Raw genomic sequence first — 55,294 nt, forward strand, 5'->3', positions numbered from 1 at the left:
AGCGACCCCGCCAGATTCTCGCGACCGAGGAGGGTCTCGCTGGTGAGCGCCGTGCGGATCTGGAGCGGGACGATCTGCGACCCCTGGCTGGCGAGAGCCGCAGCGGTCGCGTACGACGAGAAGGCGTTCGCGAAGAGCAGCAGGAGGCTCGCGAGGAACGATGGCGCCAGGACGGGGATGCCGACGTGACGCCAGAACCCTCCACGCGTGCCGCCGAGGGTGAGGTTCGCCTCCGCCCACTGGGGTTTGAGCGCGGACAGCGCCGGCATGAACGTGATCACCATGAGCGGCACCTGGAAGTAGATGTAGGGGAGGATCAGGCCGGGGAGCTCGTAGATCCACGGCCCGTCCGCGAAGATGTCGACGCCGAACACGTCCAGCAGCAGCCGGGTCACGAGGCCCTGGAGGCCGATCGTGGCGATGAAGGCGAACGCCAGCATGACGCCGCCGAACTGCGCGAGCACGCCGGCCGCGGCATCGACGAATGTGCGCACCGCGCCGGTCTCGGGCAGACCCAGCATCGCGTAGCAGACGAGCGCGCCCACGACGGCGCCGACGACGGCAGTCAGGAGCGAAAGCCAGGTCGAGTTCCAGAACGTGGAAAGCAGCACGGGGTCCGCCAGGGCGGCGATGTTGTCGAGGGTGAACGCCCCGTTCGCGTCGAAAAGCCCTGATCCGATGGCCAGCACCGTCGGCAGAGCGAGGAACAGCAGGATGTACGCGGTGAAGGGAGCGAGCCCCAGCCATGCCCAGCTGGCGCGGGGGCGGTGGCGCGGTCCCGCGGAGGACCGACGACCTGACCGAGGGTCGTCACTGGACCGCAGCGGCCCAGTTCTGGCCGAGCAGGGTGCCGGCGGCGGTGCTCTGGGCCTCAGTCGGGACGACCGTCTCGGTCGGTGCTTCGGGCAGAGCCGCAGCGGCCGTCGCGTCGATCGTGCCGGCGTCGGTCATCGCCTGCATGCGCGCCGGACGAGCGCCGCCCTTGAGCCACAGGTTCTGCACGTCGTCGCTGTAGAGGAACTCCTGCCAGAGACGTGCCGCGGCCGGGTGCGGCGCGTTCTTGTTGATGGCCTGGTTGTAGTAGCCGGCGTACCCGGTGCCCGGCAGGACCTCGACCTTCCAGGCCGGGTTGTCGGCCGCGTGAGTGGTGTTCAGGTAGTCCCAGTCGAACACGACCGGAGTCTCACCGCTGGCGATGGTCGCGGTCGTGACGTCGACCTTGAGCATGTTGCCCGCTTCGCTCAGCTTCGAGAAGAAGTCGATGCCGGGCTGGAAGTCATCCAGCGTGCCGTCGCTCTGCACGGTCGCCAAGCCGACGGCCGCGAAGGCGGCGCCGGCCTGCGTGGGGTCGCCGTTGATCGCCACGGCGGCCTTGTACTCCGGGTCGAGCAGGTCGTCGAGCGTCTTCGGCGCGGCGAACTTCGACGAGTCGTAGCCGATCGACATGTATCCGCCGTAATCGCCGACGAACAGTCCGGTCGACTCCTTGAGGGCGTCGGGGATCTCGTCCCAGGTCTCCACCTTGTAGGGCGCGAACTCCGCGGTGTTCTGGAGTGCGACGGCGAGGCCGAGGTCGAACACGTCGGGGGCGGTGTCGAGGCCCTCGTTCGTCTTCGCTGCCTGGATCTCTTCGGCGCTGGACACATCGGGCGACTGCTCGTCGATCGTGATCTCGGGATAACGGCTCGCGAAGAGATCGAGGATCTCGCCGTAGTTGGCCCAGTCGCGGGGGAGCGCGATGACGTTCAGCTTGCCCTCCGCTTTCGCGGCGGCCTCGAGGTCGGCGAGGGAGCCGAAGTCCGTCAGAGCGGTCGCGGTCGCGGCGTCGACGCCCGAGTCCGTGGTCGATCCTGCGGAAGACGATGAGCATCCTGCCAGGACGAGCGAGGCGCTGACGAGGAGGGCGGTGCTGATGCCGCCCAATCGGAGAAGGCGTGCGGTGGGGGACATGGCGATGGTGGATTCCTCTCGGGTGGGCACACCGATATCCGCGCGTGAGCGCGTCGATCGGGGGTACGAGGAACCTATGCAGGCCAGGTGACGGGTCGACCAGTTCTGGCTGAACAGCTGGTTGACGGCAGCTGATGGATCGGGATCGAGCTCAGGGCGCGAGCCGGGTGGGGCCCCGGAAGAGGAAGGTGACCTCGCGGATGGAGGACTCACCGAGCAGCAGCATCAGGACGCGCGCCAGACCCATGCCGAAGCCGCCGTGCGGGGGCGTGCCGTAGCGGAAGAAGTCGAGGTAGTGCTCGATGCCCTCCAGGGCGAGACCCTTCTCGAGCGCCTGCGCTTCGAGCACGTCGATGCGGTGCTCGCGCTGGGCTCCGGTCGTAATCTCCACACCCTTGTACAGCAGGTCGTAGCTCTTGGTCAGCCCGGTCTGCTCGTCCTTCATGTGGTAGAACGGCCGGATCTCGAACGGGTAGTCGGTCACGAACACGAAGTCGTGGCCGAACTGCTCCTTGACGTGCGCCGACACCTGGCGCTCACCCTCCGGCTCGAGGTCGCCATCGGTGCGCTGCGTCTCGTGGCCGCGCGCCGCCACGATGTCGCGGGCGTCGGCAAGAGGGATGCGCGGGAACGGCACGGTGGGCACCTCGACCGTGACGCCGAAGAGCTCCTCGATCTCCGCGCCGTGCTTCTCCTTGACGGCGGCGATCGCGAAGGCGAGTAGCTCCTCCTGCATGCGGGCGACGTCGTCGTGCGAATCGATCCAGCTGATCTCGGCGTCGACGGAGGTGAATTCGGTCGCGTGGCGGCTCGTGAACGACGGGTCGGCCCGATAGACGTCGCCGATCTCGAAGATCTTCCCGAACCCTGCTGACTGCGCCATCTGCTTGTAGTGCTGCGGGCTCTGCGCGAGGTAGGCGGTCTGGTCACCGAAATATTCCAGCGAGAACAGCTCGGCGTTCGACTCGGACGGGCTCGACATCAACTTCGGAGTGTGCAGCTCGATGTAGTCGCGCTCCACCCAGTAGGTGCGGAACGCGTGCTCGAGGGTGGTCGAGACGCGGAAGATCAGGTTGTTCCGTCGCTGACGCAGGTCGAGGAAACGCCAGTCCATGCGCTTGTCCAGGCCGGAGTCGGCGGCGATCGGCGTCTCGGGGAGCGCGGCGGACGACACTTCGAGCGCGCCGACCTTGATCTCGACTCCGCCGAGCTTGACGCGCTCGTCGTGCTTGAGCTCGCCGGTGACGGTGAGGAACGTCCCCGTCGACAACTCCGAGATGAGGGAGGTCAGCGCGAGCGCGTCCGCGTCCTGCGCGGGGGCGTCCTGGGTCGCGGCATCCTGCGCACCCTCAACGGGCGCGGCGGGACGCGTGGCGGGATTCACCAGCTGAACCGCACCGCTCTCGTCGCGCAGGACGACGAACTGCACCTTCTTCTGGTCGCGGACGGTCTCGACCCATCCCGAAACGGACACGGGACCAGCGGGGAGACCCTGAAGCTGCTTGACAAGAACGCGTTCACTCACGAGGGGACAGTCTACGCGGCGCCCCGTCGCGCCTGCGGCCCCGAACGGGGCGGTGCGGGCGCACACGTCCTTCACAGCCCCCGGTAACCCTGCCCCCGTAACGTCGACCCTGCACGAGTGCGACCCCATCCGCACGACCCCGACGATCACCGAGCGCGAGGCACCCGATGACCGCTACTGCGACCCTGACCGCCGCCGACGCAGGAACGTCCTGGCTGACGGCCCTCATCGATTGGGCGATCTCGCTCATGGAGGTCATCGGCCCCGCGGGCGCAGGACTGGCGATCGCCCTCGAGAACTTGTTCCCGCCGCTGCCGAGCGAGGTCATCCTGCCGATGGCGGGCCTGACGGCGAGCCGCGGCACGTTCACCGTCGCAGAAGCGCTCGTCTGGACCACGCTCGGATCCGTCGTGGGCGCGATGGTGCTCTACGGCATCGGCGCGTGGCTCGGCGTCGACCGCCTCCGCCGAGTGGCGGCGCGGGTCCCGCTGCTGCACCCCGAGGACATCGACCGCACCGTCGGCTGGTTCCAGCGCCACGGGGGCAAGGCCGTCTTCTTCGGCCGGATGATCCCCGTCTTCCGCAGCCTGATCTCGATCCCCGCGGGAGTCACGCGCATGCCGCTGTGGAAGTTCGGCCTGCTGACGACCGCCGGCAGCCTCATCTGGAACACGGTGTTCGTGATGGCCGGGTTCCTCCTCGGCGAGTCGTGGCACGTCGTCGAGCAGTACGCCGACATCCTGCAGTACATCGTGATCGCCGCGGTCGTCGTCGGTGTCGCATGGTTCCTGTACGTCCGCGTCCGATCCCTCGTGGGTTCGCGGCGAGCGGATGCCGCGGCATCCGGCGACTGACGCCCTGAGGAGCGCCGTGCATAGCTCCTCCCCAGCCCGCGCCCAGACCCGCCCCGCGTAGAATGGGAGGGTGCCTGCCGACCGCCTCCATCTCGTGCGTCACGGGGAGGTCCACAACCCCGACCACGTGCTCTACGGCCGACTCCCGAACTTCGGGCTGAGCGTCGAGGGCCGCGGAATGGCGCGCCAGGCGGCGGATCACGTCCACGCGTGGGAGCGTCCGATCTCGAGCCTCGTTTGCTCGCCGCTGCAGCGCGCTCAGGAGTCCGCCCGACCGTTCACCGATCTGTTCGGCATCGAGCCGCTGATCGATGAGCGCGTCATCGAGCCGACCAACGTCTTCGAGGGCAAGGTCATGAAATGGGCGGTCATGAACCCCCTCAACTGGCGGCACCTGCGAAAGCCCGCGGTGCCCAGCTGGGGCGAACCGTACGAGCAGATCATCGCCCGGATGGACGCGGCGATGACGGATGCCTGGACCCGCGTCGACGGCGGCGATGTCGTGATCGTGTCTCACCAGCTGCCGATCTGGGTCACCCACCTCTGGGTCGCCGGAGAGCCCGCCCGCCACGATCCCCGCAAGCGCCGCTGCGGCCTGTCGAGCGTGACGAGCTTCGAACAGCGCGACGGCCACTGGGTGGAGGTCGGTTATGCCGAGCCCGCCAGCACCGTGGGGTCGATCGACGTGGGGGCCGTGTGATGCGCGGGAGACGTGGCATCGCCGGGAAGGGCAGGCGCGCGGCATCCGTCGTCCTCGTCCTCGGTGTGATGCTGGGGATGACCGCGTGCGCGAACGACCCGCTGGCCGATCAGTACCGGAGCGGTGACAACAAGGGCTACATCGCGGGCGACTTCCGCGTCGTCGAGATCCCCGCCGATCAGCGCGGTCCGGCCGTCGAGTTCGCCGGAACGACCGAGAGCGGCGAGGCCGTGTCGAGCAGCGACTACGCGGACGAAGTGCTCGTCGTCAACTTCTGGTACGCCGCGTGCGGTCCGTGCCGGGCCGAGGCGCCGGTGCTCGAGAGCGTCTGGAAGCGGTTCGACGGACAGGGTGCGTCATTCCTCGGCGTGAACTCGTACGACCAGGCTGCGACCGCCGCGAGCTTCGCGCAGGACTACGGCGTGACGTATCCCAGCGTGATCGACATCAACGACAAAAAAGTGACCCTCGCGTTCGCGGCCGTCGCGCCGCTCAGCGCCACGCCCGTGACGCTGGTGCTCGACACCCAGGGACGCGTCGCCGCCCGCATCATCGGAGCCGTGTCGGAGGAGGACGAGTCCATCCTCAGTTCCCTCGTCTCCGACGCCATCGCGGAGACCTCGTGAACGAGATCGTCGCCGGCGGGGCGCTCTGGGTCGCGGTGCCGATCGCCGTCCTGGCGGGGCTCGTGTCATTCCTCTCGCCGTGCGTCCTGCCCCTCGTGCCGGGTTACCTCGGCTTCATCGGCGGAGCAGTCCAGCCGCGTCGTGCCCCGATCGCCGTCGCGGTCGGCCGGGGGACGACCGTCGACTCCGCGCCGGGTGCGGGTGCGGGTGAGGATACTCCAACGGGTGCGGATGCGCCGTCGCGCGGTCGGCTCCTCGGCGGAGTCCTGCTGTTCATCGCCGGTTTCACCGTGGTGTTCATGGCCATCAACATCTTCGGCGGCACGCTCGGTGTGGCTCTGATCCAGTACCGCGATCTGATCACCCGCATCATGGGCGTCGTCATCATCCTGCTCGGGCTGGTGTTCATCGGCGCCTTCGGAATGGCCCAGCGCACGTTCCGCCCGCAGGTGCGCGGCAACGTCGGACTCGTCGGCGCACCCCTGCTCGGCCTCGCGCTCGGCATCGGCTGGGCGCCCTGCATCGGCCCCACCCTCAGCGTCATCCTGGGGATGTCCCTGGACTCGGCCTCTGCCGGGCGCGGTGCCCTTCTCGGACTCGCGTACTCCCTGGGCCTCGGCATCCCGTTCATCCTGCTGACGCTCGGATTCGGGTGGGCGACCCGCTCGGTCTCATTCCTGCGACGGCATATCCGCACCGTGAACCTCATCGGCGGCGCTCTGCTCGTGCTGCTCGGCGTGCTGATGGTCTCCGGCGTGTGGACCGCTCTGATGTCGCAGCTGCAGGGGGTGCTGCTCGGTGTCCCGCTCCCCATCTGAGTCGCGTGGGGCCGGGCGGGGCTCCGGCTCGGGCGACCCGCTCCGCCCCTCCGACCACATCGACGGCGTCGCAGTCGACGACCGCACCCCGTCGGAGTCCGACGACGGGTCGATCACGCAGCCGGCGCTCGGCCCGCTCGGGTGGGCGCGCTGGGCGTGGCGCCAGCTCACGAGCATGCGCACCGCGCTCGTGCTGCTGCTGCTGCTCGCGATCGCCGCCGTCCCGGGCTCGATCGTGCCGCAGCGCAGTGCCGACCCCAACGGGGTCACGCAGTACTACACCGACAACCCCGACCTCGCGCCCGTACTCGACAGGCTGCAGCTGTTCGACGTGTACTCGTCCGCGTGGTTCTCGGCGATCTACATCCTGCTGTTCGTCTCGCTCATCGGGTGCGTCATCCCGCGCACGAAGCACCACTGGAAGGCACTGCGAGCCCGTCCGCCGCGCACCCCCGCGCGGCTGTCGCGCCTCGACGATCACACCGAGTCGTTCGTGGAGCTGGCGCCGGGGCAGGATGCCGCGGGCGTGGCGGGCTCGGCCATCGATCTGGCGGCGGCCCAGCTGAAACGCGCCGGTTACCGTGTCGAGCGCTACGACGCGCCCGGTGCCCTCTCGGTGTCGGCGGAGCGCGGGTACCTGCGCGAGACGGGGAACCTCGTCTTCCACATCGCTCTGATCGGCGTGCTCATCGCCGTCGGCCTCGGCGGAGGTTTCACCTACACCGGCCAGCGTGTCGTCGTCGAAGGGACGACGTTCGTCAACGCGCTCACCGACTACTCCTCGTTCAACCCCGGGAGGTTCGTGGATCCGGAGCGCTTGACGCCCTACTCGATGACGCTCGACAGCTTCGATGTCACCTACCAGGCGCCCGGCACCGCCGGAGGCGGCCAGGCCGGCGACTTCGCCGCACATGTGACGACCCAGCTGTCGGGGCAGGACCCGACCGACGGCGTCGTGCGGGTCAACCACCCGCTCACGATCGCCGGCGACCGCGTCTACCTGCTCGGTAACGGCTACGCCCCCACGCTGACCGTGCGCAACGCGGCCGGCGACGTCGTCTTCCACGATTCGGTGCCGTTCCTGCCGCAGGACGCGAACCTGACCTCGCTCGGCGTCATCAAGGTGCCGGACGGGCTTCCCGAGCAGCTCGGCCTCGTGGGCTTCTTCTACCCGACCGCGCAGAAGCTCGACAGCGGGGCGCTGACCTCGGTGTTCGGCGACCTGGTGTACCCAACACTGACGCTGAACGTGTACGCCGGCGACCTGGGTATCGACGACGGCACCCCGCGCTCGGTCTACACGCTCGACACGTCGAGCATGACGAAGCTGACCGGAATGGACACGGACGTGTCCTCGATCGAGCTCGTGCCCGGCCAGAGCGCCGAACTGCCCAATGGATGGGGCTCCGTCACGTTCGACGACGAGTCCCTCGACGGCGAGGGCGCATCGGTCAAGCGCTTCGCGTCGCTCTCCATCCACCGCGACGCCGCGGGGCCCTGGGTGCTCACGTTCGCGATCCTCTCGCTGGCGGGGCTGCTGGCCGCGCTCTTCGTGCCGCGTCGTCGCATGTGGGTCAAGGCGACCCCCGACGGAAACACCGTCCGCATCGAGTACGCGGGCCTCGCCCGCGGCGAGGATCCGGCGCTCCGGGCGGCGGTGGAACAGGTCTCGCAGAAGCACGGGGACGCGCTCGAAACAGTGCTGCGCGCAGACCGCGTACGGTCGCAGCCACCCGCCGGTGAGGCATCCGACCGCGCGTAGAATGGGGGCATGCCCGCAACCGACACGCTCACGCTAGATTCCGTCTCGGTCCTGCTGGTCTGGACCGCGATCGCGGTCTACGCCCTCGCGTTCATCGCGTACGCCATCGACCTCTCCCGCCGGTCGGCGCTCGCCGTCGACGCGCGGGGCGCCGCGGAGCGGGACGCCGTGACCGAGCGGGACGCCGCGACCGAGCGGTCCCGTCAGCTGGTCACCGCCGGCGGTGCGGGCACGACCGTCGGTGGGTCCGCCGCGGCTGATCGACTCCGTGCCGACGAGCGTGCGGCCGAGGAAGCCATGCAGGCGCGGCCCGGCAAGCGCGTCAAGCAGACGTGGGCGCGCATCGGCACGTCGCTGACTCTTCTGGGCTTCCTCTTCCACGTCGCCGCCGACGTGACGCGCGGCATCGCGGCCGGCCGCGTGCCGTGGTCGAACATGTACGAGTTCGCGCTGACGGGCACGATGCTGATCGTCGCCGTTTACCTGGTCGTGCTGTTCCGCTACGACCTGCGCTTCCTCGGCACGTTCATCACCGGGATGATCGTGCTGCTGCTCGGTGGCACCGCACTGCAGTTCTACGTCGAGATCACGCCCCTCGCCGACCCGCTCAAGTCGGTGTGGCTGGTCGTGCACGTGTTCGTCGCCTCGCTCGCCACCGCGCTGTTCGCCCTCGCCTTCGGGCTCTCGGTCGTGCAGCTCCTCCAGGCCCGACGCGAGCGCAAGGTCCTGGCTGCCGTCGCGGTCGAGGCCGGATCGCCCGCGGCGAAGACGGGACCCGCGTTCCTGCGGACCCTGCCCTCCGCCGACACCCTCGAATCGCTCGCGTACCGGTTCGCGATCCTCGGATTCATCTTCTGGACCTTCACGCTGATCGCGGGCTCCATCTGGGCCAATGACGCGTGGGGCCGCTACTGGGGTTTCGACACGAAGGAGGTCTGGACCTTCGTGATCTGGGTCCTCTACGCCGGCTACATCCACGCCCGCGCCACGCGCGGCTGGCGCGGCACCCGGTCGGCCTGGCTCTCGATCATCGGCTTCAGTGCGGTGATGTTCAATTTCACGATCGTCAACATGTTCTTCAAGGGACTGCACGTCTACTCGGGACTCACCTGATTCGATCCGCTGATCGGGCGGAACACGCCTCGATTTGGGTGGCCGGAGTCGGTCCGCCACTGCTGTCACGAGGCGCGCATTCATGGCTGCCACCCTCGAGCCAGGAGGGCGGCACGTGCGCGGTCCAGAATCAGTCGTCTTGGATCGTTGTAGTGGTGCGCGAGGACGCGCACGTTGACCCAACCGGCTGACAGCAGAGCGTCCCAGCGATCGGCGTCACGTGCGAACTGCCGGGGGTCTTCGGCGTGATGACGGCCGTCGTATTCGACGCACACGCGATAGTGGGGAAACGCCATGTCGAGGCGTGCGTTGAGGCTCCCGTCCGCGTCGCGAAGCTCCCAATTCAGCATCGGTTCGGGCAGGCCTCCTCGCACGAGGACGAGGCGGGTCTCGGTCTCTCGCGGCGACTCGCTCCCCGTCCGAACTTCCTTCATCGCGGCATCCAATCGTGACACCCCGACCCTCCGCAGGCGATGTGCGGCGCGATGCAGTTCTTCGACCGAGGCGAGGACGCGTCGCCCGACCAGCGCGTCGGCCACGATGATCAGCTCGTCGGTGGTGAGAGATGTGGCCAGCTGAGCCCACGTCTCCGCCGGACGGGTGACGGGGAGTCCTGCAAACCGCGTGAGGTCCCGGCGCGGATCGACCTGCATACGCGAGGCGTTCACACCGGGGGTGCGCGGCGCGCGGCGCGGCGCGACTCCGGATACCTCGAGGGGAAGCACGGGCACGGACGAGGGGAGCGGGAGCCGCCACAGGGCGGCGGCGGTCTTGCCGCTGAAGAAGTGCTCTGGTGACATGCGCGGCAGAAAGGCGCGACACGCTCGGTCGACAGCGGCGCATCGCTGGTCACTCGTGAGCAGACCCGACGGGGCGTCGATGTCCTGACGGTTGCGCATGCGCCGCACTCCGTAGAACGGCGCTTCCAGGTCGCGAGCACGGAGCCGTCGGGGTGTCACCCCCGCGTCGAGCGCCTCACCGACGCGGAAAGCGCGGTTTCTCAACTGCGGGGGGAGTGGGCTCGGGTGCACTCGTCGAGTAGACCGCGTCGGAAAGACCCTGCACATCGCCGGAATCAGACCAGTGGATGCTTCAACTAATGTTTCCCATGGGGAGGAACGAGCTCTGTGGCCAAAGATCGCCGGGTTCGTCGCCACTTCGCGCCGCACTCTGGCCTTCGAACGTGGATGGCCCCGGCGGCGACGGCCGGTGGCCGAACCCTGCCGGATGCGTCCGCGCGGAACGTCACACTCTGGCCTTCGGACGTGGATGGCCCCGGCGGCGACGGCCGGTGGCCGAACCCTGCCGGATGCGTCCACGCGGAACGTCACACTCCGGCCTCTGAAGGAGTGGGGCCATCGGCGTGCGCCAGGCCGGGCCATCGGCGTGCGCCGGGCCGGGGGGGGGGGGGGGGGGGGGGGGGGGGGGGGGGGGGGGGGGGGGGGGGGGGGGGGGGGGGGGGGGAGGCCCTTCCCCCCCCCCCACCCCCCCCCTCCCCCTCCCCCCCCCCCCCCCCCCCCGGGCCCGGTTCAGGCGGGCACAGCGGATGTCGCGACCAGATCGCGCACGGCGATCGAGCGCTTCCTCGTCACGACGATCATGGTCACGGCCAGCGACATGACGGTCCAGATGACGAGTCCGGCGATGCCGGCCCCGATCCCTCCGGCGCCGGCGAGGGCGCCGAGCATGGCGTCGTACGCCGGCGCGGTGGGCATGAACCCCGCGATGCCGGCGAGCCACCCGGGGATGGTGGAGACCACTCCGGTTGCAACCACGAGCACGGCGACCAGCGCGGCCACCCAGCGACCGAAGCCGCGCAGAAGCGCGACCAGCGCCTGGTTGACAGCGGCGAACGCCACCCCTGTCAGTGCGGCGATGCCGGCGAACGCCCACCAGTCAGCCCACGAGTAGGAGGCGGCCGACTGTACGACCGCCGCGACAGCGAGGCCCTGCAGCAGGCCGATCAGCGCGCCCGGGGCGAAGCTGCGCAGCGCCAGCAACGCCGACGGCCGCCGTGATGCGAGCGCGCGCCGGGTGACGGCCTGCAGGGCGATGAATGAGGCGAGCCCGCCGACCCAGAGGGCGAGGGTCGCGAGCAGCGGCACAGCGGATGCCCCGAACAAGGACGTGCCGGCGCCGTCGGCGGTCACCGGGTTGCTGACGACATCCGCGAGGTTCTGCGCCTCGGAGTCGGTGTAGGACGGCAGTGACGATGCCGCGGTCGTGAGGCCGTCCGCGAGCGACGACGTACCGTCGGCGAGAGTGCTCACCCCGGTGGCGAGTGTGCCGGCACCGGTCGACAGCTGCGTCGCGCCGTCTGCGAGCTGGCTTGCGCCGGACTCGAGCGCGCGGGCGCCGTCGGCGGACCGCGTCGTGCCGGAGGCGAGCTGTCCGAGACCGGATGCCAGGGCGTCGGTCTGGTTCGCGATCTCGGTGAGGCCGGCGCTCGTCTGGGTGGTGAGGGTCTGGATGCCGCTCGCCGTGGGGCCGGCGTACCCGCTGGCGGTGCCGGCACTGCGCGCGGCCGTGACGGCGTCGCCGGCAGCCGCACCCGCGGCACCCGCTGTGGACGCGGCGACACCGGCGGCGTCGGCGAGCTCGCTGCAGAACTGCGCCGACCCGCCGGACGCGGAGCACTGCGCACTGAGGTCGCCCAGCGTCGCCGACAGCCCGCCGCTCGTCTGCGCGACCCCGCCCACCGAGGCGGCCAGCGCGGCGGTCTGAGAGGCGGAGGTGCTCGCCTCGGCCGCCGCGGTGTTCGCGGCGTTCACCAGCTGCGGATCACCCACCCCCGCGACGACCTGACGCACGCCGCCGGCGAGCTGCGTAGCTCCGCTCGAGGACTGCGAGATGCCCGAGGCGATCGTATCGAGACCCGAGCCGAGCGAGCCGGCTCCGGTCGCGATGCCGGTCGCGCCGTCGGCGAGCTGCGCCGCGCCGCTCGGCAGCGCCGCAGCGCCGTCGGCCGCCTGACGTGCACCGTCGGCGAGCTGATGCGCGCCGTCTGCGGCGCTCCCCAGCTGGTCGCCGAGCGTCGTGAATCCGAGGAACACGTTGTCGAGGGTCGCCGAGGAGATCGTGGAACCCATGACGGATGCCGCAGCCTGCGTGACCTGAGCGCTGATGGCGTCGTCGACGATGCGCGCGTCCGGTGGCGTGCTGACCGAGATCGTCGCCTGTTCGGGGGTACCCGTGCCGCCGATGGCCTGTCCGCCGGAGGTCGCGGCGGCCGAGAAGTTCTCGGGAATCGTCACGACCGCCTGATAGGTGCCGTCCGCGAGGCCTTCCGCGGCATCCGATGTGTTCGAGACGACCCACGTGAGATTGCTCGCCAGGTCGTCCGACCCCTCGACGAGCCCCGCGGTGAGCTGCCGTCCGAGCGGCGTGACCTGATCGTTGATCGTGACGGGCTCATCGTTGTTGACGATCGCCGCGGTCATCTCGCTGAGACGCTCGGTGGGGTTGTAGAGGGCCGCCACCAGGATCCCCCCGATGACGACGGGCAGCAGGATCACGCCGATGACCGTGAGCCAGGTGATGGGCTTGCGCGTGCGGGCGCGCTCGATGGGGAGGGTCATGCGTTCACCTCGTGGGTGTCGGAAGTCGGAGTGGTCGGGGCGGGCGCGGACGGATGCTCGGCATCGTCCCGCTGCACGGCCGCCGGATCGTGCGGCGCGGGGATGTCGCGGCGGGGCGGCAATCGAAGATCGAGCGTGTCGACGATCGATCCGGTCGCGCCGAGCAGGAGGCGCACATCGGTGTCGTCGACGGCCCCGGCGATGATCGTCAGCCGCCGATCGGCGGAACGCGCACGCTCCGCGGCATCCCGGAGCGCAGCCATCACCTGATCGCGTTCGGCATCATCGGTGACCGTGTCGAGCCCGTCGATGACGACCAGGCGCGGGGTGCCGGCCAGCGCGCGCTGCAGCTCCTTCACGGGGGCGAATCCGTCGTCGCCGCCGATGAGGGCGACCCCGACGTGGCTGCGCACCCACGCGGCACGGGCGGGCAGCAGATGCCCCGCCACTTTGAGCGTGCCTTCCGACGGGGTCACGCGCCCGGCGAAGGTGAGGAGGAGTGCACGGATGCTGCGGCGATCGGCGCCCGTCACGACGAGCGTCTCGCCGCTGTCGACCCGTACCGCGACATCGTCGTAGAGGGCGAGGTCGCCCTGCCGCAGCGCGATACCGGTACCGACGACCACCGCGGTGGTGTCGGGCTCGGGCCAATCCGCCATGGCGAGCTCGCGTTCGACCGCTTCGCCCTCCACGTCGAAGTGGGGGAGGAGGCGATCCAGCCACCGTGGAATCCACCACGCCTTCGCGCCCAGGAGGGTCATGACCGCGGGGACCAGCGTCATGCGCACGACGAACGCGTCGACGAAGACGCCGACGGCCAGTCCGAGCGCGATCGGCTTCAGGCTGCTGTCTCCCTCGGGGACGAACGCGGCGAAGATCGAGAACATGATGATCGCGGCGGCGACCACGACGCGGGACGACCCGACGAACCCCGACTCGACCGCGCCGAGCGCTGCGGTGCGGTCGCTCTCGTGCGGGTGGCTGCGACGGCGATGCACGTAGTCCTCACGCATGCGGGAGACGAGGAAGACCTCGTAGTCCATCGCGAGTCCGAACAGCACCCCCATCACGACGATGGGCATGAAGCTGATGATCGGGCCGACCGATGAGACGTGCAGGATGTCTGCGAACCAGCCCCACGAGAAGACCGCGCTGACCACGCCGAACGCGGCGCCGATCGACAGCAGGTAGCCGAGGGTCGCCTTGATGGGCACCCAGATGGACCGGAAGACGATGGCCAGCAGGATGATCGAGAGTCCGACCACGAACAGGCCGAACGGGATCAGGGCGGCACCCAGCTGGTCGGAGATGTCGATCGCGACCGCGGTGAAACCGGTCACCTTCAGGTCGACGCCGTACTCGTCCAGAAGACGGTCGTGCTGATCGCGCAGCTCCCGCACGAGCGCGGCGGTGGCAGGATCGTCGGGCGCCGTCGTGGGGATGAGCTGGACGATGCCGGTGTCGGCGGTCTCGTTCGGGGTCGCCAGCGCCACCGTCTTCACGCCCGGGAGTGTCGCGATGTCGTCACCGAGGTCGGTCATCAGGCCGAGCGGGTCTGTACTCGTCACGATCGTGCCGGTCATGATGATCGGCCCGTTGAAGCCCGGACCGAACTTCTCGCTCACGAGGTCGTAGCTCTGGCGGGCCTCGGTGTCGGCGGGCAGCATGCCGGCGTTCGGCAGGGCGAGCGTCAGGCTCGCGAGGGGCACGGTGGCGATCCCCAGCCCGACGACGACGGCGACGGTGGTGAGCACGGGGTGCTTCATGACGCCGCGCACCCAGCGTCGCGAGAACGTCACCTTCTCCCTACGGCGAGTGGCGGGCCGCGGAGAGCCTTCGCCGACACTGTCCGGGTCGGCGTCGTCCGCGGGCGCGGGCGTGGCGGACGCGGCGGACGACGCGTGCCGCGGCATCCGTCCTCGCACGCGTTCCTTGAGCAGGCCCAGCAGCGCCGGGGTCAGCGTCGTGGCGACGAGCACCGCGAGGAAGACGGCGACCGAGGCGGCGATGCCCATCGTCGTCAGGAAGGGGATGCCCGCGAACGACAGTCCGATGAGGGCGATCAGCACGGTGATTCCGGCGAACACGACGGCCGAGCCGGCGGTGCCCGTCGCGCGCGCCGCGGACTCCTCGACCGGCATCCCCGCGCGCACTTGATCCTGATGTCGGGCGACGATGAACAGCGAATAGTCGATGCCGACAGCCAGCCCGAGCATGAGGGCCAGCAGAGGTGTCGTCGAGGACACCGTGGCGAAGGCTGTGGCGATGAAGATCAGCGTCATCGAGAGCCCGACGCCGAGGATGGCCGTCAAGAGGGGGAGTCCTGCCACGACGAAGGAACGGAAGGTCACGATCAGCACCAGCAGGGCGATGATCAGGCCGATCGCCTCGGTGATGGTCACGCCGGGGATGGACTGTGAGAACAGATCACCGCCGAGGAGCACCTGTGAGCCGTCCGGCAGTGCGTCCTGCAGCGTGGTGGTGACCTCGCGCAGATCGGTCTTCGTGTCGGCGGTGACATCGCTCGTCTGACCGTCGAACTGCAGGCGGACGATCGCGGCGGAGTCGTCGTCCGAGACGAGACCCGACACGTTCTCGTCGAAGGGGTCGGTGGCCGCGCTGACCTGGTCGAGGTCTCCGAACGAGCCCACGGCGTCCTCGATGGCGTCCTTGTAGGGCGCCTCGTCGATGGGTGCGCCGTCAGCGGTGACGACGATCAGCTGCGCGCTCGTGCCGCTCGCCTGCGGGAATGTGCGCGCGAGCTGCTCGATGCCCTCCTGCGATTCGGTGCCGGGGATGGAGAAGGTGTTGTCGGTTCCCGCGCTGAAGACGACGGCCCCGCCGCCGGCGAGGGCGAGCAGCAGCGCCCATGTCGCGATGACGCGCCACGGTCGCCGATACGACCACCGGCCGAGGGCGTAGAGAAGAGTGGACACGGTGCCTCCGGGATCAGACAGTGCTGCGGGTTTGGATACACCGATGTATCCGATACATATGTGTATCGTAGGTCGCGGAACGGTCTCGAGTCTGAGAGTCGGGTGTGAGGGAGCACCGGCCTCGGACCCGCCCCGCCGGCCCTTCCGAAGGAGAAGCAGTGAGCGACACCATGAGCACCCCCGCGGGCACCTCCACGGGCACCGCCGTAGACGAGGTCGCTGACACCGCGGCCCTGGCGGATATCCCGCCGACATCCGTGAACGAGGCCGTCCCGGCCAGCGCGCGCCGGGAGCGCACCCGCCAGAGACTGCTGGATGCCGCCGCCCAGGTGTTCGCCGAGGTCGGGCTGGACGCGGCATCCGTCGAGGCGATCTGCGAACGCGCCGGTTTCACCCGGGGGGCGTTCTACTCGAACTTCGTGTCGAAGGACGAGCTGTTCCTGGAGCTCGCCGGCCGGGTATCGGACGAGAAGCTGTCGGCCGTGACCGAGCGCGTGCGGGAGCTGGAGTCGGCGTCCGAGCTGTCGGGCAGCCCCGGGGAGCTCGTCGGCCGACTGCTCGACGTCGAGAACGACAGTCGATCCGGAGTCCTGCTGCTCAGCGAGATCCGCAACCGCGCGCTCCGCGACGCGACGTTGGCCGCCTCCTACACCCGGTGGGAGGACGCGATGACATCACGTGTCGCCGATCTCATCCGCGACATCGTGCGTGCCAGCGGCCTGCCTCTCAAACTGCCGCCGGAGGACCTCGCACAGATGTTCCTGACCACGTGGGAGACCGCCGCCCTGCGGGCCGCGATGGACGGTCTCGATGACGCGGAGCTGTGCCTCGCGATCAACGCGCGCATGCGGATCCTCGCCGAGGTCATCGCCGGCTGACCCGCGGGCGGTCTCCTCAGGCTCAGCCGCGGGCCAGCTCCGCGTGGCACCGACGGATCCGGTCGAGCCACCAGTCGCGCCGCTCAGCCGAGGCGCCGGCGGACTCCAGCAGAGCCGGGTCGGGGCGCACCCGACCGACGGTGATCACTCCCTGCCGCGGGATCAGCGGGGGCGACGCGACATCACTGGTGAACAGGGACGCGGTGGCCAGCCCGCAGTCGTAGTCGAGGGCAGGCAGTGCGGCCGCCAGGCTCGCCCCCATCGAGAGCCCGACCGAAGTGTCGAGCGCACTCGAGACCACGGCCGGCAGGCCGGCTTCGGCGATGATCGCCAGGGCGCGGCGCACGCCGCCGAGCGGCTGAGCCTTGATCACGAGGATGTCGGCCGCGCCGGCGCGGGCGACTTCGAGCGGGTCGGACGCCTTTCGGACGCTCTCGTCCGCCGCGATCGGGATGCCCATGTACTTCACCCGGCGTCGCAGCTCGGCGAGCTCGTCGACGGTGGCGCACGGCTGCTCGACGTACTCGAGGTCGAACCCGGCCAGCGCATGGATCGCATGTTCGGCCTCGTCGACGTTCCACGCTCCGTTGGCGTCGACGCGCACGCGCCCCTCGACGCCCATCACCTCGCGCACGGCGCGGACGCGGTCGACGTCGTCGCTGAGGCGCTGGCCGGGCTCCGCGACCTTGACCTTGGCGGTGCGGCATCCGTCGAAGCGCGCCAGGAGTGCGGGGACGGATGCCGCGGGCACGGCCGGCACCGTGGCGTTGACGGGGATCTCGGTCCGCAGCCCCGCGGGCTGCGCCCGCCATCCGAAGTCGACCGCCGCCGCGAGCCAGGCGGAGGCCTCGGCATCGGCGTACTCCACGAAGGGGGAGAACTCGGTCCAGCCCTCGGGCCCCTCGAAGAGCACCGCTTCGCGCACCTCCACCCCGCGGAATCGCGTGACCAGCGGAAGCGCCACCACCCGCGCGGACTCGAGGAGGTCGTTCAGGGCGGGAAGGGGTGCGGGAGCGTCATCGGTCACGAGCCCATCTTCCCTCGGACGCGCCCCGTTCGGGGGTGCGCTCGCCGCGGAGCCGACGTCGGGGCAGGGCGCTGCGGGGCTCGGCCGGTCCTAGGCTGGGACCCATGCTTCTCGACACCCCCGTGCGCCTCGGCGTGCAGATCCAGCCCCAGCACGTCAGCTACACGGCGATTCGCGATGCCGTGTCCCGCCTCGAGGAGATGGGGGTGGACATCCTCTTCAACTGGGATCACTTCTTCCCCCTGTACGGCGACCCGGACGGACTCCACTTCGAGTCGTGGACCATGCTCGCCGCGTGGGCCGAGCAGACCGAGCGCGTCGAGTTCGGCGCGCTCGTCAATTGCAACAGCTACCGCAACCCCGATCTGCAGGCCGACATGGCCCGCACGATCGACCACATCAGCGCCCGCGGCGGCGAGGGTCGCTTCATCTTCGGCACCGGATCGGGCTGGTTCGAGCGCGACTACGACGAGTACGGTTACGAGTTCGGCACCGCCGGTTCGCGGCTGAACGACCTTTCCGACGGGCTCGACCGCGTCACCGCACGGTGGGACGTCCTGAACCCGGCACCCACCCGCCACATCCCCGTCATGATCGGCGGTTCCGGCGAGCAGAAGACGCTGCGGATCGTCGCCCGTCACGCCGACATCTGGCACAGCTTCGTCGGTCCCGATCAGGTTCCGCACAAGCTCGAGGTGATCGAGCGCTGGGCGGAGAAGGACGGGCACGACGCGTCCGGACTCATCGTCTCGAACGAGCTGAAGGACCGAGACGAGCAGTTCGCCGACGCTCTCTACGACGCGGGGACGCGGCTGTACACGATGGGCTTCGGTGGGCCCGACTGGGACTACGACCTGGTCAGCCGCTGGCTCGCCTGGCGCGACGCGAAGAACGCCTGAGCGGTGTCCGTCTCCGATCTGTTCGATGAGGGCGAGTGGATGCCGGCGCCCGGCGCGTCGGAATACACCGACATCACCGCGCACGTCTCGAGAGACGGCCGGATCGCGCGCATCGCGTTCGATCGTCCCGAGGTCCGCAACGCCTTCCGCCCGCGCACGGTGGACGAGCTCTACCGGGCGCTGGAGGGTGCCCGCCAGAACCCGCGCATCGGCGTCGTGCTTCTCACCGGCAACGGTCCGAGCCCCAAGGACGGCGGGTGGGCCTTCTGCTCAGGCGGAGACCAGCGCATCCGCGGTCGTGACGGCTACAAGTACTCCGAGACCGACACGGTCACCGACCCGGCACGTGCCGGTCGGCTGCACATCCTGGAGGTGCAGCGACTGATCCGATTCATGCCGAAGGTGGTCATCGCGGTGGTGCCCGGGTGGGCGGCCGGAGGCGGGCACTCGCTGCACGTCGTCTGCGACCTAACCATCGCCTCCCGGGAGCACGGCCGCTTCAAGCAGACCGATGCCGACGTCGGCTCCTTCGACGCCGGATACGGCTCGGCCTACTTCGCCCGCCAGATCGGCCAGAAGAACGCCCGCGAGGTGTTCTTCCTCGCCGAGGAGTACTCGGCGCAGCGCGCCTTCGAGATGGGCGCGGTCAACCGGGTCGTGGCGCACGCCGACCTCGAGCGCGAAGCCATCGCGATGGCCCGCACCATCCTCACGAAGTCGCCCACCGCGATCCGCATGCTGAAGTTCGCGTTCAACGCGGTCGATGACGGACTCGTCGGTCAGCAGGTCTTCGCCGGCGAGGCGACGAGGCTGGCCTACGGCACGGACGAGGCGGTCGAGGGGCGCGACGCCTTCCTCGAGAAGCGCGAACCCGACTGGGCGCCCTATCCGTGGCAGTACTGACGGTGCGCACATCGGTCGGCTGATGAAGCTCGTCCCGGTCGCCGACGACGATCCGCGCACCGTGCTGCGCGCCGTGCGGCAGGCGCTGCACGGCGCGGGTCCCGCGCTCGGGCTGGGCATGCCGGGGTCGGCGCCCGTGGATGTGCCCGCCGGCACGGCGGTCGTGGTGACGACCTCCGGCTCGACGGGCGTGCCCAAGAGCGTCGTGCTGAGCCGTAACGCGCTCACCGCGAGCGTCTTGGCGACCGCCGACCGCATCGGGGACGGGGCGTGGCTGCTCGCGCTGCCCGCGGGCTACGTCGCCGGCTTGCAGGTGCTCGTCCGCGCGATCGTGGCAGGACGCGAGCCCGCGATCCTGAGCGGCGTCTTCAGTGCTCAGTCCTTCACGGCTGCTGCGCTGTCGATGGCCTCCAGCGACGGCGGCGCGCCGGTGCCCACGTACACCTCGCTGGTCCCGGCCCAGGTGACCAGATTGCTGGATGCCGCGGCCGAAGACACCACGGTGCTGCGGGCGCTTCGCTCCTTCGAGGCGATCCTGGTCGGCGGGCAGGCGCTGCCGGCGGCGGTGCGCGAGCGTGCGGTCGATGCGGGTGTGCGCATCGTCCGCACCTACGGCTCGAGTGAGACCAGCGGCGGATGCGTGTACGACGGCGTGCCGCTCAGGGGTGTGCGCCTCGCGGTCGTCGGTGGCGAGGTGCGGGTGGCCGGGCCGACGCTGGCGGACGGATATCTCGGTCGACCCGACCTGACCGAGAACGCCTTCGTCGTGGACGACGACGGAACGCGCTGGTACCGCACGGGGGACGACGGATTGCTCGAGGACGGTGTCCTGCGTATCCGTGGACGGCTCGACAACGTGATCGTCTCGGGCGGCATCAACATCTCCCTCGATCGCGTGGAGCAGATCGTCCGTACGGTGGCGGGGCTCGGGAACGCGGTCGTGGTCGGCGTCGCCGACGAGCGCTGGGGCGAGGCATCCGTCGTCGTCGTCTCCCGCGAGGAGTTCGGCGCCCGCGACGAGGACGCGGTGCTGAGCGCGGCTCGCACGGCCGTCGAGGCGACGGTCGGCGCGCACGCACGGCCGTCTCGCATCGTCCTCGTCGGCGCTCTGCCGACGCTCGCCTCCGGCAAACCCGATCGCGAAGCACTGCGCCTCGCCCTCCGCGCTCCGGGCGGCTGAGCGGACCGATGGTCCTGTCGCCGTAGGATGTCTCCTCGTGGCCGGATCCCCTCGCAAGAAGCGCACGCAGACCAAGCCGAAGAAGCAATCCAGTCGTGGCAATCCTCAGCGGGCTCACGTGTCGCGCGACCCACGGCAGGTTCCGAAGGCGACGGCGCGGGACTGGATCGGGGCCGCGCGGCTGCGAACCCTGCCGCTGGCGATCACTCCCATCCTGATCGGCACCGGCGCCGCCCGTCTCGTGGACGGCCTGTTCCACTGGGTGCTGGCGCTGCTGTGCCTGGCCGTCGCGCTCAGCCTGCAGATCGGCGTGAATTACGCCAACGACTACAGCGACGGCATCCGCGGCACCGACGACTTCCGCGTCGGGCCGGCGCGACTGACCGCGTCGCGCAAGGCGAAGCCGCGCACCGTCCTCGTGGTCGCGCTCGCCTTCTTCGCGATCGCAGCGGTCGCAGGGCTCGCAGTCACGATCCGCACGCAGCAGTGGTGGTTCATCCCGATCGGGGCGATCTGCATCGTCGCGGCGTACTTCTACACCGGCGGCAAGCGCCCGTACGGTTATGCGGGGCTGGGCGAGCTGTTCGTCTTCGTCTTCTTCGGGCTGGTGGCGACCCTCGGCACGACATGGGTTCAGGTGCAGTCACTCCCGCAGGAAGCGTGGTTCGGCGCCGTCGCTGCCGGCCTGCTGGCGTGTGCGGTGCTGCTCGTCAACAACCTCCGCGACATCGATCAGGACCGCGAGGCGGGCAAGCGCACCCTCACGGTGCGCATCGGCAAGCGCGCCACACAGGTCGTGTTCACGGCGTTCGTGCTGCTGCCGTTCGCGATCGCGATCTTCCTGGCGCTGTTCTATCCGATCGCGTGGCTGACCCTGCTGGTGCTGCTCGTGGCACTGCCCGCGATCCTCATCGTCTGGACGTACCGCGCGCCGCGCGAACTCGTCGTCGCCCTCGCACTCGCGTCGCTGACGTCCGTCGCCTACGGCTTCTTCGTCGCCTGGTCGTTCGTCGGCTGAGACACCGGGGATTCGGATGTCGCGACCCCGCGCGCGACGTCGTTCGCGGCATCCTCGACACTCTCGTCGTCGGCCACGGCACGCTCTGCGCGGCGACGGCGATCGATGGTCGCCGACACGTCGGCGAGCGGGCGCCGAAGGAACAGCAGCGAGATGCTCAGTCCGATGAGAGCGGCGAAGACGGCCGCCAGCCAATAGAGCTCCTGGAACACCGGGAACAGCATGAGGACGCCGAACGGCACCAGGAACGCGAGCAGGCGCAGCACCGTGTAGGTCAGCATCGGGGGCAGCTTCACCGGTTCATTCTACGTCCGCGCCCGTGCGCGTCCTGTGCGAGCGCCCACAGTTGCGCCTCCACCGGACCGGGTGGTCGCAGCGCGCTTAGGATGGGGATCGTGACCCGCGTGCTGCTGATTCTCGCGCTGGTGCTGACCGCCTTCTGGGTCTACACCATCGTCGATTGTGCTGTGCAGCCTCCGAACAGGCACCGCGGCGTCAGCAAGCCGGTGTGGCTTCTCATCGTGGTGCTGATCCCCGTGCTGGGCGGCCTGTTGTGGCTCGCGGTCGGTCGTGTACGCGCGTCGACCCTGACCGCCCGTCGTGCCCCCGACGACGATCCGGAGTTCCTCGGGCGCCTCGGAACGGTCAGCGATCAGGACGAACGCATTCGCCGTCTCGAGGAAGAGCTGGCCATGCTCGACGCCGAAGACGACGACCCGAAGTGGGACATGCCCCCCGCGGGTAACTCATCCGCCTCCGGGCCGGGGACGCCTGCCCCGCCCACGGCCGCTCCCGCCATCGAGCCTCCCGCTCGGGGTCCTGAGCTCCCCTCGGACGACGACGACGGCCGCGGCCAGCGCGGCGCCGTCGGCTGAGTCGTGTCGCTCGAGAAGGACCCGGCGCGCGGCGAGCCCGCCGTAGATGAACGGCGCCTGGTGTCGCCCGCCACGGACGCCGCCGCAGCCCTCCTGTGCGCACTCGTCGAGCTCGGGGTGCGGCACCTCGTCGTGAGTCCGGGTTCGCGCTCGCAGGCACTCGCCCTCGTCGCGGCCGAACTCGAGCGCCGTGGCGGCGTGCGCATGCACGTACGCATCGACGAACGCGTGGCCGGTTTCACCGGAGTGGGTCTGGGTCGCGAGTCCGGTATGCCGGCCGTGGTGATGTGCACCTCCGGTACCGCGGGGGCGAATCTTCTGCCGGCGGCACTCGAGGCGCATCATGCGGGGGTTCCGCTGATCATCCTCACTGCCGACCGCCCACCCGAGCTGCGCGGTGTCGGCGCGAATCAGACCACCCGCCAGCCGGGGATGTTCGCTCCGAACACCCGGTACGAGGCCGACCTCCCCGTGGCCGAAGAGACCGATCCGCTCGGCGACGGACCGCAGAGTGCCATGTTGCGCGTCGTGGCCCAGCAAGCGGTGGCCGCAGCGCTCGGCGAGGGCATGCGCTCGGCCGGCCCCGTCCACCTGAACGTCCCGTTCCGCGAGCCCCTCGCGGGGCAGTTCCCGGCCTGGATGGGTGTGCCCGAGACCGAGCTGGCCTCGACGTCCGAGCAGGACCCGGATGCCGCGCCTCTGCCCGACGCCGACACCGAGGCCGAGGCATCCGGCGCTCTGTATCAGGGCGGCGGCGGTATCGGCGAGGCCGATCTGCCCGGGGAAGCAGACGCGGCACCGCACATGCTGGCCCGCGGTGCGCGCACGGTCGTGATCGCAGGGTCGGACGCCGGCAGCGATGCGGAGGCGCTCGCGCACGCGGGCGGATGGCCGCTCATCGCCGAGGTCGTCAGCGGCGCGCGCTTCGGGCGCAACCTGGTGCACGGTTATCGGGCGTTGTTGCGCGACCCGCAGCTCGGCGGGCGGATCGAGCGGGCGGTCGTGCTCGGTCACCCGACGCTGAGCCGCGAGGTGACCGCCCTGCTGTCGGATGTCGAGGTGGAAGTCCTGGCGCTCCGTGGGCCCGGAGAACCCCTGAACCTCAACGGCGCGACGGTGCCGCTCGACACCGTCGCGGTGGAGCAGGGTGAAGCCGACCGCGAGTGGCTCGGCGCGTGGATGCGCGCTTCGCGCGACGCCGCGGTCGACGTCGCCCCGCCCGCGCCCGACGTCGAGGGTCTCGGCTCGGCCGACCCCCGCGCGCGGCTGGGAGCGATCGCCGGGGAGCTGGCGGCGATCCGGACGCCGCTCGATCGGGAGAACCTCGTCGACGCGGTGTGGCGCGCGACGTGGCCGCACGACCGACTCGTCTTCGGCTCGTCACGTCTCGTGCGCGTGGCCGATGCAGTCGTGGGGGGCAAGAAGGTGCCCGTGCACGCCAACCGGGGTCTTGCCGGCATTGACGGTACGGTCGCCACCGCGCTCGGCGTCGCGATCGCGAGCCAGAGCAGCGGCGCACCGGGAGTGACCAGGCTGCTCATGGGCGATCTCGCCCTGCTGCACGACGTCGGATCGCTGCTGCTGCCACCGGGTGAGCCCGAGCCGCGCATCCAGGTCATCATCGGCAACGACGGCGGCGGGACGATCTTCGACACGCTCGAGGTGGCGGGAGTCGCCGATCCCGCCGCGATGGACCGCGTGCTCTACACCCCCCACACGACCCGGCTCGAGCAACTGGCGCTGGCGTACGGCTGGGAGTATCTGCGCGTGACCACCCGCACCGCGCTCGACCAGGCGCTGGTCGCCGCCGTAGGCGGTCGTCAGCTGATCGAAGTGCCGCTTCCGCGCTGACGCCGATGAGGTCGCCCGGCGTCCTCGCGCGTGACGCCGCCGCGCGCCAGAATGGGCAGATGACCTCGAAGAGCCAGACCCACGGGGGCGCCGACAGCCTCGACCTCCTGCGCGCAGGCCCCGGATTCGTGCTGTCGGGTCTGGATCCCGAGTCCACCCCCGGGCACTCCGGGTCGAAGTCGACCGGTGCCGAAGATCTGAAGGCGGGACTCGCGCAGCTCGACGAGTATCAGGAGCGCCTGTTCGCGCAGAGCAGGACGGGCGCGTCGGATGCCTCGATCCTGCTCGTGCTGCAGGCGATGGACTCCGCCGGCAAGGGCGGCATCGTGCGGCACGTGATCGGCGCGGTCGACCCTCAGGGAGTCATGCTCACGGCGTTCAAGAAGCCCACCCCCGAAGAGCTCTCCCACGACTTCCTCTGGCGCGTGCGCTCCCGAGTTCCGACGCCCGGACTCATCGGCGTCTTCGACCGCTCGCACTACGAGGACGTGCTGGTCGGCAAGGTGCGCTCGCTCGCGTCCGACGAGGAGATCGAGCGTCGCTATGGCGCGATCAACGAGTTCGAAGCGGGACTCGTCGCCTCCGGGTCGCGTGTCGTCAAGGTGATGCTGCACATCTCCTACGACGAGCAGCGGGATCGACTCGCTGAACGGCTCGACCGCCCCGACAAGCACTGGAAGTACAACCCGGGCGACGTCGACGAACGCGCTCTGTGGCCGCACTACATGGATGCCTACCAGACGGTGTTCGAGCGCACCTCGACCGACGTCGCGCCCTGGTACGTCGTCCCCGCCAACCGCAAGTGGTACGCCCGGCTCGCGGTGCAGAACCTCCTGCTCGAGACTCTCCGGGACATCGACCCGCAGTGGCCGACCGCGACGTTCGACGTCGAGGTCGAGAAGAAGCGCCTGGCCGCCACCTGAACCGGCGGTATCAGGCCAACGCGTCCACGATGGGTCGGAACTTGACGCGCGTCTCCATCAGCTCGGACTCCGGGTCGCTGCCCGCCACGATGCCCGCGCCCGCGTGCGCCACGACGGGCAGAGTGGCGCGCAGAGAAAAGGGTGTCGGGGAGCCGACGTCGGGGGCGCCGTCCGGGGACGCGTCGGTCGCGGCATCCGGCGCTCCGATCTGAGCGCAGCGCAGGGCGATCGCCCATTCCCCGTCGCCCGTGCCGTCCACCCAGCCCACCGGACCCGCGTAACGTCCGCGGTCGAACGGCTCGAGGCGATCGATGACCGCCAGGGCAGCGGCGGTGGGGGTGCCCGCGACCGCGGCGGTGGGATGCAGTGCGCCGACGAGATCCAGAGCGGATGCCGCGCCCGAGAGCGTGCCCTCGACATCGGTCGCCAGGTGCCAGACGTTGGGAAGCTTCAGGGTGAACGGCTGCTCGCTCGCGGCGAGTGCGGACGTGTGCGACCTCAGCGAGCCGAGCACGCTACGCACGGCGTACAGGTGTTCGTCCTGGTCTTTCGCGCTGGTCGCCAGCGCCGCGGAAGCGAGCGTGTCGGCGTCCGCGTCGGCGCCGCGAGGAGTGGTTCCGGCCAGGACGCGGGCCGTGACGGTCCCGCGCGACACGGTCACCAGTGTCTCGGGACTCGCGCCGATGAGGCCGTCCACGGCGAATGCCCAGCAGTCGGGATACCCCGTCGACAGTGCGCGGGCGAGTCGACGCAGGTCGGCGCCGGCGGGGACCGTGCCCCGCAGATCCCGGGCGAGCACCACCTTGCTCACTTCGCCCGCGGCGATCGCGTCGAGGGCCGAATGGACGGCCGACTGATACGCCGCCGGGTCGAGGGAACCGGGACCGAGCGTCGCCGACCAGTACGCGCCCCACGGGGCCAGCCCGGTGGGCAGCTCGGGGTACGCGGCATCCGCTCGCCTGATGCGGGTGACCCACGAGCGTCCGGCCCGGCGTCCGACCAGCGCCGACGGCACGATGATCGTGGATGGCGCTGAGGAGCGGTCGTCGAACGCGATCGCACTGAAGCCGACCAGACCCGTACCGGGGACCCGCACGTCGTCATCCACCTCGGCGACGTCCGAGATCGCGCGCCAGCGGGCGGCGAGCCGAGGGATGCGGGCGAGGTCGGTGGCGCCGTCCTCCGAGAGGGTGAACACCGGCTCTCCGACACCGCTCAGCGCGACGATGCCGTCGCCACGGCGAAGCCAGGCGAGCGTTCCGGTCGGATCGGCGAAATCGAGGAGGTCGTCGACGTGGTCGATCTCGCGTGTCTCGGCACAGAGCCGCGGCACTTCTCGCCCTTCGGAATCCCGCACGTCTCCAGCCTAGACTTGCGCCGTGACACCCTCGCCGCCGCGTCCTGCATCCGGTACACCGTTGAACTTCCGGTGGCGGAAATGGAACGGGGGACCGCACTGGGAGCACGAGTGCATCTACCTCGGCAGCGACCGGTGGGGGGACTGGTTCGGCCAGCAGCCGGGGTGGCGCAGCGCTCGACCGGGGCGCGACGTCGCGGTGCAGCATCCGAACATCACGCTCCTTCCGCCGTCGGGGGAGTTCGTGTACACGCGCAACGCCGCGCCCAGCAGGACGGTCATCTACATCGACATCGCGTGGGACGCCCGCTGGCAGGACGGGGTGCCGACCGGCATCGACATGGACCTCGACGTCGTCGACCGCGTCGAACGCGGGATCTACATCGACGATCGCGACGAGTGGGAGGAGCATCGCGTCGCCTACGGGTACCCGCCGGAGATCGTGGCTCGACTCGAGCAGGTGGCCATCGATCTCGAGGAGCAGGTGACGCGTCGCGTGCCGCCGTTCGACGACGCGACCGCGGACTCGTGGTTCGTCAGGCTCGAGGCGCTCGCGCCGCAGTGAGGGCCGGGCGCACGCCGCCCCGGCCTACAATCGACGGATGCACTCCGACCGCCCGCACCGCGCCGATCTCGGCAAAGACCCCGCGCGCGTCAGCGGCATGTTCGACGAGGTCGCTGCGGGGTACGACCGTACGAATGCCGTGCTGAGCCTCGGCAACGACCGGCTGTGGCGCGTGGCCACGACGCGCGCCGTGGCTCCCCGCCCGGGTCAGCGCATCCTCGATCTCGCCGCCGGCACCGGTGCATCGAGCGTGGCGCTGGCGCGCAGCGGCGCAGACGTCGTCGCGGCGGACTTCTCGCCCGGAATGATCGCCGAGGGCCGCCGTCGTCACCACGACATCGCGAATCTCAGCTTCACCGAGGCGGACGCGACCGCGCTCCCCTTCGAGGACGGCGAGTTCGACACCGTGACGATGTCGTTCGGGCTGCGCAACGTGAATGACCCGAAGAAGGCCCTCCGTGAGCTGCGTCGCGTCACCCGGCCCGGCGGCCGCATCGTCGTCTGCGAGTTCTCGCACCCGCCGTCGCCCGTGTTCGAGGGGCTGTACCGCTTCTACAACGACCGGATCCTTCCCGTCGTGGCCAAGGCCGTCAGCTCGAACGCCGACGCGTACGACTACCTCAACGAGTCGATCCGGGACTGGCCCGACCAGCCCACCCTGTCGGCCTGGATGCGCGAGGCGGGGTGGACCGGGGTCGCCCATCGCGACCTCACGTTCGGGATCGTCGCGCTGCACCGCGGCACCAACCCCGGCACCGACCCCGCCGGGGAGTGACCCGACCGTGCGCGCGCATCGCCCGCCGCGGGTGCCCCTGCCCGCGCGGCCGGTGATCAGGTGCGGGACGGTAGGCTGACAGCGTGACTCCGCGTCCTTCCGCGCCCAGCTCTGCCGCGCGCATCGCCTTCGCGGGCAAGCTGAGCCTGTCGGACCGCATCTTCACAGGCGTACGCTCCCGCAGGCTACTCGCGACCGTGGACGCCGGACTCGAGAAGGTCGACGCTCAGCTCGCCCTGGAGCTCAAGGTCGCCGACACGTTGGCCGATGCAACCAGCCGTTACCTCTACGAGGCGGGCGGGAAGCGCATCCGCCCGATGCTCGCGCTGCTCACGGCCGAACTCGGCGACGGCGCCACGCAGGCGGTCATCGAGGGGGCCACCGCCCTCGAGATGACGCACCTCGGCTCGCTGTACCACGACGACGTGATGGATGCGGCGGACAAGCGTCGCGGCGTGCCCAGTGCCCACTCGGTCTGGGGTAACAACATCGCGATCCTCACCGGCGACCTGCTGTTCTCGCGCGCCAGTCAGCTGATGGCACGCAACGGCGAGCGCGCCATCCAGCTCCAGGCCGATACGTTCGAGCGCCTCGTCCTCGGACAGATGCACGAGACGGTCGGCGCCCAGGACGACGACGACCCCGTCGAGTTCTACCTCGACGTCCTTTCCGACAAGACCGGATCGCTGATCGCCGCCGCCGCGCAGACAGGCGTGCTCTTCTCGAACGCGCCGCTCGAGTACGAGGCGCCGGTCGTGGTGTTCGGCGAGAAGGTGGGCGTCGCCTTCCAATTGCTCGATGACGTCATCGATCTCTCGGCCGACCCGGCCGAAACCGGCAAGGTGCCCGGCACCGACCTGCGCGCGGGCGTGCCGACGATGCCGTACCTGCTTCTCGCGCAGCGCCAAGACCAGGCGTCCGTCGCCCTGCGCATGCGCGTCGACGACGGCGTCTCACGCATCGCCGACGGGGCCGACCCGGCCATCCTCGATGACGCGCTCGCCGAGCTCCGCACCCATGAGGCGACCGACGCCACGGTCGCCCTCGCGCACACGTGGTCGCGCGAGGCCGTGCAGGCGCTGGCGCCGCTTCCGGACGGGCCCGTGCGGGAGGCGCTCACGCGCTTCGCCGAGGCCGTTTCCGACCGATCCAGCTGACACACCCCCGCGCGCGCCCCGGTCGCCTCGCACTCTGCGATCGTCGCGCCACGAAAGGACATCACCCATGACCAAACTCAGGTTGGCCATCGTCGGCGCCGGGCCGGCGGGCATCTACGCCGCCGACATCCTGCTGAAGGCGGAGCGCAAGTTCGACGTGTCGATCGACCTCTTCGAGCAGCTCCCCGCACCATACGGACTGGTGCGGTACGGCGTCGCGCCCGACCACCCGCGCATCAAGGGCATCATCACGGCTCTGCGCGAGGTGCTCGACCGCGGCGACATCCGCATCTTCGGCAACGTGCACTTCGGTACGGACATCACCCTGGACGACCTGAAGCAGCACTATCACGCCGTGATCTTCTCGACCGGCGCGATCCGCGACACCGACCTCGATATCCCCGGCATCGATGCCGTGGGCTCCTACGGCGCCGCCGACTTCGTGAGCTGGTTCGACGGGCACCCCGACGTGCCGCGCACGTGGCCGCTCGAGGCCGAGTCGGTCGCCGTGATCGGCAACGGCAACGTGGCCCTGGATGTCACGCGCATGCTCATCAAGCATCCGGAAGACCTCCTCCCCACGGAGATCCCCGACAACGTCCACGCCGGGCTCGTCGCGAGTCCCATCACCGACATCCACGTCTTCGGCCGCCGCGGACCCGCCCAGGTGAAGTTCACTCCTCTCGAACTGCGCGAGCTCGGCGAGCTGCGCGATGTGGACATGGTCGTCTACGACGAGGATTTCGACTACGACGACGCCTCACGCGCCGCGATCGCGAGCAACAAGCAGGTCATGGTGATCGACCGCGTGCTGCAGTCCTGGCGCAAGCGCGACTCGGTCAACAACGCCGGCGGCACGGCGTCGCGCCGCCTCCACCTGCATTTCTGGGCCAAGCCCGTCGAGGTGAAGAAGGACGATGAAGGACGCGTGACCTCGTTCGTCTACGAGCGCACCCGGCCCGACGCCGAGGGCGGCGTGACCGGCACCGGTGAGCTGCGCGAGGTCGCGATCCAGGCGATCTACCGTGCGGTCGGCTACTTCGGTTCGCCCCTGCAGGGTGTTCCCTTCGACAAGCGGCACGGTGTGATCCCCAACCACGAGGGTCAGGTACTGCACAAGGATTCCAACGAGCGAGTCCCGGGGATGTACGCCACCGGGTGGATCAAGCGCGGGCCCGTCGGCCTCATCGGGCACACGAAATCCGATGCCATGGAGACGGTACGGCACGTGATCAACGATCAGGCATCGTGGTGGCAGCCCGCCGACCCGTCGGAGGGGGCCGTCCCCGCCCTCCTCACCGAACGCGGCGTCGCCTGGACCGACCTCGACGGCTGGCATCGCCTCGACGAACACGAGGTGGCACTGGGCGAGCCGCACGGACGGGCGCGCATCAAGGTGGTCCCGCGCGACGAGATGGTCCAGGTCTCGCGCGGCGAGTGACGAGCCGGAGGCGGGCGGGGAGCGGCCGGCGGCGTGACCCGGGCGCGACCCAATAAAGTGTCGCCATGGCTGGTGAGTGGGTTGCCGACATCCTCGGAGCGCCGTTCGAGCAGCAGACGCTGCCCCTCGGAGAAGACTTCGAGGGCGAGGTCGTCGCCACGATCGTACGATCGCAGGCGCACCGGCACGTGCTGCACCATCAGCCGCTCGCCGATGTCGACGTCCTCTACGTGCACGGCTGGTCGGACTATTTCTTCCAACGCGAGTTCGCGACGTTCTGGACCGACCGCGGCGCGGACTTCTACGCGCTCGACTTGCGCAAGTACGGTCGGAGCCTGCGCCCCGGGCAGACGCCCGGCTACATCGCCGATCTGACGACCTACGACGAGGACATCTCCGCCGCCCTGGAGGCGATGAATCGTCCGCTCGCCGGGGAGCCCGCGAAGCGCCGGCTCGTGCTCGTGGGCCATTCCACGGGCGGCCTGATCCTGTCGCTGTGGGCGGCGCGGCATCCCAGGCTCATCTCAGCGGTGGTGCTGAACAGCCCGTGGCTCGAGTTCCAGCTGAGCGGGACGACCCGGGCGGCCGTGTCACCGCTGCTCTCGCTCGAAACGCGCCTGCGACCGATGGAGACGATCCCACAGGTGGATCTCGGCTACTACGCACGGGCGCAGCGTGAAGTGCGCAATGCGGAGGACCCGCTGGATGTGAACCTGGAGTGGCGCCCTGAGCAGTCGATGGCCGTGCACGCGGGCTGGCTCCACGCGGTGCTGGTGGGGCACGCACGCGTCGCATCGGGGCTTGCGATCGACGCCCCCGTCTGCGTCCTGCTGTCGGCGAAGTCGGCGATTCCCCGGCGCTGGTCGGAGGACCTGACCCGGTCGGACTCCGTGCTCGTCGTCGACGACATCGCGCGGGCCTCGCTCAAGCTCGCCTCGTCGGTGACGGTCGACCGGATCGCGGGAGCGCTCCACGATGTCTTCCTGTCGCGCGCGGACGTGCGCGACGAGGCCTACTACCGGCTGGAGCGCTGGGTGATCGGATGCCTCGCCACGCGCGCACCGGTCGCGCCGAGGCCGCGCTTCCGTTGACGGGCGCATATGACCGGTGGTGCGGGCGTCGCGGTTAGGCTTCGGGCATGGAAGATCTCGACGAGGTGGCGCACCAGCTCGAGGTGATGACCGGCAGTCCGCTCGCTGACGCCGTCCGCGGGCGAGTGCGCGTCCTCGCGGTCTCGGAGCCCGCGAGGCGAGGTCGATTCCAGGAGTGCCGTCTCGAGCTCCTCGCCGAGGCGCCCGGGGTTGTGCCGACGACCGTGCAGACCACCGCGGTCATCCAGCGCCGGTACTGGCCGGAGACGGACATGATTCTCCCCGCGCGCATCTCCCGATCCCGCCCCCACGTGCTCGAGGTCGACTGGGAGTATCTGGCGCGTCCACGCAGCTCGTCGTAGCACTCCGTGCGACGACGGTCCTCACGCGCCGTCGAAGACGGCCGGGACGGATTCGTCGGCGGAAAGATCGGTTCCCTCACGCCACATTGCCGAGCGGGCCAGGCGTGAGGGAACCGGACATCTCAACCACTCAGACCTACTGGGGATAGATCAGTGAGCTCCGGCCACTGGGGAGGAACCGGGCCGACCGAGGTCGGGATCGTGTTGTCCTTGCTCACTCTATGGAACACCTGTTCCACACGTCCACTGCTGTGGCGGTACCCGCGGTGATATATCGACCACAGCCGGGTGAGCGCTTGCCGTCGGCAGCCGTCAGCGGAAGTTGATGAACTGGAGATCGACGTCGAGGTCGGCTCCTTTGAGCAGCGCGATCGTCGACTGGAGGTCGTCGCGACTCTTGGACTGCACCCGCAGTTCGTCGCCCTGGATCTGCGACTTGACCGTCTTCGGTGCTTCGTCGCGGATGATCTTGCCGATCTTCTTCGCGTTCTCCTGCGAGATCCCGTCCTTCAGCGACGAGGCGATGCGGTACTCCTTGCCGCTCGCAGCCGGCTCACCCGACTCGAGGCTCTTCAGCGAGATCCCGCGCTTGATGAGCTTGCTCTGGAAGACGTCGAGTACTGCCTTGGCCCGTTCCTCCGTGTTCGCCTTGATCAGGATGTCGTCGCCGCTCCAGTCGATCGACGCGCCCGTGCCCTTGAAGTCGTAGCGCTGCTCGACCTCCTTGCGGGCCTGCTGGAGGGCGTTGTCGGCCTCCTGATGATCGACCTTGCTCACGATGTCGAAGGATGAATCAGCCATGGTGAGAGTTTAGTCCGGTGGTCTCGCGCCGGAGGAAGCAGCATCCGTCTTCGTAGACTTGTCGATGTCGCCCGCCCGCATCCCACCATGAGGAGAACCCATGCGCCCGCTGACAGAAGCCGACGTGCGTGCGTCGTTCTCCAATGTGACGGTGGACGAGCGGCGACTCGTGACCCCGCCGGCGGACTTCGTGCTCACGGACTGGGACCACTGCGACTTCCTCGCATGGCGTGATCCCCGCACCCGCGGGCGCGGTTACGTCGTCCTCGAGCTCGACGGTCGGATCGCGGGCGTCGCCCTCCGGGTCGCGGACGGCACTTCGCGGGCGAGGTCGGCGATGTGCAACCTGTGCCACACGATGCAACCGGCCGATCAGGTGGCGTTGTTCACCGCGAAGAAGGCCGGCCTCGCGGGGGAGCACGGCGACAGCGTCGGCACCTACATCTGCGCAGATCTCTCCTGTCACGAGAACGTGCGGCTCGCCGCGCCGCTGGCGCCGAGCGAAGTGCGGGCGAGCGTGGACCGCCGCATCGACGGGACGCACCGCCGCGTGGAGTCGTTCGTCCGTCGCATCCTGGACGAGGTCACGGCCTGACGCCAGTAATGTGCAGGCAGACAGGAAGCAAGGGAGCCCACCATGTCAGAGAACACTCCGCCGGCGCGTGTCGTCGTCATCGGCGACGCCCTGATCGACGAACTGCGCGATGACCACGGCGTCCGCGAGTTCGTCGGAGGGGCCGCCCTCAACGTCGCGGTGGGGATCAGCCGTCTCGGTGTGCCTGCAACCCTGATCGCAATGGTGGGTGATGACGAAGCGGGCGGGCGCATCCGCTCGTTCCTGTCGGATTTCGGCGTGGAGCTCATCGCGAGTGCCGCGCCGCACGGCTCCTCGCGCGCGGTCAGTGTGCGCAGCGGAGCCGGCGAGCCGGAGTACGAGTTCAACCAGGCCGCGCAGGAGCGACGCATCCGGTTCGGAGCGCGTGAGCGGGAGGCGATCGCGGATGCTCCGACCGTTGTGGTCAGCTGCTTCCCGTTCGACGACATCGCCCAGACCCTCGAACTCGCCGACGCCGTCAGCGGAGCGCAGTCGCTCGCGATCGACCCGAACCCCCGCTCGGGCATGATGAGCGACCGCGCGGAGTTCGTGCGCGGTTTCGAGTCGCTCGCCGCGTCCGCCACCCTCGTGAAAGTGGGCGACGACGACGCCTCCCTCCTCTACGGCGAGCCTCTGCACGCGCTGCGAGCTCGGTTGATCGACCTGGGGGTGGACGTCGTCCTCGCCACCGAAGGCGCCGCCGGGGCGACTCTCGAAGCGGGCGAGATCGTTGTGACACGTCCTGTGTCGGACCTCCCGCGGCGCATCATCGACACCATGGGCGCGGGAGATGCCGTCCTCGCCGCCGCCGTGGTCTCCCTCGTGCAGGATGCGCCGGCGAACGATGACGGATGGGGTGCGCTTCTGGAGCGGGCGATGGATGTCGCCGCGGCGACGTGCCGGTTCGAAGGAGCGCTCTTGCGCCTGCCGCCCGCCTTGGCGGGGGACGACCTCGATCGCCTGGGCACGTGATTTCTCCTGCGGGCCCATCGTTGGGTAGCATTGTGGATCGCGCCTCCGGTCGTCTGCACAAGTCGGACGGAGCGCCCTGGCGAGTTACCCAAGCGGCCAAAGGGATCTGATTGTAACTCAGCTGTCATCGACTTCGGGGGTTCGAATCCCTCACTCGCCACCAGAAATTCGCCCGATCAGGAGCGATTATGACTACTCCCGAACCTCCGCGTGACGTACCGACTCGAGGCGCCGCCGGCCCGCAGCTGCAGCGGGCGGCCATCTGGGTGGCCATCGGTGCGCTGATCGCGGCGGCCCTCCTCTGCGTCGTGTGGGTTCTGGTGGGTTCGACGGGCGACATCATCGGTCGTGCGTTCTCGACGATCCTCCTGCTGGCGGCGTTCGCCGGTGCGGCGATCCTCGACGTCCACCTCGCCCCGAGGCGTCCCGGGTGGCTCGCGCTCGCCAGCATGGTCGGCTGGGTGGCGATCCTCGTCATCGGTGCCGTGATGATCTGGCTGCCGGACACCCGCTCCGGCGTCGGGTTCGTCCGTTTCGTCGAGTTCCTGCTCATCGTGCTCATCGTGCAGCTCGCACTGCTGCACGTCACGCTGTTCGCGAAGGCGGTCCGCCGCAACCCCACGACCTTCGTCCGCGTCATCGCCGGCATCACCGTGGCACTCGTCGGGCTGCTCGCGCTGATGCTGGTCCTGTCGCTCATGCTCAATGAGTTCATCGACTTCCGCGGGTGGTACTGGCGTCTCGTCGTGGCGATCACGATCCTCGCGGCGGTCGGGACCGCGCTCATCCCTCTCATGAACCTGCTGTTCGCCCCCCGCAAGGCCCGCCCGGCGGGCCCGGGCACGGTGGGTGGCCCGTACCCGTCGGCCGCGGCATCCGCTCGTCCTGCACCGTTCCCTCCGCAGGCGCCGCCCGTGTTCGCCGGATCGTCGTCATCGCTCGAGCCGCAGGCGCACGTGCAGCCGCTGCCCTGGCCGATGTTCGCCGACGGTCGGACGCCGCTGCCCGTGATGCCCGACGGCTCGCCTGATTGGGGTGCCTTCTACACCGGTCGCATGAGCCCCGGTGCCCGTCCGCCGGGTGCTCCCGCTGCTCCGCCCGCGCCGCCCACCCCGCACGGGCAGGGCTACCCGCCCGCACCGCCGCTGCCGCCGACCCGCTGATGACGGACGACAACCGACAGCTGGCCGAACTCGCCATCGACATCGCACGGGAGGCGGGTGAGCTCGCTCGCCGTCGGCGCGCGGAGGGCGTCTCGATCGCGGCGACCAAGTCAGCCATCGCCGACATCGTCACCGAGGCCGATCGCGAGGTCGAGGCGCTGATCCGTGCGCGTCTCGCTGCTGAACGGCCCGACGACGGCTTCGTGGGGGAGGAGTCGGAGGCGGAGGTCGGGCGAAGCGGCACGACCTGGATCGTCGATCCCATCGACGGCACCGTGAACTACGCCTACGGCATCCCCTCGTATGCCGTCAGCATCGCCGCAGTCGCGGGCGAGCCCGACCCGCAGAGCTGGGTCGCCCTCGCCGGAGTGGTCTTCAGTCCCGCGAACGGCGAGCTCTTCCATGCGGTGAAGGGTGTCGGGGCGTGGCTCGGCTCGGACCGTCTTGCCGTGAATGCCGAGCTCTCGCCCGCGGGCGCGCTGCTGGCCACGGGTTTCGGGTACGACCCGGCGACGCACGCGGGCGACCTCGCCCGCGTGGCCAGAGTGATGCCGCTCGCCCGAGATCTGCGACGCATCGGGTCGGCGGCGCTCGATCTCGCCTTCGTCGCATCGGGGCGTCTCGACGGATACTTCGAGCGCGGACTGAAACCCTGGGATCACGCCGCCGGTGCCCTGCTCGTCGAAGAAGCGGGCGGAGTCGTGGGCGGTCTCCCCGGGGCGAGAGCCGACAACGCGATGATCATCGCGAGCGGCCCTGCGCTCTTCGACCGGCTGCAGGCTGCCGCCGCGGGTCCGGAATGACGAGCGGCGGTGCTCTGAGGGATGTCGTCCGGGCCGATCGTGCAAAGGCCCGTGCACGTGACTCCCAGGATGTTACCGGTAGTGTTTATCTGATCGTTATCTTCGCCCGAACGGCAGAATGATCGACAGCTCCATGTTCCACCCCGTCGCACCCCCCGGGCGACTCGATCTGAAAGCCTTCCTGCGTCTTGACTTTCGACCCCTCATCGGCTGCTGATCCCGCGCCCACGCGACGCTCCAGCCGTGCACTTCCCACGGGTTCGCAGGCCACCTCCGACGTCCGTCGCGACGAGCCACTGCGCACCCCTCCATATGTCGACATCGATCCGTCGACCAGTCGCCGTGCGCGACGTGCCGCCCAGTCGACCGGGTCGACACCGGCAGCGGCGTCCGCTCCGTCAGTCGACGAGTTCGAGATCGCGGCGCGCCTGTTCTCCTTCACCGGTGAGAACCCCGTGATCGCGGGCCCCGCAGCCGACACGTCGCCCGTCCGGGTCGCCGCCGGCCAGAAGACGGCGGCCGCATCGCACAAGGCGTCACGCCGTCCGAAGGTCGCGGGGCATTCGTTCAAGCGCATGACCGCGGCATCCTTCTCCGTCGGTGTCATGGGCATCGTCGGTCTCCTCGCCGTCGGGATGACCACCCCCGCGCAGGCCGTCGCCTCGTCCTCGGGGTCGCTCGACACGACGTCCGCGATGCTCGCACAGCCCGCCGGTGACGTGCCGGCCACCTCCAACGAGATCCAGGCGTATGTCGCGCCCTCGCAGACGCAGAACGTCGGCGTCGATCGCTCCGAGAGTTATCAGACGGGGACGCTCGTTGAGATGGCGGGTGTCGCGGGCATCAGCCAGACCTCGAGCTCGGTCTTCACCGCCGACCCCAACTGCCCCATCCAGTGGCCGTTCGCCGTGGGCGTGCCGATGAGCTACGGCTTCGGCATGCGCTCGGGCACGCTGCACGAAGGCATCGACTTCACGCCGGGCGAGGGTGCGCACATCCAGGCCATCGCCGACGGGGTCGTGCGCATCTCGACCGATGACGGGGGAGCCTACGGCGTCACCATCGTGATCGACCACGTCGTCGACGGACAGCTGGTGTCGAGCCGCTACGCGCACATGATCTACGGGTCGCGCCAGGTTCAGGTCGGCGACAAGGTCTCGGTCGGCGAGTTCATCGGCCAGACCGGTGACACGGGTCGTTCCTTCGGGGCGCACACGCACTTCGAGATCGAGCCCGGTGGCGGCACCGCGATCGATCCGCTTCCGTGGCTGCAGGCGCACGCGACCTGCTGACCCGATTCAAGGGGACGCCGCCGCTCTGGTAGTCTCTTCTAGTTGCCTGGGCTCGCTCGGGTGCGCTCCGATAGCTCAGTGGTAGAGCACTTCCTTGGTAAGGAAGAGGTCGACAGTTCAATCCTGTCTCGGGGCTCGAAGCCTCCGGTCTTTCGGGAACGGATGCCTCGCGGCGGGGTAGCTCAGTTGGTGAGAGCGCACGACTCATAATCGTGAGGTCGCGGGTTCAAGCCCCGCTCCCGCTACGCAAACCCCCGGAATCCCGCCAGATTCTGGGGGTTTCTTCGTCTCGGGGAGTCTCGGCTGGTGCCACGGTCGAGAGCATCGGAGGCGTGCCCGGGCATCCGCTGCACCCTCCATGACCAGACGGGCGCCCTCCGTGCCGCGCGATCCTTCGAGCTCGGCGCGGCGACCGCGAGGTACGAGATCTACGCGGACGCGGGTGGCAGCTATCGGTGGCGGGCCTGGCGTGGCAGCGATAAAGTCGCGGCATCCGGAGAAGCGTTCGCGTCGAAAAGAAACGCCGAACGGTCGGCCGACAACGTCCGGCTCAACGCAGGAGACGCCACCGGCGTGTGAGCACAGTGAGGTGGGAGATGGCAGGTACCGGGGAGGACGGCGAGCGAACGCAGCTCCCGCAAGCGATGACGGGTCGAGCGAGTCCCGCAAAAGCAGCTGTCGGGGACAAGCCGGTCTTCGCCTACATCGCCAGTCTTCCCGAGCCTCAACGCAGCGTCGTCCAGGCCGTAGACGCTTTAGCCGCCGCGACCTTGCCCAACCTCTACAGAGCCGTGAAGTGGGGAATGGCGTACTACGGCGTCGGTGAGGGCTGGTGCTTCAGCTGCGGAGGTTTTGCGTCTGACGTAAAGCTCATGTTCGTCAATGGCGCGACCCTGCTCGAGCCCGTACCTCCCGTGACGCCCGTGGGAATGGGCAAAGCAACACGAGGCGTCGAACTGCAGACCCTGGACGATATCGACAGCGTCCAAATCGCCGGGTGGATGAGGCAGATCACCTCCGTGCCCGGCGTCGGCGGCAGCAGGCGCTGAACCCCACCGCCGATCCCGAGGATCTGCTCGTCTCGTTACAGCCCACCTTCGACAGGCGCCACTGCCACCCACGCGATTGACGGAGCCGCGCCGAGGCGGGGGATTGTAGGACACCTAGAAAGTTCAACGTGGCAGTGATGTTCGAACCTTCATATCAACCGAGGATTCGAACGCTCGCGGCGAACCCATCGATCCCTCCGCTTGACAGCAACGTATCCGTTCGACTCTTCAGCGCTTGTCGACTGATTGTTGCGGCGAATTGCACATGAACTCGAGGCGGATGCCGTTCTCGTCCTCCATGAAGGAGGCGTAATAGCGATCGTTGAACCGCGGATACAATTTCGGCTCGCGCACCGTCGTCCAGCCTGCTCCCACCGCAATCGCGTGCAGGCGATCGACCTCATCTCGGGAGTCGACGGCGAAGGCCAGATGTTGCCAACCGACCCGGCCGGTCCGGTGCGGCCCGGTGCCCACCTCCCGCGCGGGAAACAGGATCAGCTCCTCTTCACCCTTGTACCAGGACACCGACTGTTCTGCATCCTGCCGAGTGCATCCGAGCGCCCTCATGACGGGGTCAAATTGAGCGGATGATCGGGTCAGATCTTCGACGGTGATTCCGAGGTGATCGAAAAGAGGCACCCTGACATCCTGCGGGTTCGCATCGAGAGTGAGCAAGACGACCGCAGCCGAGGACGGTTAACCGGACGGCAAGACCTGTTCCCTAGCCACGGTCGCGGCGGTAACCTCAGCGATCGACCGAAGCCATTCCCAAGTCCACGAAACGGGCGTAGCGTCACTCGCCGTGGCGACACACACGAACACGAACACGGGCGCTGTGGTCCAGACGCGCAGCCTGAAAAAGCGCTACGGCCGCGGCCGGGCGCTCGACGGGCTCGATCTGTCCGTCGAAAAGGGACAGATCCACGGATTCCTCGGCCCGAACGGCGCCGGCAAATCCACAACCATCCGCATCTTGTTGGGGCTTGCGCGAGCGACGTCGGGCGAGGCATCCGTCTTCGGTCTTCATCCCTGGCGCGACGCGACGCAGATCCACCGCCGCATCGCCTCCATCCCCGGCGATGTGAGCGTCTGGCCGAACCTCTCCGGTGGTGAGGCGATCGACCTGCTCGCGCGGCTTCGGGGAGCGGGCCGGCACGACGCGGCCTATCGTGATGAGAAGGCGCGCCTGCTCGAGGCGTTCCAGTTCGACCCCCGCAAGAAGGGGCGCGCGTACTCGAAGGGCAACCGCCAGAAGGTCGCGCTGATCGCGGCATTCGCGGTGCCGGCCGACCTGTACATCCTCGACGAGCCGACGAGCGGGCTCGATCCGCTGATGGAGGTCATGTTCCGGCGCGAAATCGTGCGGGTTCGGGATGCCGGTGCGACGGTGCTCCTCTCCAGCCACATCCTCTCCGAGGTCGAGCAACTCTGCGACCGAGTCTCGATCATCCGCGCCGGCCGCGTCGTCGAGTCGGGCACGCTCGCCGACCTCCGGCACCTGACGCGCACCGAGATCTCGTTCGCGGGATCCGACGTGGCGGCGGCCGCCGGAATTCCCGGTGCACACGATGTGGCGCAGGAAGAGGGCCGCGTGCGCTTCACGGTCGACTCGTATGCGGTGAACGACGCCCTTCCCGAGCTCGCTGCACGCAACGTGCAGGCCCTGCACATCGCGCCACCGTCGCTCGAGGAACTGTTCCTGCGGCACTACGGAGACACGACGGGACCTGAAGCGGAACCGGTCGGGACGTGAACACGCTCGGCCCGCTGCTCGCCCAGCGTCTTCGACGCGACTGGGTGCAGGTGCTGCTGTGGTCGGTCGGGGCCGCCCTGCTGGCCTACGCGGCGTATGCCGGGGTGGCGCAGTCCTACGGCACCGAGCAGGACCGCACCTCACTGTTGGCGGCGGCGATCGCCAACCCGGTCATCCTGTTGTTCCGGGGGCTGCCGTCCGGGGCGGACGAAAGCGCCTTCATGCTCTTCCTCATCTTCCCGTGGCTGGCGATTCTCGCCGCCTTCATGAACACCTTCCTCGCCGTGCGCCACACGCGTATGGACGAAGAGCTCGGGCGCTCCGAACTGGTTTCGGCGACTCCGGCCGGACGCATGATTCCGCTCGCAGCCACGATCCTCCACGGCATCCTCGCCAATCTGGTGCTCGCGCTCCTGACAGCGCTCGCGCTGCTCGCGACCGGCGCGGACGCCACCGGTGCCCTGATTTCAGGCGCGGCCGTCGGTGCCGTCGGCATCTCGTTCCTCGGAGTCGGCCTTCTCGCGGGGCAGCTGATCCGCACGTCCCGCGGCGCGAACTCCCTGGCGGTCTGGGTGATCGTCGTGACGTTCCTCTTCGGCGGCATCGGCAACGCGCTCGGCAGTCCGAGCGCTGACCTTCAGCGGATGCAGAGCTCGTGGCTGACCTGGCTGTCGCCCTTCGGCTGGGGCGAGAACGTCCGTCCCTTCGCCGACGACAACCCGTGGCCGATCCTGCTGTGCCTGGCGTTCGGCGGCGCGCTGATCGGCGTGACGGTGATTCTTCAGAGTTCCCGCGACCTCGATCAGAGCTTCATCCCCGAACGCGCGGGCCGCGCGGATGCCCGCGCCGGGCTGCGCTCGCCCAGCGCTCTGGTCATGCGTCTGACGGCCGGAGCCGTGATCGGCTGGTCGATCGGCGGGCTGCTCACCGGCATCCTGTCGACATCGCTCGCGTCGGTGGTCGAATCCGTCAGCGCCGACAACCCCGCCATCGATCAGGTTCTGACCGCGATCGGCGGCAGCGCAGACCTCGCGCAGGCGACCGTCTCGGTGTTCTTCACGATGTTGGGGGTGCTGGCCGCCTGCTGCGCCGTGCAGATCGTCTGCCGCGCGCGCCAAGAGGAGGCCGCAGGGCGAGCGGAGCCGATCCGCGCGGCTCCGGTCGGTCGCGTTCGATGGTTGGGGGACTACCTCGTGGTGGCGCTCGCGGGCATCGTTCTCGTGATCGGTGCCGGGGCAGCCGGCGCTGCGGTCGGGATCGCGTCGCAGAGCGGCGAGTGGTCCCTCATGCAGGATGTCGGCGTCACCGGCGGCGGCCAGGTGGCCGCGGCATCCGTCTTCCTCGTGCTCACCGCGTTGGTCTTCGTACTCGCGCCGCGCGCGACGATCATCATCGGCTGGTCGCTCGTTGTGATCGGAATGATCCTGGGACTGTTCGGACCCCTCTTCGGCCTGCCGGACTGGCTGGTGCACCTCGCCCCGGTCGGCGTCGCACCCGAGATGACCCCCGACGGTGTGGACGTGCGTGGACTGTGGTGGCTGCTGCTCACGGTGGTCGTCGGCGGAGCGGCATCCCTCATCCTCATGCGGCGGCGTGAGCTCGCCACCGACGGGTGAACTTTTTCGTCCAGGGATCCGACCCGGCCCGCGAGGCACCGCCTACTTAGTCGTTCTCGTTCTGCCGCTATAACACGACGTAGTTCGGGCGGATGCACCGAGCAAAATAAGTTCATGTCAACTATCGCAATCAGGCCCTGGTCGGACGAGGACTTGCCTCTCCTGCTGGTGGGCAATGCGCCAGCCATGACGGAACACTTGGGTGGTCCGGAGTCTGACTCCGACGTCGAGAACAGACATCTCCGATACCTCGACCACTGGGCGACAGGTACCGCGCGGATGTTCGCCGTGACTGACGGCGACTTTGCTGTTGGGGCGATCGGCTGGTGGTCGACGACCTGGCGGGGCGATGACGTTTACGAGACCGGCTGGTTCGTCGTGCCTGAAGCCCAGGGAAGGGGCGTCGCCCAACAAACTCTAGAGCTGGTGGTCCGCGATGCGGTCGAGAACGGTCACAGGGGGCTGCTCACAGCTTTTCCGTCGGTGGACAACGGCCCCTCTAACGCGCTGTGTCGCAAGGTAGGTTTTGCGCTCGACGGGACCGCTGACTTTCCCTTCCGGGGAACGACGCTCACGGTCAACGTGTGGGCGATCGACCTCGCCGAGCTACGACGGGAACGCAGGAACCCATGATTGCGAGGCGCCGCCCACGATCCCGGAAGCAAAGCCTTCAGCGCCGGCTGTCTTGGTGTGTGGGTCCGAGGCGCGCGGTTTCGTCTCGGAGGATGTGGACCATTCGCTGCAGATAGTTTGTGATTGCGGCCTGCTCGGTGTCGCTGTAGTCCCCGATCGCCGCTCCCAGTGCCATGCCGAGGTGGGCGAACGCGTCCGTGAGTTCGGGATTGTTCGTCGTCGTCGCTCGGATGATTGCTCGTCGTCGGTCCCGAGAGTCGGTCTCCCGCTCGATGTGACCGCCCGCAGCAAGTCGGGTGATGACGTTGGTGATGCCGGCTCCGGTCAGACCCGTGAGCTGCGCGAGTTCTGAGGCGCTGAACGGACCCTCCGATTCAATCAACTCCAGCGTCTTGAGGTCGCCGGCGGAGAGCCCCACCCGCGCCGCGACGGCTTGGTGGAACAGGACCACGGCGGTGCTGAGTTGCCGGCCGAGATCATCACGACGAGGAGCGGTGCCTGACTCGGTTGACATCTGATTCCCTAAAGCTTAGATTCGCCGTAGTAATTGCTACGTTCGATCTAAGTAAATCAGGAGAGACCGATGATGGTGGAAGGCACAGCGGCAAGCCGTGAAGAGCAAGCGATCAGGACGATGCGCGCGCTCGAGAATGCCTGGGCGGCAGGTGACGCCGACGCCTACGGCCTACTTCATTCCCAGACAGCGACGTATGTCGCTTTCGATGGCACGGTGATGACCGGAAGCGCGGAGATCGCTGACGGTCACCGGGCGTTGTTCGCGGGAATCATGAAGGGGTCGCATCTGCTGACCGTCGACCGCACGCTGCGTCTCGTGGGCGAGGACACGGTCTTCGTGGTGCAGCGAGCCGGCATCCTGATGTCCTGGCAGCGACACAGAACCCGCCCGTCCCGCAAACGGGTGTCCACCAACACGACTCTGCTTCGACTCATCGACGGGACCTGGGTGGTGGAGGGGTTCCAGAACACGCGCTACCGCCCGTGGTCCAAGACGCTTATCGGGCGCATGATGACGCGTGCAGCTAAGTGAGCTGGCTATTGGGCCAACTCGCCGCCGGCCTCCGCGTGACTGGAGCGGCGTCCGTCGCCTACCTCGGCAGCGTGATCCTGCTCGCGACCGCTCTTGTCCCGGCCACCCTGCGCACCGTGCAACTGTTCACGCGCAACGACAACGGCTGGTTGGAAGTGGTCGTCGAATTGCTCCGCATCGTTCTGGTCGTGGCGATGATCGCGCTCGGACGCAATTGGAGTGCCACGGACGTCTTCGCCGGTAGTCAGTGGGCGGCTGTCGGCCGTGACATCAGCCACGCGTGGCGAAGCGGTTGGGCCGGCATACTGTTGCAACTCACGGTCGTGACCGCCCTGGCCCTCATTTTTAACGCCGCCTTCGAATACGCCGTCACGGTCGATCGGACGACCACACTCCTTGCCGCACTGAACGTCGACCCCGCCTACGCGCACCGCACCACCGACGCTGTGACCTTCGCTGTGAAGAACCTCATCGTCATACCGGTCTACCTGATGGCCATGATGCAGGCCCTCCACATCACCGGCACTCGGTGACCCCCGGCAGCCCAAGCCTGGCCGAACGCGCGTAGCCTCATCGACTACTTGGGGTGCGGGTCGTCGCCGGCTCGGTTCACAACGGTCCGAGCACGTCGCCGACTGCGGCGTGCAGTTGCAGACTTTCTAGAACGGTGAGCAACTGCCTTTCCTCGTAGCGGAAGTGGTTCTCCATGATGGCGGCTACACCCTCCAGGTGCCGTTCGAGCTCCACCGGTGGAGCGGCCCGATCCAGGGCGTCACGGAGTCCACTGAGAAGGTGGCCGATCATCGAGTGGTCCCGCTCGAGGGCGCGCAGTGTTGGCCCTAGGTCGGGGTGCGCTTTCTCGATCGCCGGGAACAGGGCTCGGTCCTCACCGCGATGGTGCCCGTCGAGAGCAGCGCAGAAACCGTGGCAGTAGAGGAGGAGGTCGCGACCGGCCTTCTCAGCGTGTTTACCGTCGCGTACAGCTTGTTGCGCGACACCGAAAGCGTCTCGGAGCCGCTGGTGCACGGTACGCAATTCGGTGCTCCAGGCAAGGAGCCTGGTCGTGTCGCGCTCAGTCAAGCGACGACGAAGGGGGTGATGCGAGCATCCACGATCCTTCGGTTCGGCGCCTCCATGCCCGAGACGGACTGTCACCGGCACGCGACGCTCACACCAGCCTACTCAGAGCCACGGTGGCCACAAAGCTGCCTCAGGGGCGGCGCCCTACCCATCCCTTTGCAAGTCAAATATCCGTCGGGCGGAGGATGTGTGGGCGCCGGGAGCGAGCTTGGCTGAGGAAAAGGGAGGTATCGAGATGCAAAGCGAGTGGGCAGCGAAAATGTTCGGTGACCGGGAAGATCCGAGGGTGCGATTGCAGTCGTTGTTCGGAGGACAGCTTCCGAAAGGGGGGCAGCCACCGCAAGCCTCCCTTGAGTGGGCTCACGGCGTCGTCGGGCGTGAGGGCGGCTTCGACCGGGACGTCGTCAAGGTGACACGCACGCTCCGCAGGGCGGAGCGACGGCTGACTCCGAAGAGCGCTGCGTTCCTCGCCAGGCACGTGGTCCAGCCGGCTTAAGGCGTGTTGCCAAAGCCTGATGGGCGCTCTCGGGGTGTCTGTTGCTGTGAACGCGTCCAGCCAGAATGGTTTCGTGATTCTTCAGTATCAGGCGGCAATCGTCGGTGGCGGTCCCGCGGGCCTGCAGGCGGCGCTCACCCTCGGTCGGATGCACGTCGAGACGCTCGTGTTCGACGATGTGCGCTACCGGAATGTGTCGTCGTCTCTGATGGGCAATGTGCTCGGGTGGGACGGGGCCGCACCGGCGGCTTTGAGGTCCGCTGCGCACACTGAACTCGCTGATTATCCGTGTGTGCGGATCGTCCAGCAGCGCGTGGACTCGGTTCGAGAGGAGGGGTCGGGGCTGGTGCTTGTCACGTCGGGTTCTGAGTGGAGCGTCGAACGCCTCCTCATCGCCAGCGGCGTAGAAGATGCCCTACTGCCCATTCCCGGGGTCCACGAACTCTGGGGTGATGTCGTCCTGCCGTGTCCGTATTGCCACGGTCACGAGTTCGCGTCCGGCCCCATCGCGGTGATCTCCGACGGGAGCCACGCCGAGCACGTGGGGGGCCTCTTGCGTGGGCTGTCCTCTACCGTTCCGGTCATAGCACCCGAGAACGTTGCGGCGGTGACCCGTTCAGTAGCGGGAGTGAGGATCATGCTGCACGATGGCGGGGTCACCGAGGCTGCATGCGTGTTCATCCCACCAAACCCGATTCCGCGATCCACGCTTGCAAACGATCTTGGTATCCGCTCCGGCCGGGACGGTATCGAGGTCGATGCCCTCGGGCGAACGAACCGAGTCGGCGTCTGGGCGGCCGGCGACGTGGCAAAGCGAGCCGATCCCAGGATTCCGGCCGCCATCATCACCGCCCTGGCCTCAGGGCTGGCCGCGGCCGCCGATATTGCCGCCTCCGTCGCCATCGCTCGTGATCTCCCAGGATCCTAGCGAGTGCTACTGAAGCTACTTTCGAGCCAGTGGGGTCTCGCGGCAAAGGCTAAGTGCGGCGTGGTAGTTGCGGGCGGTCTTGTCTGATCACATCGCGATGTCCCGCGACTGCTTGAGCTGCCCGAGGCAGCGCTCGACGACGTTGCGTCCGCGGCAACGGGTCTCTTGTTCGTCGCCGAAATAACGTAACTCGACTGCATCGTCGTCGTAACGCGCACGCCTGCGACGGCCGTGCTCCGCCATTCCCAGGATATGGCGCGGAGGGGGTCTTGCTGCAAGGGCCCAGTGTCGTGGCATGATCGCAGGCCCGAATGCGTCAACAGAAGGAGCTCAGGTGTCAGTAGCGAACGAGACGGGCCCGTTCTTCCACGGCACCGTGGCGGACTTGCAGGTGGGTGACATGCTCACAGCCGGTCACCGCTCGAACTACCGTCCAGAGATCGAGATGAACCACGTGTATTTCACCGCGGTCGCCGACGGCGCCGGCCTTGCCGCGGAGATCGCCTCCGAGCTCGGTGGTGGCGCTGCGGCTCCCCGGGTCTACGTGGTCGAGCCCACCGGAATGTTCGAGGACGACCCGAACGTGACCGACAAGAAGTTCCCCGGAAATCCCACCCGCTCGTACCGGAGCCTTCACCCACTGCGGATCGTGGGTGAAATCACCGAGTGGACCCGATTGTCGCCCGACCAGTTGCAGACGTGGCGGCGACGGCTATCGGTGCTCCTCTCAAGCGAGGGAGGGCACATCATCAACTAGCTCAGCCCCCAAGTCGATCCATGAATGGCACCCAACCGCGGTGGTAGTGGCGTGTCCCGAAGCGCCTTTGTGCTGTTTCCGTGTACTGTGTTGCGGACCTAGGGTGTCGGTGTGGGCATCGCTGTGGGCTTGAATCTTGACCCGGATCCCGATGTCGCGGAAGCGATTGTCGTATCCGTCCTGGTAGACGTTGACGGTGTTCATCAACGACTCATCGTTGATACCGGGGGAGCGCAGAGCGCTCTCGCGGCGGGCGAACTCAGCCGGAAGTTGCAGAGCGCCCCGGCCCGATCAGATGCGGGTCGGGGAGTCTTTGGAGGCAACCGTCGGCCCGACCGGGTGGTGGCGGAGATGATGGCGATCGGCGGTCTGCGGATCGCTCGACCACGTTTCGATGTCGAGGCTCTGCCCGGTGCGCCATCTCTTCTCGGGCTCGACGTCTTGGGCGAGCATCGACTCGACTTCCTCTTCTCCGCGGCGGTCCTCGAGTTCGATGGCGAAGGCGTTGTAGATCACCGTCGCGATCTGGTCCAGTCTTCGCGGCGGCACCCCTACGTGACGGCGAATTGGGGTGACATCGCGGCGAACGCCATCTGGGATTCCGGAGCAAGCATCAGCATCGTTGACCGTGCTTTCGCTCGACGGCACAGCGGACTCTTCCGCCCGGAGGGCAACTCGTCGGGAATCGACGCCAGCGGCGTCGAGTCGAACATCGAGATGGTTCGGATGGCCGGCCTGACAGTGGGCGGGCGGACCTTCACCCCCACGATTGCCGGTATCGCCGATATTGCCGGGATCGAACATGCCGGGGATCCGCCGTTTGACCTCATCCTCGGCATGCCGGTCCTCCGACAAGCGGACTGGGCGTTGGATCTCGCCGACGGCTGGTGGGGATACCGCGATCAGACCAGATGACCACGAGCACATCGGACCGGCAACGGTAGGTCCGCAGAACCTGGAGGCGTGCTTCTTGCCGATCCCGCCACCCACCGACTGGCTCAGAGCCGGCGAAACCCTTGCTGAGCAACTCCAGATTGAACTCTCTGGCATCGCGGAGGTTAGACCCGAGTTCCTGATCTGATCACACGCCTCGTCGCCGCGTCCGCACTTCGGCGTCGTCTGGCGGAGATTGAAACCGCCTGCGACTGGGTCCGTCTCGTGGCGTGAGGATAGAGACATGTCGAAACATCAGGACGGTAGACCTCGCTCGGTCTCGCCTCCGGCGAAGCAGCCCGCAGGCGGGGCCAGGAGCGGACGGGCAAGTTCGAAGCCCGAACGCATGTCGCTTGACGATCCACGGCGCAACATCCCGGCCGGCCTGAAAACCGACGAGTTCCTGTTGCGGCCGATCCTGGCTTCGGACGCAGCGCGTGATCACGAGGCGGTCATGGAAACACGCGTCAATCTGCGGGTGTGGGAGCAGTCGAGCTGGCCGGAGGACGACTTCACCGTCGAGGCTAATCGCGAAGACCTCGCCAATCTCGAGCAACGCCACCTGGAGCGGCGTGCGTTCACCTACACCGTGCTCGCCCCGGACGAGACCGACTGTCTCGGCTGCGTCTACGTCTTCCCCACCACCGCGACGTTCCTCGCAAAAGCCGCCGTGACCCCCGTCGCAGCAAATCCCGCGTGGACGGAGGTCGACGCCGTCATCTACTTCTGGGTCCGACAGTCGCGGATCGCTTCCGACATGGACACACGACTCCTCGCTGCGATGAGGACCTGGTTCGACGAGACATGGGAACTGACGCGGACGGTATTCGTCACCAACCAACAGTTCGAGCAACAGGTTCGCCTACTCGAGTCCGCCAGGTTGCATCTTCAGTTCGAGCTGCGCGAGCCCGGCAAGCCCGGGACCTACCTCGTCTACGGATGAACCCCATCTCACACACACGCGCGCGACGCGCGAAGGATTGCAATTGAGCGTCGGCCACCGCGACAGCGTTGTCCCGTAGGTGGATCAGCTACCGGGCGGCACCAGCTCTATGCAATGTCGTCGTTCCAAGTCGGCGAGACGGGTCGGTTGCGTTTCACTGCCGCTTGAGAGCGATGGGCGTCGAGGTTGCGTCTATGTGGGCGACCTTCTCAGTTGTGCGGACTGTCGTTTCTGCAGGGTCGTAATCGGGGTAGCCCGGGCCTCGACGGAAACCAGTGTCTTCGGGGCGGACCAGCTCGCCGCAATGCGAGCAGGCGATCGTCGCGTCGAAGTCATGACCGCATGTGGCGTGCTCGAAGATCAGTGGATCCTCGTCCGGGCCGAGAGTATGCGCGCGACCCCAGGTCGCCATGGCGAGCAAGACGGGGAACGCGTCTTGACCCTTCACTGTGAGGAGGTACTCGTACCGGGGTGGGTGCTGCTGGTACGGGGCCCGCTCGAGGAGACCTTCGTCGACGAGGGTGATCAGCCGATCCGTCAGGATGTTGCGGCCGATGCCCAGGGCCTCCTGTAGCTGGTCGAAACGACGGTTGCCGTAGAACGCCTCCCGCAGGATCAAGAGGTTCCAGGCGTCACCGAAGATGACGCTGGCGCGGGCGATGGTGCACGGCCAGGTCGACGTGTCGGTGCGCTTCATGACTTCTCCGACTTCTCTCGCCAGGCTCGCAAAGTGCCGGACGGGGTTGCGTTCCATTATGCAACTCGCTTACAGTTCGATCAAGTTGCTTGAAGCAACTCACTCGATGAAAGGAACCGCCATGTCCGTGCACCAGGTCGTTACCCCCGAGAGAATGATCGACGCCACCCAGGTCGCCAACCTCATCGTCAGCAGCCTCGCGTGAGCGGCCTGACGACTCGAGTCGCCGAGTGGGCGGCCACCGGCCGATGGGAGACCGTCAACGGGCACCGGATCTTCGTCCGCCGCACCGGCGGCGACGGACCTCTGGTCGTTCTCTTGCACGGCTACCCGTCCAGCAGCTACGACTGGCGGGGCATTCTCCCCGCCCTCGAGTCGACGGGAGCATCGGTCCTCGCGTTTGACTTCCTCGGCTTCGGACTCTCCGACAAGCCCACCGACGTCGTCTACTCGCTCAAAACGCAAGCCGACATCGTCGAAACACTCATCGCCGGCCAGCTGGCACTACTCATCGCCCACGACCTGGGCGACTCCGTCGCGACCGAGCTGATGGCCCGCGACATCGACCGAAGCCTCACCTTCATACTGAACGGGGTGATGATGACGAACAGCTCCGTCGTCATCGGAAAAGCGAACCTGACTGCCGCGCAGAAGCTTCTCCGCGGCCGATTGGGACCACTCCTCGCGCGACTGATATCACCGAAGGTCATCCGGAAGCAGCTCGCTGGGGTGTTCTCCGCCGAGCACCCGCTCACGAAAGACGAGGGCGACGACCAGTGGTCGTTACTCGCCTACAACGGCGGAGACAAAATCATCGACAAGCTCAGCTACTTCAACCGTGAACGCGTCGAGCTCGCAGATCGGTGGGAGGGCGCAATTCGCAATTGGCCGGGCCGCTTCAGCGTCGGCTGGGGAGGACAGGACCACATTTCTGGCGAACCCGTCCTGAACGCCATCATCAGCCTCAACCCACGGGCCGACGTGACCCGTTGGCCCGAACTCGGTCACTTCCCGCAGATCGAAGACCCGACGGCGGTAGGTCGTCTGGCCGTCACGTTCACGAAAACTAAACCGCCTGGCTCTTCTTCCGACTCCTGACGACGTCGATCGACCGCTCGGAAACGCGTCCGAACTTGGTGATTGTGCCTGCTGGCGAAAGGGCGATGGCGGAGCGGGAGCTGTGATGTCACCTGATGAGCACTCGATAGACAGTCGATCAGCTAAAGAGAGCATTCCCGGAAGCGGATCCCTCTGCGGGCTGTAGGGCCCGCCCACCGCGCCCGCCGCACGGGGTGGCCGGGTCATGGCTTGCTTGCGATGCCGTCCAGCCACAGCGTCTCGGACTCGTCGCGGTGGGTACCGGTCGTCCCGACGTGTTTGGTCGGAACGACCGGCCCGTTCTTGATGACTGACACGAGGGCCATCGCGTGGCCACGGCCCAATCCGTAGTCGTCGGCGAGCCACGCGATCACCTCCTGAGCCTTGACGGAGGGCCCGTCGAATCCGCGCTTCTTGGCGAGGTCCAGCAGCTGGCGAGGCGTGAGGCCGGTCTTTTTTTCGATGGCGTCGAGGTAGGCCTGGAATGACATGTCTTCCTTCTTCGGTTCGAGCTTAATTTGGTCCGGAACGGCACCCGAGGGCGAGTGATTCATAGGGTGCGGAAAGCGGGGAGCTAGGCGGGTCATTGTCCTACGACGCCCTTCGTGTTCAACGATTCGCACCTTCGGCGTCGTCGTGGTCCTCCTGCAGAATCACCGGGGAGTCGTGCATGCACACGATCCGCAGCACACTGTCGCCGGTATTGCGGAAGCCGTGCCAGACCTGTGCTTGTACGACCGCGGTGTCACCGGTGCGCGCGATGTATTGCTCAGCGCCGATCGCGATGGTCGCCTCTCCCTCGAGCACGGTCCACGTCTCGGTGTACGGATGCCGGTGCAACCCGGGCCCCATACCGGGATCGTTCGTGACGAGGAAGAACGAGACGCCCGAGCCGTAGGCGACACCTTCGAATTCGAGCGTGAGCGACCCGGGGATGCGGATTCGGTCTGCCGGCACAAGACCGCGATTGCCGAATTCGATCGGATGCTGATCCCTTGCGATGGTGTCCACAGAAGCGACTCTCGACCCGTCGGAAGGAGCGGGCTAGCCTTTCGATGTGAGTCGAAAGGTCGAAGCGCGACGAGAGCACCATGTCGACTTCCAGCTCGCGTTCGCCGACATCTCTGCGCTCCGCTTCGGTCTTTCTCCAGGCCACGAGTTGTGTTTCGCCGTGCGCTCGATGCTCGTGCCGCAAGCCCACCCACTGCAGTGGGGGTGGTTCCGAACCGTTCGCTCCGCAGCACCGACCGACGCCTTCCGACTCCTGTCCGATGTGATCGGCGTGGACTCGTACATGCCAGATTTCCTCAGCGCCACACCCTCCGGCGACATGACCGCGAGCGACGAGATCGAGCGACTCCTTGCCGTGCCGGACGAACGCATCGCCTACGACCTCGAAAAGGTCTTCTCCCGGTCACGAGAAGCGAGGCAAGCCCGCATTCGCCGGCTCATCGACGATCCAGCGAGCGCGCGTGGCGCGATCACCGACGCTTGGCGGACGGTCTGGGATGCTGTGCTCGCGCCACACTGGGAACAGCTCACCCGCGTGGCTCGGGCGGACATTGCCGTCCGGGCCCGGCAGGTCGCCGACCTCGGCCTCGGGGCCATGATCGCCGGCATCCACGAGACCATCACGTGGAACGACGGTGTCGTTCGTGTGCGCACCCGCTTTCACAGCGAGACGGTTGACTGCGCCGGCAACGGCCTCGTGCTCGTACCGTCGGTCATGATGGCGGGCCGTGGATGCGCCGTCATCACGGAGAAACCCGCTGTACCCGCACTCTTCTATCCTGCGCACGGCGTGACGACCGACTGGCACAACCGGGGTCAGAGCACGGCGACGGCCCTTGGAGCGCTGCTCGGCGAGGGGCGGGCACGCCTGCTGCTTCAACTCGACCATCCCTGCTCGACGACCCAAGCCGCCGCAGCTGCCGCGCTCTCCGTGTCAACCGCCTCCCATCATCTCGGCGTGCTGCGCGCCAACGGCCTTGTCGACAGCGCACGCGACGGGCCCCGGGTTCTCCATGTCCGCACGCCCCTCGGCGAAGCCCTCGTCGTGAACCGCTGACGCGCGGGTTCGGGCGAGCGCACGTCGAAGATCGATCTGCGCGCCGCTCGAAGCGAACGTTGATCGCGCATGTGCGCGATCGGACACTCCCACACTGGTCGAAGGCCGAAATGCTCGCGCGGGCGACTCCATGAGCGAGCCGCAGCAACAACGCCGAGAATTTCGCCGGCCGATGTAGAGATCGCCGGATCAGTTCCGTCTCCTATCTGAGGCGGCCAGAATGGGCTGCACCGAAAAGGAGCTGTCATGGCCAAGTATCTGATGCTGAAGCACTACCGGGGCGGACGTCCTGCGGTGAACGCGGTCCCGATGGATCAGCTCACGCCGGATGAGTGGGCCGCGCACGTGCAGTACATGCAGGACATGGAGGAGCGGCTGATCGCGTCGGGGGAAATGGTTTCCTCGGAGGGACTCTCGATGGGGGGCGCGTGGGTCCGTTTCGATGGCGAGGGGCGCCCGCCCGTCGTCGACGGTCCGTTCGCCGAGACGAAGGACCTCATCGCGGGTTGGATGCTCATCGAGGTCGACTCCTACCCTCGAGCGCTCGAGCTTGCGTCTGAGCTGTCTGCTGCTCCGTGGGCGGGCGGCAAGCCTCTCGGGGAGTGGCTGGAACTGCGTGAGGTGATGGGCGCGCCGCCGGCCGACATGGGATGACGCAGGTGGATGCAACGGCACTGCGCCGTGCGATTCCGGAGGTCGTCGGCATCCTCGTCCGGCGCGGCGCGGACTTCTCGTCGGCCGAGGATGCGGTGCAGACCGCCCTGGTGCGAGCGCTCGAGCGACCGGTCCTCGAGGGAGTGCGCGACATCCGTGCGTGGCTCGTCACCGTCGCGTGGCGTGCGTTCCTCGATCAAGTGCGCAGCGATGCGGCGCGCGCCGCCCGCCAGGAGCTGTTCGCGCAAGAGCCCGAACCCGGCGCCGTGCCGCAGCATGACGACACGCTCGGGCTCTACTTCCTGTGCTCGCATCCGGTCCTCACCTCGACGTCGGCGATCGCACTCACATTGCGTGCAGTCGCCGGCCTGACGACGAAGCAAATCGCCCATGCCTTCCTCGTACCCGAGGCGACGATGGCGCAACGCATCAGTCGCGCGAAGCAGCGGCTCGTCGGCATCCCGCTCGATGCGCCGGGCGATCTGTCCCGTGTGGTGCGCGTGCTCTACCTGCTGTTCAACGAGGGTTACTCAGGGGAGATCGACATCGCTGCCGAGGCGATCCGCGCGACGCGGCAGCTCGCCGCACTCACTGATGAGCCAGAGGTCGCCGGGCTCCTCGCGCTCATGCTGCTGCACCATGCGAGACAGCCGGCGCGTGTGGTAGGTGGACAGCTGGTGCCGCTCGCCGAGCAGGATCGCGCCCTATGGGACGTGGATGCGATCACCGAAGGAGTCGCCATCCTGCAGTCGGCGCTCACACAGGATCGGCTGGGGCAGTACCAGGCGCAGGCCGCGATCGCGGCGCTGCACGCGGATGCGCAGAGTGCTGCCGAGACCGACTGGGTGCAGATCGTGGAATGGTACGACGAGCTTCTCGTCTTCGGGGATTCGCCCGTCATCCGGCTTGGCCGAGCGGTCGCGATCGGTGAGGCTGACGGGCCGCACGCGGGCCTCGCCGCCCTCGACCCTGTCGGCGATGATGTCCCGCGGTACCACGCCGTGCTCGCGTACCTCCACGAACGGACCGGCGAAGTAGATGCGGCTGCCGCCGAGTACGCGGAGGCCGCATGGCGCGCGACCAGCACCCTCGAACAACAGCATCTTCTGCGCCAGGCGGAGCGCCTTCGTCTGGGCCAGGGCCTTAATTGAGGCCAGGCACTCTTTCGATCGCGCGCGGGATGGCGTGCGAGAAGGGGCGTCCTTGTTTCCCGGGCGACCATCCCTATATGGGCGCTGCATTCGCGAGCTTGGGCAGTGCCGTCAGCGCTCCTTGCGCCCCCAGCGAGCGGCTTCTGCGAACCAACCAAGCGTCGATACGGCTTCGACGTCCTCCGCCGTACGCACCTCGATCTGATGGGTGAATTTGTCCTCGCGATAGCGAATGACGTCCCGGATCATCGGATCCCGATGCTCGTCCCACATGTCAACCGTAAGAAGTGCTTTGCTCTTCGTGAGCGGACTGAGCCAGATGAACTTCCGAGCTGCTCCGTAGCTCACCTGGGTCTTCGCAACTCCTCGATGATGCCGCCGTCCACGGCAAGCACATGGGAGCGGAGCGTGTCGTATATCGCTCTCAGCGTCCCTGGAAACAGATGTTGCGCATCCACTCTCACTATCGTGACCCATAGACGCCCCGATCACTAGTCGTGACCAATGTGGAACGGCCGTCCGAGCGGGTAGTGTGACGCGGTTTGCAAAAGCGCTCACCCATGCAGCAGACAGTACGCCGGTCGCCTTCCTCGCGTCACG

General features: G+C 68.2%; 58 protein-coding genes and 3 tRNA genes (1 of these 61 running past the window's edge). 43 read left to right on the forward strand and 18 right to left on the reverse strand.

Annotation, left to right across the window (positions count from 1 at the left end):
• From ACFXOO_RS01545 to aspS, 3 genes are all read right to left on the reverse strand, one after another.
• Positions 1-743: the 5' portion of an ABC transporter permease gene (locus ACFXOO_RS01545; RefSeq protein WP_394563173.1), read on the reverse strand. It extends 85 nt beyond the left edge of the window; the window shows 743 of its 828 coding nt (coding positions 1-743); the start codon lies at positions 741-743; its stop codon lies off the left edge, out of view.
• A 67-nt stretch (positions 744-810) separates the two neighbouring features.
• Positions 811-1,950 carry an ABC transporter substrate-binding protein gene (locus ACFXOO_RS01550; RefSeq protein ID WP_394563175.1) on the reverse strand — a complete coding sequence of 380 codons (1,140 nt, stop codon included), beginning with the start codon at positions 1,948-1,950 and terminating at the stop codon, positions 811-813.
• A gap of 151 nt (positions 1,951-2,101) precedes the next feature.
• Entirely contained in the window at positions 2,102-3,475 is a 1,374-nt protein-coding gene (aspS, locus tag ACFXOO_RS01555) for an aspartate--tRNA(Asn) ligase (protein ID WP_378837094.1), read from the reverse strand.
• Positions 3,476-3,642: 167 nt separating this feature from the next.
• Here aspS and ACFXOO_RS01560 point away from each other — a divergent pair, with 167 nt between their 5' ends.
• From ACFXOO_RS01560 to ccsB, 6 genes are all read left to right on the forward strand, one after another.
• On the forward strand, positions 3,643-4,329 hold the full coding sequence (locus ACFXOO_RS01560) for a DedA family protein (RefSeq protein ID WP_378837096.1): 687 nt from the start codon (positions 3,643-3,645) through the stop codon (positions 4,327-4,329).
• A gap of 70 nt (positions 4,330-4,399) precedes the next feature.
• Positions 4,400-5,029 (forward strand): histidine phosphatase family protein, encoded by a 630-nt coding sequence (locus ACFXOO_RS01565; RefSeq protein ID WP_394562596.1) that lies wholly within the window; start codon positions 4,400-4,402, stop codon positions 5,027-5,029.
• Positions 5,029-5,655 carry a TlpA family protein disulfide reductase gene (locus ACFXOO_RS01570; RefSeq protein ID WP_394562597.1) on the forward strand — a complete coding sequence of 209 codons (627 nt, stop codon included), beginning with the start codon at positions 5,029-5,031 and terminating at the stop codon, positions 5,653-5,655. The genes ACFXOO_RS01565 and ACFXOO_RS01570 overlap by 1 nt, the downstream gene beginning before the upstream one ends.
• A complete protein-coding gene (locus ACFXOO_RS01575; RefSeq protein ID WP_394562598.1) occupies positions 5,652-6,473 on the forward strand; it encodes a cytochrome c biogenesis CcdA family protein in 822 nt (273 codons plus the stop codon). Before ACFXOO_RS01570 ends, ACFXOO_RS01575 begins: the two co-directional genes overlap by 4 nt.
• On the forward strand, positions 6,454-8,235 hold the full coding sequence (locus ACFXOO_RS01580) for a cytochrome c biogenesis protein ResB (RefSeq protein WP_394562599.1): 1,782 nt from the start codon (positions 6,454-6,456) through the stop codon (positions 8,233-8,235). Before ACFXOO_RS01575 ends, ACFXOO_RS01580 begins: the two co-directional genes overlap by 20 nt.
• A 9-nt stretch (positions 8,236-8,244) precedes the next feature.
• The gene (ccsB, locus tag ACFXOO_RS01585; protein WP_394562600.1) at positions 8,245-9,348 is read left to right on the forward strand and encodes a c-type cytochrome biogenesis protein CcsB; all 1,104 of its coding nucleotides are present in this window, start codon (positions 8,245-8,247) and stop codon (positions 9,346-9,348) included.
• An 80-nt stretch (positions 9,349-9,428) separates the two neighbouring features.
• On the opposite strand, the gene ACFXOO_RS01590 is transcribed toward ccsB, so the two are convergent.
• From ACFXOO_RS01590 to ACFXOO_RS01600, 3 genes are all read right to left on the reverse strand, one after another.
• Complete coding sequence (locus tag ACFXOO_RS01590; protein ID WP_394562601.1) at positions 9,429-10,148, reverse strand: hypothetical protein; 720 nt, start codon at positions 10,146-10,148, stop codon at positions 9,429-9,431.
• 729 nt (positions 10,149-10,877) lie between these two features.
• A complete protein-coding gene (locus ACFXOO_RS01595) occupies positions 10,878-12,926 on the reverse strand; it encodes a YhgE/Pip family protein (protein WP_394562602.1) in 2,049 nt (682 codons plus the stop codon).
• A complete protein-coding gene (locus ACFXOO_RS01600) occupies positions 12,923-15,862 on the reverse strand; it encodes an efflux RND transporter permease subunit (RefSeq protein WP_394562603.1) in 2,940 nt (979 codons plus the stop codon). The genes ACFXOO_RS01595 and ACFXOO_RS01600 overlap by 4 nt, the downstream gene beginning before the upstream one ends.
• A gap of 158 nt (positions 15,863-16,020) precedes the next feature.
• Here ACFXOO_RS01600 and ACFXOO_RS01605 point away from each other — a divergent pair, with 158 nt between their 5' ends.
• A complete protein-coding gene (locus ACFXOO_RS01605) occupies positions 16,021-16,740 on the forward strand; it encodes a TetR/AcrR family transcriptional regulator (RefSeq protein WP_394562604.1) in 720 nt (239 codons plus the stop codon).
• Positions 16,741-16,762: 22 nt separating this feature from the next.
• Here ACFXOO_RS01605 and ACFXOO_RS01610 read toward each other — a convergent pair whose 3' ends face one another.
• Positions 16,763-17,767: an o-succinylbenzoate synthase gene (locus ACFXOO_RS01610; protein ID WP_394562605.1), complete on the reverse strand. Its 1,005-nt coding sequence runs from the start codon at positions 17,765-17,767 to the stop codon at positions 16,763-16,765.
• Between the two features lie 104 nt (positions 17,768-17,871).
• Here ACFXOO_RS01610 and ACFXOO_RS01615 point away from each other — a divergent pair, with 104 nt between their 5' ends.
• The 4 genes from ACFXOO_RS01615 to ACFXOO_RS01630 are packed head-to-tail and all read left to right on the forward strand — an operon-like array spanning position 17,872 to position 21,767.
• Positions 17,872-18,666: an LLM class F420-dependent oxidoreductase gene (locus tag ACFXOO_RS01615; protein WP_378837123.1), complete on the forward strand. Its 795-nt coding sequence runs from the start codon at positions 17,872-17,874 to the stop codon at positions 18,664-18,666.
• Between the two features lie 3 nt (positions 18,667-18,669).
• Positions 18,670-19,569: a 1,4-dihydroxy-2-naphthoyl-CoA synthase gene (locus ACFXOO_RS01620; RefSeq protein ID WP_394562606.1), complete on the forward strand. Its 900-nt coding sequence runs from the start codon at positions 18,670-18,672 to the stop codon at positions 19,567-19,569.
• A 22-nt stretch (positions 19,570-19,591) separates the two neighbouring features.
• A complete protein-coding gene (locus ACFXOO_RS01625) occupies positions 19,592-20,749 on the forward strand; it encodes an AMP-binding protein (RefSeq protein WP_394562607.1) in 1,158 nt (385 codons plus the stop codon).
• Between the two features lie 37 nt (positions 20,750-20,786).
• Complete coding sequence (locus tag ACFXOO_RS01630; protein WP_394562608.1) at positions 20,787-21,767, forward strand: 1,4-dihydroxy-2-naphthoate polyprenyltransferase; 981 nt, start codon at positions 20,787-20,789, stop codon at positions 21,765-21,767.
• Here ACFXOO_RS01630 and ACFXOO_RS01635 read toward each other — a convergent pair.
• The gene (locus ACFXOO_RS01635) at positions 21,731-22,063 is read right to left on the reverse strand and encodes a DUF4229 domain-containing protein (protein WP_378837134.1); all 333 of its coding nucleotides are present in this window, start codon (positions 22,061-22,063) and stop codon (positions 21,731-21,733) included. The genes ACFXOO_RS01630 and ACFXOO_RS01635 overlap by 37 nt on opposite strands.
• Before the next feature lie 90 nt (positions 22,064-22,153).
• Between ACFXOO_RS01635 and ACFXOO_RS01640 the strand changes: the two genes are divergently transcribed.
• The 3 genes from ACFXOO_RS01640 to ACFXOO_RS01650 are packed head-to-tail and all read left to right on the forward strand — an operon-like array spanning position 22,154 to position 25,416.
• Positions 22,154-22,642, forward strand: coding sequence for a PLD nuclease N-terminal domain-containing protein (locus tag ACFXOO_RS01640; RefSeq protein WP_394562609.1), 489 nt, complete (start codon positions 22,154-22,156; stop codon positions 22,640-22,642).
• 3 nt (positions 22,643-22,645) lie between these two features.
• Positions 22,646-24,493: a 2-succinyl-5-enolpyruvyl-6-hydroxy-3-cyclohexene-1-carboxylic-acid synthase gene (menD, locus tag ACFXOO_RS01645; RefSeq protein ID WP_394562610.1), complete on the forward strand. Its 1,848-nt coding sequence runs from the start codon at positions 22,646-22,648 to the stop codon at positions 24,491-24,493.
• A gap of 59 nt (positions 24,494-24,552) precedes the next feature.
• On the forward strand, positions 24,553-25,416 hold the full coding sequence (locus tag ACFXOO_RS01650) for a PPK2 family polyphosphate kinase (protein ID WP_394562611.1): 864 nt from the start codon (positions 24,553-24,555) through the stop codon (positions 25,414-25,416).
• 10 nt (positions 25,417-25,426) lie between these two features.
• Here the strand turns inward: ACFXOO_RS01650 and ACFXOO_RS01655 are convergent, their stop codons facing one another.
• Positions 25,427-26,773: an isochorismate synthase MenF gene (locus tag ACFXOO_RS01655; protein WP_394562612.1), complete on the reverse strand. Its 1,347-nt coding sequence runs from the start codon at positions 26,771-26,773 to the stop codon at positions 25,427-25,429.
• Between the two features lie 22 nt (positions 26,774-26,795).
• On the opposite strand from ACFXOO_RS01655, the gene ACFXOO_RS01660 reads away from it, so the two are divergent.
• The 6 genes from ACFXOO_RS01660 to ACFXOO_RS01685 all read left to right on the forward strand — a co-directional run bounded on the left by ACFXOO_RS01660 (position 26,796) and on the right by ACFXOO_RS01685 (position 32,164).
• Positions 26,796-27,338: a DUF402 domain-containing protein gene (locus ACFXOO_RS01660; RefSeq protein WP_394562613.1), complete on the forward strand. Its 543-nt coding sequence runs from the start codon at positions 26,796-26,798 to the stop codon at positions 27,336-27,338.
• A 37-nt stretch (positions 27,339-27,375) separates the two neighbouring features.
• Positions 27,376-28,113: a bifunctional demethylmenaquinone methyltransferase/2-methoxy-6-polyprenyl-1,4-benzoquinol methylase UbiE gene (gene ubiE / locus ACFXOO_RS01665; RefSeq protein ID WP_394562614.1), complete on the forward strand. Its 738-nt coding sequence runs from the start codon at positions 27,376-27,378 to the stop codon at positions 28,111-28,113.
• 83 nt (positions 28,114-28,196) lie between these two features.
• Entirely contained in the window at positions 28,197-29,270 is a 1,074-nt protein-coding gene (locus ACFXOO_RS01670; RefSeq protein WP_378837150.1) for a polyprenyl synthetase family protein, read from the forward strand.
• Positions 29,271-29,337: 67 nt separating this feature from the next.
• On the forward strand, positions 29,338-30,711 hold the full coding sequence (locus ACFXOO_RS01675) for an FAD-dependent oxidoreductase (RefSeq protein WP_378837153.1): 1,374 nt from the start codon (positions 29,338-29,340) through the stop codon (positions 30,709-30,711).
• A gap of 65 nt (positions 30,712-30,776) precedes the next feature.
• The gene (locus tag ACFXOO_RS01680; protein ID WP_378837155.1) at positions 30,777-31,802 is read left to right on the forward strand and encodes an alpha/beta hydrolase; all 1,026 of its coding nucleotides are present in this window, start codon (positions 30,777-30,779) and stop codon (positions 31,800-31,802) included.
• A gap of 47 nt (positions 31,803-31,849) precedes the next feature.
• A complete protein-coding gene (locus ACFXOO_RS01685) occupies positions 31,850-32,164 on the forward strand; it encodes a hypothetical protein (protein WP_394562615.1) in 315 nt (104 codons plus the stop codon).
• Positions 32,165-32,476: 312 nt separating this feature from the next.
• Here ACFXOO_RS01685 and ACFXOO_RS01690 read toward each other — a convergent pair whose 3' ends face one another.
• Positions 32,477-32,965 (reverse strand): YajQ family cyclic di-GMP-binding protein, encoded by a 489-nt coding sequence (locus ACFXOO_RS01690; RefSeq protein ID WP_378837160.1) that lies wholly within the window; start codon positions 32,963-32,965, stop codon positions 32,477-32,479.
• Positions 32,966-33,065: 100 nt separating this feature from the next.
• Between ACFXOO_RS01690 and ACFXOO_RS01695 the strand changes: the two genes are divergently transcribed.
• From ACFXOO_RS01695 to ACFXOO_RS01740, 10 genes are all read left to right on the forward strand, one after another.
• A complete protein-coding gene (locus tag ACFXOO_RS01695; protein ID WP_378852046.1) occupies positions 33,066-33,560 on the forward strand; it encodes an FBP domain-containing protein in 495 nt (164 codons plus the stop codon).
• 42 nt (positions 33,561-33,602) lie between these two features.
• Positions 33,603-34,532 (forward strand): PfkB family carbohydrate kinase, encoded by a 930-nt coding sequence (locus ACFXOO_RS01700; protein WP_394562616.1) that lies wholly within the window; start codon positions 33,603-33,605, stop codon positions 34,530-34,532.
• Between the two features lie 78 nt (positions 34,533-34,610).
• Positions 34,611-34,695, forward strand: a tRNA-Tyr gene (locus ACFXOO_RS01705).
• Between the two features lie 25 nt (positions 34,696-34,720).
• Complete coding sequence (locus ACFXOO_RS01710; RefSeq protein WP_394562617.1) at positions 34,721-35,695, forward strand: hypothetical protein; 975 nt, start codon at positions 34,721-34,723, stop codon at positions 35,693-35,695.
• Positions 35,695-36,498, forward strand: coding sequence for an inositol monophosphatase family protein (locus ACFXOO_RS01715; protein WP_394562618.1), 804 nt, complete (start codon positions 35,695-35,697; stop codon positions 36,496-36,498). Before ACFXOO_RS01710 ends, ACFXOO_RS01715 begins: the two co-directional genes overlap by 1 nt.
• A gap of 188 nt (positions 36,499-36,686) precedes the next feature.
• The gene (locus ACFXOO_RS01720; protein ID WP_394562619.1) at positions 36,687-37,790 is read left to right on the forward strand and encodes a M23 family metallopeptidase; all 1,104 of its coding nucleotides are present in this window, start codon (positions 36,687-36,689) and stop codon (positions 37,788-37,790) included.
• A 64-nt stretch (positions 37,791-37,854) separates the two neighbouring features.
• Positions 37,855-37,926, forward strand: a tRNA-Thr gene (locus ACFXOO_RS01725).
• A gap of 35 nt (positions 37,927-37,961) precedes the next feature.
• A tRNA-Met gene (locus ACFXOO_RS01730) sits at positions 37,962-38,035 on the forward strand.
• Positions 38,036-38,096: 61 nt separating this feature from the next.
• Positions 38,097-38,369 (forward strand): YegP family protein, encoded by a 273-nt coding sequence (locus ACFXOO_RS01735; RefSeq protein ID WP_378837206.1) that lies wholly within the window; start codon positions 38,097-38,099, stop codon positions 38,367-38,369.
• A gap of 17 nt (positions 38,370-38,386) precedes the next feature.
• Positions 38,387-38,839: a DUF1801 domain-containing protein gene (locus ACFXOO_RS01740; RefSeq protein ID WP_378837208.1), complete on the forward strand. Its 453-nt coding sequence runs from the start codon at positions 38,387-38,389 to the stop codon at positions 38,837-38,839.
• A 228-nt stretch (positions 38,840-39,067) separates the two neighbouring features.
• Here the strand turns inward: ACFXOO_RS01740 and ACFXOO_RS01745 are convergent, their stop codons facing one another.
• Positions 39,068-39,478: a VOC family protein gene (locus ACFXOO_RS01745; protein ID WP_394562620.1), complete on the reverse strand. Its 411-nt coding sequence runs from the start codon at positions 39,476-39,478 to the stop codon at positions 39,068-39,070.
• Between the two features lie 163 nt (positions 39,479-39,641).
• On the opposite strand from ACFXOO_RS01745, the gene ACFXOO_RS01750 reads away from it, so the two are divergent.
• The 3 genes from ACFXOO_RS01750 (at position 39,642) to ACFXOO_RS01760 (ending at position 42,841) form a co-directional block, all read left to right on the forward strand.
• The gene (locus ACFXOO_RS01750; protein WP_378837213.1) at positions 39,642-40,592 is read left to right on the forward strand and encodes an ATP-binding cassette domain-containing protein; all 951 of its coding nucleotides are present in this window, start codon (positions 39,642-39,644) and stop codon (positions 40,590-40,592) included.
• Positions 40,589-42,208: an ABC transporter permease gene (locus ACFXOO_RS01755; RefSeq protein WP_378837215.1), complete on the forward strand. Its 1,620-nt coding sequence runs from the start codon at positions 40,589-40,591 to the stop codon at positions 42,206-42,208. The genes ACFXOO_RS01750 and ACFXOO_RS01755 overlap by 4 nt, the downstream gene beginning before the upstream one ends.
• Before the next feature lie 114 nt (positions 42,209-42,322).
• Positions 42,323-42,841: a GNAT family N-acetyltransferase gene (locus ACFXOO_RS01760; protein ID WP_378852026.1), complete on the forward strand. Its 519-nt coding sequence runs from the start codon at positions 42,323-42,325 to the stop codon at positions 42,839-42,841.
• A gap of 37 nt (positions 42,842-42,878) precedes the next feature.
• Here the strand turns inward: ACFXOO_RS01760 and ACFXOO_RS01765 are convergent, their stop codons facing one another.
• Positions 42,879-43,355, reverse strand: coding sequence for a MarR family winged helix-turn-helix transcriptional regulator (locus ACFXOO_RS01765; RefSeq protein ID WP_378837220.1), 477 nt, complete (start codon positions 43,353-43,355; stop codon positions 42,879-42,881).
• 72 nt (positions 43,356-43,427) lie between these two features.
• On the opposite strand from ACFXOO_RS01765, the gene ACFXOO_RS01770 reads away from it, so the two are divergent.
• Positions 43,428-43,889, forward strand: a complete 462-nt coding sequence (locus tag ACFXOO_RS01770) for an SgcJ/EcaC family oxidoreductase (protein WP_378838602.1) — start codon at positions 43,428-43,430, stop codon at positions 43,887-43,889.
• Complete coding sequence (locus ACFXOO_RS01775) at positions 43,886-44,422, forward strand: hypothetical protein (protein ID WP_394562621.1); 537 nt, start codon at positions 43,886-43,888, stop codon at positions 44,420-44,422. Before ACFXOO_RS01770 ends, ACFXOO_RS01775 begins: the two co-directional genes overlap by 4 nt.
• Positions 44,423-44,498: 76 nt before the next feature.
• Here ACFXOO_RS01775 and ACFXOO_RS01780 read toward each other — a convergent pair whose 3' ends face one another.
• Positions 44,499-44,969, reverse strand: a complete 471-nt coding sequence (locus ACFXOO_RS01780) for a hemerythrin domain-containing protein (protein ID WP_394562622.1) — start codon at positions 44,967-44,969, stop codon at positions 44,499-44,501.
• Between the two features lie 569 nt (positions 44,970-45,538).
• Here ACFXOO_RS01780 and ACFXOO_RS01785 point away from each other — a divergent pair.
• The gene (locus ACFXOO_RS01785) at positions 45,539-46,393 is read left to right on the forward strand and encodes an NAD(P)/FAD-dependent oxidoreductase (RefSeq protein WP_394562623.1); all 855 of its coding nucleotides are present in this window, start codon (positions 45,539-45,541) and stop codon (positions 46,391-46,393) included.
• An 87-nt stretch (positions 46,394-46,480) separates the two neighbouring features.
• On the opposite strand, the gene ACFXOO_RS01790 is transcribed toward ACFXOO_RS01785, so the two are convergent.
• Entirely contained in the window at positions 46,481-46,636 is a 156-nt protein-coding gene (locus tag ACFXOO_RS01790) for a hypothetical protein (protein WP_394562624.1), read from the reverse strand.
• A 52-nt stretch (positions 46,637-46,688) separates the two neighbouring features.
• On the opposite strand from ACFXOO_RS01790, the gene arr reads away from it, so the two are divergent.
• The 3 genes from arr (at position 46,689) to ACFXOO_RS01805 (ending at position 49,026) form a co-directional block, all read left to right on the forward strand.
• Positions 46,689-47,150 carry an NAD(+)--rifampin ADP-ribosyltransferase gene (gene arr, locus ACFXOO_RS01795; RefSeq protein ID WP_394562625.1) on the forward strand — a complete coding sequence of 154 codons (462 nt, stop codon included), beginning with the start codon at positions 46,689-46,691 and terminating at the stop codon, positions 47,148-47,150.
• A gap of 111 nt (positions 47,151-47,261) precedes the next feature.
• Positions 47,262-48,065, forward strand: coding sequence for an aspartyl protease family protein (locus ACFXOO_RS01800; protein WP_378837237.1), 804 nt, complete (start codon positions 47,262-47,264; stop codon positions 48,063-48,065).
• A gap of 364 nt (positions 48,066-48,429) precedes the next feature.
• Positions 48,430-49,026 (forward strand): N-acetyltransferase, encoded by a 597-nt coding sequence (locus ACFXOO_RS01805; protein ID WP_394562626.1) that lies wholly within the window; start codon positions 48,430-48,432, stop codon positions 49,024-49,026.
• A gap of 154 nt (positions 49,027-49,180) precedes the next feature.
• Here the strand turns inward: ACFXOO_RS01805 and ACFXOO_RS01810 are convergent, their stop codons facing one another.
• On the reverse strand, positions 49,181-49,723 hold the full coding sequence (locus ACFXOO_RS01810; RefSeq protein ID WP_394562627.1) for a winged helix-turn-helix transcriptional regulator: 543 nt from the start codon (positions 49,721-49,723) through the stop codon (positions 49,181-49,183).
• 201 nt (positions 49,724-49,924) lie between these two features.
• On the opposite strand from ACFXOO_RS01810, the gene ACFXOO_RS01815 reads away from it, so the two are divergent.
• Complete coding sequence (locus ACFXOO_RS01815; RefSeq protein WP_394562628.1) at positions 49,925-50,821, forward strand: alpha/beta fold hydrolase; 897 nt, start codon at positions 49,925-49,927, stop codon at positions 50,819-50,821.
• A gap of 203 nt (positions 50,822-51,024) precedes the next feature.
• On the opposite strand, the gene ACFXOO_RS01820 is transcribed toward ACFXOO_RS01815, so the two are convergent.
• Positions 51,025-51,312 carry a DUF4287 domain-containing protein gene (locus tag ACFXOO_RS01820; RefSeq protein ID WP_394562629.1) on the reverse strand — a complete coding sequence of 96 codons (288 nt, stop codon included), beginning with the start codon at positions 51,310-51,312 and terminating at the stop codon, positions 51,025-51,027.
• A 118-nt stretch (positions 51,313-51,430) separates the two neighbouring features.
• Entirely contained in the window at positions 51,431-51,832 is a 402-nt protein-coding gene (locus ACFXOO_RS01825) for a cupin domain-containing protein (protein WP_394562630.1), read from the reverse strand.
• Between the two features lie 46 nt (positions 51,833-51,878).
• Here ACFXOO_RS01825 and ACFXOO_RS01830 point away from each other — a divergent pair, with 46 nt between their 5' ends.
• The 3 genes from ACFXOO_RS01830 to ACFXOO_RS01840 all read left to right on the forward strand — a co-directional run bounded on the left by ACFXOO_RS01830 (position 51,879) and on the right by ACFXOO_RS01840 (position 54,694).
• Complete coding sequence (locus tag ACFXOO_RS01830) at positions 51,879-52,889, forward strand: DUF5937 family protein (RefSeq protein ID WP_394562631.1); 1,011 nt, start codon at positions 51,879-51,881, stop codon at positions 52,887-52,889.
• Positions 52,890-53,135: 246 nt separating this feature from the next.
• Positions 53,136-53,543, forward strand: coding sequence for a YciI family protein (locus ACFXOO_RS01835; protein WP_394562632.1), 408 nt, complete (start codon positions 53,136-53,138; stop codon positions 53,541-53,543).
• A 5-nt stretch (positions 53,544-53,548) separates the two neighbouring features.
• Entirely contained in the window at positions 53,549-54,694 is a 1,146-nt protein-coding gene (locus ACFXOO_RS01840) for an RNA polymerase sigma factor (protein ID WP_394562633.1), read from the forward strand.
• 111 nt (positions 54,695-54,805) lie between these two features.
• On the opposite strand, the gene ACFXOO_RS01845 is transcribed toward ACFXOO_RS01840, so the two are convergent.
• Positions 54,806-55,042 (reverse strand): hypothetical protein, encoded by a 237-nt coding sequence (locus tag ACFXOO_RS01845; protein WP_394562634.1) that lies wholly within the window; start codon positions 55,040-55,042, stop codon positions 54,806-54,808.
• Positions 55,043-55,294: the final 252 nt, after the last annotated feature.

The sequence above is a fragment of the Microbacterium sp. P03 genome (assembly GCF_043556235.1).
Classification (GTDB): domain Bacteria; phylum Actinomycetota; class Actinomycetes; order Actinomycetales; family Microbacteriaceae; genus Microbacterium.

Bases quoted from the DNA above. Each gene is read 5' to 3' on its own strand.
- ACFXOO_RS01550 (WP_394563175.1), bottom strand. From the start codon at position 1,950: ATGTCCCCCACCGCACGCCTTCTCCGATTGGGCGGCATCAGCACCGCC.
- ACFXOO_RS01560 (WP_378837096.1), top strand. From the start codon at position 3,643: ATGACCGCTACTGCGACCCTGACCGCCGCCGACGCAGGAACGTCCTGG.
- ACFXOO_RS01570 (WP_394562597.1), top strand. From the start codon at position 5,029: ATGCGCGGGAGACGTGGCATCGCCGGGAAGGGCAGGCGCGCGGCATCC.
- ccsB (WP_394562600.1), top strand. From the start codon at position 8,245: ATGCCCGCAACCGACACGCTCACGCTAGATTCCGTCTCGGTCCTGCTG.
- ACFXOO_RS01590 (WP_394562601.1), bottom strand. From the start codon at position 10,148: ATGTCACCAGAGCACTTCTTCAGCGGCAAGACCGCCGCCGCCCTGTGG.
- ACFXOO_RS01595 (WP_394562602.1), bottom strand. From the start codon at position 12,926: ATGACCCTCCCCATCGAGCGCGCCCGCACGCGCAAGCCCATCACCTGG.
- ACFXOO_RS01615 (WP_378837123.1), top strand. From the start codon at position 17,872: ATGCTTCTCGACACCCCCGTGCGCCTCGGCGTGCAGATCCAGCCCCAG.
- ACFXOO_RS01625 (WP_394562607.1), top strand. From the start codon at position 19,592: ATGAAGCTCGTCCCGGTCGCCGACGACGATCCGCGCACCGTGCTGCGC.
- ACFXOO_RS01640 (WP_394562609.1), top strand. From the start codon at position 22,154: ATGGGGATCGTGACCCGCGTGCTGCTGATTCTCGCGCTGGTGCTGACC.
- ACFXOO_RS01650 (WP_394562611.1), top strand. From the start codon at position 24,553: ATGACCTCGAAGAGCCAGACCCACGGGGGCGCCGACAGCCTCGACCTC.
- ubiE (WP_394562614.1), top strand. From the start codon at position 27,376: ATGCACTCCGACCGCCCGCACCGCGCCGATCTCGGCAAAGACCCCGCG.
- ACFXOO_RS01675 (WP_378837153.1), top strand. From the start codon at position 29,338: ATGACCAAACTCAGGTTGGCCATCGTCGGCGCCGGGCCGGCGGGCATC.
- ACFXOO_RS01680 (WP_378837155.1), top strand. From the start codon at position 30,777: ATGGCTGGTGAGTGGGTTGCCGACATCCTCGGAGCGCCGTTCGAGCAG.
- ACFXOO_RS01685 (WP_394562615.1), top strand. From the start codon at position 31,850: ATGGAAGATCTCGACGAGGTGGCGCACCAGCTCGAGGTGATGACCGGC.
- ACFXOO_RS01690 (WP_378837160.1), bottom strand. From the start codon at position 32,965: ATGGCTGATTCATCCTTCGACATCGTGAGCAAGGTCGATCATCAGGAG.
- ACFXOO_RS01695 (WP_378852046.1), top strand. From the start codon at position 33,066: ATGCGCCCGCTGACAGAAGCCGACGTGCGTGCGTCGTTCTCCAATGTG.
- ACFXOO_RS01700 (WP_394562616.1), top strand. From the start codon at position 33,603: ATGTCAGAGAACACTCCGCCGGCGCGTGTCGTCGTCATCGGCGACGCC.
- ACFXOO_RS01710 (WP_394562617.1), top strand. From the start codon at position 34,721: ATGACTACTCCCGAACCTCCGCGTGACGTACCGACTCGAGGCGCCGCC.
- ACFXOO_RS01715 (WP_394562618.1), top strand. From the start codon at position 35,695: ATGACGGACGACAACCGACAGCTGGCCGAACTCGCCATCGACATCGCA.
- ACFXOO_RS01740 (WP_378837208.1), top strand. From the start codon at position 38,387: ATGGCAGGTACCGGGGAGGACGGCGAGCGAACGCAGCTCCCGCAAGCG.
- ACFXOO_RS01760 (WP_378852026.1), top strand. From the start codon at position 42,323: ATGTCAACTATCGCAATCAGGCCCTGGTCGGACGAGGACTTGCCTCTC.
- ACFXOO_RS01765 (WP_378837220.1), bottom strand. From the start codon at position 43,355: ATGTCAACCGAGTCAGGCACCGCTCCTCGTCGTGATGATCTCGGCCGG.
- ACFXOO_RS01770 (WP_378838602.1), top strand. From the start codon at position 43,428: ATGGTGGAAGGCACAGCGGCAAGCCGTGAAGAGCAAGCGATCAGGACG.
- ACFXOO_RS01790 (WP_394562624.1), bottom strand. From the start codon at position 46,636: ATGGCGGAGCACGGCCGTCGCAGGCGTGCGCGTTACGACGACGATGCA.
- arr (WP_394562625.1), top strand. From the start codon at position 46,689: ATGATCGCAGGCCCGAATGCGTCAACAGAAGGAGCTCAGGTGTCAGTA.
- ACFXOO_RS01805 (WP_394562626.1), top strand. From the start codon at position 48,430: ATGTCGCTTGACGATCCACGGCGCAACATCCCGGCCGGCCTGAAAACC.
- ACFXOO_RS01810 (WP_394562627.1), bottom strand. From the start codon at position 49,723: ATGAAGCGCACCGACACGTCGACCTGGCCGTGCACCATCGCCCGCGCC.
- ACFXOO_RS01820 (WP_394562629.1), bottom strand. From the start codon at position 51,312: ATGTCATTCCAGGCCTACCTCGACGCCATCGAAAAAAAGACCGGCCTC.
- ACFXOO_RS01835 (WP_394562632.1), top strand. From the start codon at position 53,136: ATGGCCAAGTATCTGATGCTGAAGCACTACCGGGGCGGACGTCCTGCG.